Genomic DNA, 57314 nt, shown 5'->3' with positions numbered 1-57314 from the left:
TCGCCGCGCACGAGACGCTCGCCGTCGTCGGCGAGTCCGGCAGCGGCAAGTCGACGCTCGCGACGGCGCTGGCAGGCCTGGTGCCGGCCGAGTCGGGGACGTTCACGTACGACGACGGCACGACGAGCGGCGACCTGCGCGAGCCGATCGCCGGCCGCGCGCCCGCCCTGCGGCGCGCCGTGCAGCTCGTGTTCCAGAACGCGGACACGTCGCTCAACCCGCGGCGCACCGTGGGTGCAGCCGTCGCGCGGCCGCTCCGGTTGTTCAGCGGCTCGTCCTCGCGCGATCGCGTCGGGGCACTGCTCAGCCAGGTCGGGCTCGGGCCGGAGTTCGCCGACCGGCTGCCCGCGCAGCTGTCCGGTGGGCAGCGGCAGCGCGTCGGGATCGCGCGCGCACTCGCGGCCGAGCCGTCGCTCGTGATCGCCGACGAGATCACCACGGCGCTCGACGTGCAGGTGCAGGCGGGGATCCTCGCGCTGCTGGCCGACCTGCAGCGCGAGCGCGGCCTCGCCTGCCTGTTCATCAGCCACGACCTCGCGGTGGTGCGGGGTGTCGCGGACCGGGTCGCGGTGATGACCGGTGGCCGGATCGTCGAGATCGGACCGACCGAGCGGGTGTTCACCGGCCCGAACCACCCGTACACGTCGACGCTGCTCGCGGCGACGCTCGAACCCGGCAGCACGACCCTGCCCGACGTCGGTGACGGGGTGCCGCGCTGGCGGCACGCCGACGGCTGGACCGACCACGGCGACGGACACCGCACCCGCAACTGGGAGGACGCATGACCACCGACGACGGCACCGACCACGGCACCGCCGCCACGACCTTCACCGCCATCGGCGACCCCGGCTCGCTGCCCGCGGGCGTGACGGTCCGCGACGAGTGGATCCCGATGCCCGACGGTGTGCGGCTGCACGCCCGGATCTGGGCGCCGTCGCAGTCGCCGACGCAGTCGGGTGCGCCCAGCGACCCGACGCCGGTGCTGCTCGAGTACCTGCCGTACCGGCTCGACGACTGGACCGCACCGCGCGACTCGGAGCGGCACCCCTGGTACGCCCGGCACGGGTACGCCTCGGTGCGGGTCGACATCCGCGGCACCGGGTCGTCCGACGGGTTCTTCGACGACGAGTACAGCGAGCAGGAGCTGCTCGACGGTGAGGCCGTGATCGCCTGGCTCGCCGAGCAGCCGTGGTCGACTGGTGCCGTCGGCATGTTCGGCATCTCGTGGGGCGGCTTCAACGCCCTGCAGCTCGCGGCCCGGGCACCCGCCGCACTCAAGGCCATCGTGACGGTCTGCTCGACGGACGACCGGTACGACAACGACGTGCACTACGTCGGCGGTGCCGTGCTCGGCATCGACATGGCGGCCTGGGGCGCGACGATGTTCGCCTTCAACTCCCGGCCGCCTCGGCCCGAGGTCGTCGGCGCCGGGTGGATCGACCGCTGGCGGGAACGCCTCGAGGCGAACCGCCCGATGACGCCGGTGTGGCTGGCGCACCAGGAGCGCGACGACTACTGGCGGCACGGCAGCGCGGCCGAGGACTACGACGGCATCCGCGCCGCGGTGCTCGCGGTCGGCGGGTGGGCGGACCCCTACCGGGACGCCGTACTCCGGCTCGTCGACCACGTCAGCGCCCCCGTGAAGGGCATCGTCGGCCCGTGGTCGCACCAGTACCCGGACCGTGGACTCGCGCCGGGGCCGTCGATCGGGTTCCTGCAGGAGACCCTGCGGTGGTGGGACCGCTGGCTGCGCGGGGTCGACACCGGCGTCGAGGACGACCCCGCACTGCGGGCCTGGATCAACGAGGGCGAAGCCCCCGCGCCCTACTACGCCGGCCGCCGCGGTCGCTGGATCGGTGCCGAGGCGTGGCCCTCCGCCGCGACCCACGAGCGTGTCCTGCCCCTCGCCGCCCTGCGCGGCGGTGACCTCGGGCCGGTCGTCGTGCGGTCGCCGCAGCACACCGGGGTGGACGCCGGTCGGTTCTTCCCGTTCGGCAACGCCACCGACCTGCCGACGGACCAGCGCGCCGAGGACGGCCGGTCGGTCACCTTCGACCTGCCCGTCGGCAAGGCGTTCGACCTGCTCGGCAACGTGCTCGTGCGGCTGTCCGTCACGAGCGACCAGCCCCGGGCCACCCTGACCGTGCGGCTCTGCGACGTCGCACCGGACGGCTCGTCGACGCTCGTCACGCGCGGGGTGCTGAACGCCGCGAAGCGCGACGGCATGGACCGCGACGACGTGCTCGTGCCCGGGACGCCCGCCGACCTGCCCGTGCGCCTGGTCTCGACCGGCCACCGGTTCGCCGCCGGACACCGGCTGCGCATCGCGGTCTCGTCGTCCTACTGGCCGTGGGTGTGGCCGCACGGCGTCGAGGCCACGGTGACGATCGACCCGACCGCCTCGAGCGTCACCCTGCCCACCTGGACCCGCTCGACCGACGACGGGGTCGTCTTCGCCGAGCCCGAACGGTCCGAGCCCCTCGTGATCGAGCGCGTCGCGCCGGCCGACCCGCTTCCGCAGCGCACGGTCACACACGACGTCGAGACGGGGGAGTGGACGCTCGACGTCGACCCCGGGTACGGCGGCGGGCGCGTCTACCCGGACGGCCTGGTGTTCACCGAGGACGCCCGCGAGACGTACCGGATCCGCTCCGACGACCCGACCAGCGCACGGGCGAGTTCCCGCTGGGCGATCGGGCTGACGAAGCCGGAGTGGGCCGCGCGCCTCGAGACGACGTCCGAGGTCACCGCCGACGCCGACACCTTCCACGTCGTCAACACCGTGCGCGCCTGGGCACGTGACGGCGGACCCGACGAACCCGAGGTGCTCGTCACCGAGCGGACCTTCGTCGACGACGTCCCACGGACCTCGGCGTGACCGCGGCGGCACGGGTCCGGCAGCGGCCGGAGGTCCGGCGCGCGATGATCGTCGAGGCCGCCCGCGCGGTGATCGTCCGGAACGGCGTCGGCGCCACCGGACTGCGCGACATCGCGGCCGAGGCCGGCGTCTCCGTCGGCACCGTGACGTACCACTTCGGCAGTGTCGCGGAGATCCTCAACGAGGTCGTGGTGCTCGAGACGGAGCGCTTCTACGGCGCCATAGTCGCAGCGGTCGACGCCGAACCCGACGTGCTGGTGGGGCTTCGGATGCTCGTCGCCCCGCTGTTCGGCGACACCGAGCAGGTCCGGCAGCACTGGCGGATCTGGTCCGACTACTGGACCGCGGTGGTCCGGCGGCCCGAGGTCGCCGCCGAGTACGCCGAACGCATCCGCGTCTGGGAGGCCTGCCTGGTGCGGGTCATCCGGCGCGGGGTGGACGCCGGGGTGTTCGGTGGCACACGCCAGGGCAGCGACGGCGGCGACCCCGTCGACGCCGACACCGTCGCGCTGCAGCTCGCCGCGTACAGCGACGGCGTCGCGACCCAGATCGCCCAGGGCGTGCCCGGCCTGACGAACACGGTCGCCCTGTCCTGGATGTGGCGGTTCCTGTCGCACGAACTCGGTGTGCCCGCTGTGGACATCGCCGGAACCGGTCGTTCCCCCTTGTGATGAGGTAAGGCTTCCCTTACCGTTGCCACATGGCACGGACCCGGCGACAGCCCAGCGAACGCATCCTCATCGCGGGCGGTGCCGAGGACCTCGTCGAGATCCACCGCCAGCTCGAGGAACTCCCCGAGAACGCGTACGGGCAGGTGTTCGTCGAGGTCGCCCTCGACGAGCAGATCCGCATCCTGCCGGCCCCGCCGCGCGTCACCGTGACCTGGCTGGTCCGGAGCGCCCGCAGCTCGGCCGTCGCTCCGCTGGTCTTCGCGGACCACGGCGAAGCCCTCGCACACGCCCTGACCGGGTGGGCCGCCGAGTGGTGCGTGACGGGCTGCGAGCCCCGCACCTCTGTGTGGATCGGGTGCGCGGACAGCCCGTGGATCGAGCGCGCTCGGTCCATGGTGCAGCTCGAGCTCACCGACGCCGGCCAGCAGGTCCAGGTCGAGTACGGCGGGTAAGGGCAGCCTGCTCTTCCTTGCAATGTGCAAAAGACGGGGGCATGGTTGTGCCATGACCACGCAGAGCAGCACCACCACCCCGAGCACCACGTCCCCGTTCTCGACCACGCCGGAGCTCGCAGCCGGGGTCGCCCAGTTCCTCGCCCCCGTCGTCATCGACCTCGAGGCGCTCGTCGTCAACGGCAAGCAGGCCCACTGGCACGTCCGTGGCCGCAACTTCGTCGGCGTGCACGAGCTCCTCGACGAGATCGTCGAGCACGCGCAGGACTACGCGGACAAGGCTGCGGAGCGCATCGTCGCCCTCGGCCTGCCGGTCGACTCGCGCATCGCGACCGTCGCCGCGAACACCACCCTGCCGCCGCTGTCGCAGGGCTTCCAGAACTCCGACGTCACCATCACCGAGGTGATCGCCCAGATCGACGCCGCGCTGCTGCAGGTCCGCCGTGCGGTTGACGGCCTCGACGAGGTCGACCTCAACAGCCAGGACGTCGCGATCGAGATCGAGCGCGCGCTGACCAAGGACCGCTGGTTCCTGCAGGCGCACCTCGCCGCCTGAGTCGCGACCACACCGCTGACGGAGGCCGGTGCCAGCTGGCACCGGGCCTCCCGTCCGTCTCGGGTCGCGCTCCGGGCCCGCACCTCACGCGGACGGCGTGACCAGCCCGCTCTCGTACGCCAGCACGACGGCGTGCACCCGGTCCCGCAGCTGCAGTTTCGCCAGGACGCGGCCGACGTGGGTCTTCACGGTCTGCTCGGCGATGAACAGCTCCGCCGCGATCTCGCCGTTCGACCGCCCCCGCGCCATCAGCAGGAACACGTCACGCTCCCGGTCGGTCAGCACGTCGAGCACCTCGGTCCGCGGGGCCGCCGGCTGCGGACCGGCGACGAAGGCCTCGACGAGGTGCCGGGTCACCCGCGGTGCGAGCAGGGAGTCACCGGCCGCGACGGTCCGCACGGCCTGCACGAGCTCCTCGGCGCTCGCGTCCTTGAGCAGGAACCCGCTCGCCCCGGCACGGAGCGCGTCGAACACGTAGTCGTCGATGTCGAACGTCGTGAGCATCACCACGCGGACGGGCGACTCCGCGGGCGCCGTGGTGATCCGCCGGGTCGCCTCGATCCCGTCGAGCTCCGGCATCCGGACGTCCATCAGGATCACGTCCGGCCGGAGCCGGATCGCCATGACGACCGCCTCGGCACCGTTCGCGGCCTCGCCGACGACCTCGACGTCGTCCTGGGCCTGGAGGATCGCCCGCAGTCCGACACGGAACATCTGCTGGTCGTCGACCACCATCACCCGCGTCATCGCGTTCCCCCGTCGGCCGTCGGCTGCGACGTGGTCGCGGTGGGCCGGGTGGGCAGACTGACGGCGACGCGGAAGCCGCCGTCCGGGTCCGGTCCGTGGTCGATGGTGCCGCGGAGCGCGGCGACCCGCTCGCGCATGCCCGCCAGACCGAAGCCGCCGTCGTCCGGCGGCGCACCGGGCATGCTGTCGACCGGTGGCGCGGCGTTGGCGACCTCGACCGTGAGGGCCGAGCCGTGCCTCCCGACCGTCACGACGGTGGGCGCACCGGGCGCGTGCCGGGCCACGTTGCCGAGCGCCTCCTGCACGACCCGGTACACGGTGAGCTGCGTGAGCCGGTCGACGTCGTCGCGGTCCGGGTCGAGCCCCTCGTCGAGTCGGAGCTCGACGGGGATCCCGGCCGAGCGGGTGGCCTGCACGAGCGCGTGCAGGTCGGCGAGCCGCGGCTGCGGCGCGCGCTCGGCGTCGGCGTCGCCACGCAGGGTGCCGAGCAGCTGCCGCATCTCCCGCAGGGCCGTGCGCGAGGTCTCGGCGATCGCGGCGAACTCGGTGCGGGCGTCCGGTGGCAGGTCCGCGACGCGGTACGGAGCGGACTCGGCCTGCATGTGCACGACGGACATGCTGTGGGCGACGACGTCGTGGAGCTCGCGGGCGATCCGGGAGCGCTCCTCGACCGTCCGGCGTCGTGCCTGCTCGAGCTCGGTGTCGCGGCGGGCGGCGGCGAGCTCCTCACGCACGCTCCGGCGCTGCCCGATCACGACCGCAGCGGCCGCTACGACGAGGGTGTCGCCGGCGCTCACCACGAAGCTCGTCGCCCAGACGTCGACCTGCCCCCACCGGTCGGGCGTCACGCCGATGAGCAGCAGGGTGAGCAGCGTCGCCGCGACCCAGACCACCGCGGTGAGCCGCCAGGTGGTGCGGACGCCCAGCACGACGAGCAGCACGCTCAGGCCGATGATGCTCGTGACGGAGACCGGCCAGGGCCCGACGGTACCGGGTGCCGTCAGGATCCCGAGGCCGGCGAGGGCGACGAGGTGCGCGACCGACGCCGTGCGGGGGAAGAGCGGTGCGAGGCCGATGCTCGCCGACAGCACCGCGGTCACGAGCAACGCGAGCGGCACGGGGACGCCGTAGAACACCGCGGTCACCGGCGCGGCGACGGCGAACAGGGACACCGCGACGACGACGAAGCCGATCTGCACGGCTGGCCGGACCCAGGTGGGTCGGGGCTTCGGGACGACGGTCACGGGCGGGCGGTCTCTCCGGTTCGGGCGAGGCAGGGTTCGGGGGCGATGGCTGTGGCGGTGGCTGTGGCGGGTGTGGCTGTGGCTGTGGTGGCTGCGGCTGCGGCGCGGGCTTCGCGGGCTTCGCGCCTGCGGCTGATGGTACCGAGCACCCGGTCGACCGCGATCCCGAGCCCGGCGGCGACCACCATCGACACCAGGGCGGCGACGATCGGTTCGTGCAGCACGCTCGACGCGGCCAGGGCGATCCCGATCGACACCGCCGACCACGCCAGCCCCGCGATCGCGCTGATCGCCAGGAACCGGCGGTAGGACAGCCGGGTCGCTCCGGCGGTCATGTTGACCGCGACCCGGCCGACCGGGATGAAGCGACCGGTCAGGATGAGGCTGGCGGAGCGGCGCTGCATCTGCCGCTCGGCGAACGCGAAGGCCGCCGCGATCCGTGGTCGCTTCGACCGGGCCAGGCGAGCGAACCCGATCCGGCGCCCGATCCAGTACGCGATCGAGTCGCCGGCGATCGCTCCGAGGGCGGCGGCGACGAGCACCACGGCGAGCACGGGCTGTCCGGACGTCGCGGCGATGGCGGCGATCGCGACGAGGGCGGCCTCGCTCGGCACCGGCGGGAAGAAGCCGTCCACCAGGCACAGGGCGAAGAGGACGACGTAGACGAGCGGACTCGCGGCCAGCTCGACGACGAGCGGGGTGATCTGGTCGAACACGGGGTGCTCCCTCCCGCCGACGGAACTCGTCGACGAGGACGACGCTACGGAGCCGACGCGCTCTGGCCATCCCGCGGCGGTCTCGACCACCCCCTACCGCGGTATGACGTTCCCGTCCGCGAAGACCACGTCGGGTGCGTCCACACGGCGGTCGACGACGGTGGTCGGGGCCTCCAGGTGCACGGCACCCGAGGGCATGATGCCCGCACCGCCGAACCGTTCCATCACCCGCCACTGCGCGACGACGTCCTCGCCGGCGTGCTCGGGCGGCAGGGTGTCCCAGAACCGGAAGCCACCGACCTCCTCGAGCGCACGGCGGTCGTACAGCGCGCAGGCACCGACCCACGCGACGCGGTAGGGCACCCACTCGCCGGGGTGTAGGTCGAGGTCGGCGGCGACGTGCGTCGGGTTCGCGGCGTTGTGCAGCGACCAGCGGTCGAAACCGGGGGTCCCGCGGCGCACCACCTCGGGCACGACCGGGCCGTCCCACCGTTCGAACACCGAGGTCTCGTGGGGGCGTCGGTCCTGCAGGTACGACAGGCCCTGCACGGCGCTGCCGACGAACCCGCAGCCCAGGGTGCGCAGCGCGTCGAGCATCCGCGCGATCGACCCCGGCTCGAGCCAGACGTCGTCGTCGAGGAACAGCACCGCGGCGGCCTCGGCGTGGTCGAGCAGGAACTGCCGGTGCTCTGCCAGGCCACGCCGTTCCGGGTGGGTGAGGAGCGTGACGGGCCGGCCCTGCGCCTCCAGGACGCGGAGCATCGCGGCGACCGCCGGCGCGCTGGCGGCGTCTCCGTCCGCGGACTGGTCGCTCAGCACGACGCGCAGGTCGACCTCGGTCTGGGCGGCGAGGCCGGCGAGCGTCGTGGCGAGCTCGGCCGGCCGTCCGACGGTCGGGATGAGCACGTCGACGTCGACCGTGCTCGTGTCCGCTGGATCGGGGGCCTTCGCCCAGGACCCGGACCAGCGGGCGGTCACGGTGCCGGGTCCGGTTCGGGCCGCGCAGCGGCTTCGCGGATCCGGCGCACGACGGCGCTGGTGGAGTGCTCGGGCACGTAGTCGACCATGACGACCTCGCCGCCGTAGCCGCGCACGACCTCGGTCTCGGTCAGCATCTCGGGGGAGTAGTCGCCGCCCTTGACGTAGACCTCGGGGCGCAACCGTTCGATGAGCGGAATGGGGGTGTCCGTCGCGAACACCGTGACCAGGTCGACGCAGGCCAGCGCGGCGAGCACGCCGGCGCGGTCCTCGGCCGGGTTGATCGGCCGCTCCGGGCCCTTCAGCCGGCGCACCGAGTCGTCGTCGTTCAGGGCGACGACGAGCAGGTCGCCCAGGTCACGGGCCTGGCGCAGGTAGGTGGTGTGCCCGCGGTGCACGACGTCGAAGCAGCCGTTCGTGAAGACGACGCGGCGGCCGGCCTGGCGTGCGGCCTCGACGGCGGAGGCGAGCTCGTCGTGGTCGACGACGGTCGCCGCCGGAGCGGTCACCGAGTCGAGCAGGGCCGCAGCGGTGCAGACGGACGTGCCGGCCTCGCGGACGACGACGTCGGCAGCGGCCTGGGCGACGGCGACGGCATCGCGGAGGGGTGCCTGCACGGCGAGGGCGACGGTCGCGGCGGCGCAGAAGGTGTCACCGGCGCCGGAGGCCTGCTGCTCCGAGGCGGGCGTCGCACGCGTGCGGAACCCCTGGTCGGAGCCGGGCTCGAGCAGCACGGTGCCGTCGCGGTCGAGCGTGACCACCGCGGCCCGGGCACCGCTGCGGGCGAGCACGTCGGCACGGGCTGCGACGACGGTGCCGACGCGGTCGGCACCGGTGCCGAGCTCCGTGCCGAGCAGCGCGGCGGTCTCACCGGCGTTCGGCGTGACGAGGTCGGGGTGCAGCGCGGCCCAGCGGGTCAGGTCGTGCGCGTCGACCACGACGGCGCCGGGGCGGTCACGGTCGAGCATCGGCACGACGTCCTCGGCGCGGACGCCCAGGCCGTAGTCGCACACCACGGCGGCGTCGGCGCACCGGATGGCACGGGCCACCGAGCGGGCGAGGCGTTCGCCGTGCTCGGCGGTCGGGGTCGCGGCGAGCTCGTCGACCCGGACCACGACGCGGTCACCGCCGACCACGCGCGACTTCGTCGTGGTGCGGGCGCCGGGGATCTCGACCAGGAACGACGTGTCGACGCCGGCAGCCTCGAGCCGCTGGCGCAGGACGTCACCGGCCTCGTCGTCACCGATGAGCCCGACCATGCGGACCCGGGCGCCGAGGGCGCGGGCGTTCACGGCCGTGTTCGCCGCGCCGCCCGGCACCGCGATGGTCTCGGTGACGCGGACGACGGGGGCCGGGGCCTCGCGGGAGACCCGCTCGGCCTCGCCGACGGTCCAGCGGTCGAGGATGCAGTCGCCGATGACGACGACGAGGGGTTCGCGGTCGTCGATCGTGGCGACGAGGTCACGGACCAGCCGGACGTCGGCGGTCATCGGGTGCCTCCCACGGTGTCGGCGCTGCCGGCGGTGGCGCCTGCTGCGGCTGCGGGGCCGGTGGCGGTGTCGGTCGCGGTGCCGATGGTGGCTGCGGTGCTGCTGGTGGCTGCGCTGCTGCTATCTGCTGCCGTCGACGGCTCGGCGGCGCGGCGCGGCGGCGCGGCCTCGAGGTGCACCACCGTCGTGGTCGTCATCTCGTCGAGCAGGTGCGGGCCGTACCCGAACCCGGCACCCGAGGCACCGCGGGGCTGGGCGCTGCCACCAGGAGCGCCACCGAACACGGCGTTCACCTTGACGGTGCCGACGGGCAGCTCGGCCGCGGCGCGGAGCGCGTGCGCGGTGTCGTTCGTGAGCACCGTGGCCGCGAGGCCGTAGCGGTCGGCCGCGGCGAGCCGGAGGCCCTCCGCGAAGTCCGACACGACGCGCACCGGAGCGATCGGGCCGAAGGTCTCCTCGGTCAGCACGAGCATGTCGTCCGTGCAGTCGGTCAGGACGGTCGCCGGGTAGAACGATCCGAGCCCGCCGGGCGTCACGCCACCGGTCCGGACCGAGGCGCCGCGGGCGATCGCGTCGTCGACGTGGTGCTGCACGAGCTCGCGCAGCCGGTCGTCCACGAGCGGCCCGAACTCGGCGGCGGGTGCGGCCGTGCGGCGCTCCGCCTCCGCGACGAGCGCGGCGACGAAGGGCTCGGCGACGTCCTGGTGCACGTACACCCGCTCGACGCTGGTGCAGATCTGGCCGGTGTTCGCGAACGCGCCGAGTGCGACCTGTGCGGCGGCCCACTCCGGGTCGACGTCGGCGTCGACGATGACCGGGTCGTTGCCGCCGTTCTCACGGATGACGTGGGCGCGGGTGGTCGCGGCCACCTCGCTCAGGCGGTCACCGGTCGCGGTCGACCCGACGTGCGCGTAGACGTCGATGCCCTCCTGCGCCAGGAGCAGCTCGCCGGTGGTCGCGTCGCCGTCGACACCGATGAGCACGCCGTCCGGCAGGACCTCGGCGAGCAGCGCGTTGAGTCGGGCGAAGGTCGCCGGGCAGCGTTCGCTGCCCTTGTGCACGACGGTGTTGCCCGAGACGATCGCTGCGCCGAGGATCCCGCACGCCACGGCGACCGGGTCGTTCCACGGCGTCAGGGCGAGCACCACCCCACGCGGGTGCGGCACCGACCAGTCGGCGGCACCGAACTGCCCGCGCAGGGCCTCACCGCGGTGCACCGGCCCGAGCTCGGCGTACTGCACGAGCGTGCCGATGCCGGCCTCGACCCCACCGAGGGCGTCGCCGGGCACCTTGCCGGTCTCGCGGGTGTTCAGGTCCGCCAGCTCCTGCGCGTGCGCACGGAGGTGCCCGGCCGCGGCGTGCAGCAGGGCACTGCGCTCGGCCGGCGCGGTCCGGGCCCAGGCACCGGCAGCGGCACGGGCGCGAGCGACGGCGTTGCGGACGTCGTCCTCGGTCGAGCGTCGCACGGTGGACGCGATCGATCCGTTCACGGGGTCGGTCACCACGAGGTCGTCGGCGGCGGGGGGTGCGATCGTCATGGGGTCCTTCCGGAGGCGGGCGGGGCCTCACACGGTGCTCGTGCTCCGCTGTGTGCGGTCACGGCATCGCGCTTCTCGTCCATCCGGGGGCGCTGCTGGGCGTCCGGACGGGTCCGACCGGTAGACGTGGAGCTGTGCAACAGATCGGTGTGGGCGGAGAACGGTTCAACGGGGTCAGCGAGATCGCGGTGCTCCGCGGTGGGGGACTGGGCGACCTGATGTTCGCGCTCCCGGCGGTCGAGGCCCTGGCCGCCGCGTACCCCGGAGCCCGGATCACGCTGCTCGGCGCACCGACGGCGCGGCCGGTTCTCGAGGGCCGGACCGAGGCCGTGCACGCCTACGAGGAACTCCCCGTCGTGCCCGGCGTCCGGGACTCCGGCGAGGGCGCACCGACCGAGCAGGACTTCTTCGACCGGCTGCACGGGCGCTTCGACCTCGCGGTGCAGGTGCACGGCGGCGGCCGGAACTCGAACCCGTTCCTGCTCCGGCTCGGCGCCCGACACACCGTGGGCACCGCCACCGAGGACGCCGAGGTCCTGGAGCGCTGGGTCCGCTACGTCTACTACCAGCACGAGGTCGTCCGGGCGCTCGAGGTGGCCTCGCTCGCCGGCGCCGAACCGGTCACCCTCGACCCCCGACTGCACGTCCCCGAGGCCACGCGGGCCGGGGTCCGACAGCGCCTCGGCGCGCGGGGACGACTCGTCGCGATCCACCCCGGCGCCACCGACCCGCGTCGCCGCTGGAGCCCCTCGCGCTTCGCCGAGGTCGCCCGTGCCCGGCTCGCCGCGGGGGACGACGTGGTGCTCGTGGGTGACGACTCGGACGTGCCGGCGTCGTCCGCCATCGTCGCGTCGCTGCCGCCCGAGCTCCGGGAGCGCGTGCACGACCTCACCGGGTCACTGCCGCTGCGCGAACTCCCCGACGTCCTCGCCGCCGCCGACGTCATGGTCGGCGACGACTCCGGCCCACGGCACCTCGCCGTCGCCGTGGGCACCCCGACCGTCGGGGTGTTCTGGTTCGGCAACGTGATCAACGCCGGGCCCTTCGACCGCGGTCGGCACCGCGTGCACCTGTCCTTCGTGACGCAGTGCCCGGTGTGCGGCGCGGACGTCACCCAGGTCGGCTGGACCGCCGAGCGGTGCGAGCACGACCCGTCCTACGTGGACCAGGTCGCGCCCGAGGCCGTCCTCGCCGACGTCGAGGACCTGCTCCGCACGCTCTGACGCTGTGCACGGCGCCACGAGCGCCCCGTGCGAGGTTCCGCACTCCGTGGGACGCTCCGGGCCTCGCACGGAGTGCGGAAGCGCGCACCGAGTGGCGGGCGCGTGCGACTGACGGCCTGGAGGCGCGGTGCCAGCACGCACGCGCCTCCAGGCCGCCCCGTGCCGCGTCACGAGCGCCTGGTGCGAGGTTCCACACTCCGTGGGACGCTCCGGGCCTCGCACCGGGTGCGGAAGCTCGCACCAGCGCCCGGCACGCGGACACACGGGAGGCGCGGTGCCAGCCGGCACCGCGCCTCCCGTCCGTCAGCGGCGAGCGGCTACGGCCAGCTCGGCTCCGTCGCCGGCATGATCGACAGCTCGCGGATCTCGCAGCCGGCCGGCTGCGACAGCGCGAAGATGATCGAGTTCGCGACGTACTCCGGCTCGATGAGCTGCGCGTCCGGGCCCGGCTTGTACTGCTCGGTCCGGTCGGCGAAGAAGTTCGTGCGCATCCCGGCGGGGATGATGTTGGTCACGCCGATGCGACCGGCGGTCTCGGCGGCCAGTGCCTGCGAGAACCCGCGGACACCGAACTTCGACGCCGAGTACGCGGTGCCGTCGCCGACGCCGCGCAGGGCGAGCGACGAGGAGATCGTGACGACGCGGCCGTGCGTGGCCTCGAGGGCGGGCAGGGCGGCGCGCACGGTCGAGGCGGTGCCGATCAGGTTGACGCCGACGATCTGCTCCCACTTGCCGGACGAGATCGCGTCGATCGGGGCGGGGGTGTCGATGCCCGCGGCGGTGACGACGGCGTCGAGGCCACCGTGCCGTTCGGCGGCGTCACGGACCGCCTGCTCGACGGCGTCCGTGTCCGAGACGTCCACGGCGACGGCGTCGACGCCCTCGGGGACGGCGTCGATCCGCAGGTCGAGGACGATCGGGGTGCCGCCGGCCTCGGTGACGGCAGCCACGACGGCAGCGCCGAGTCCGGAGGCGCCGCCGGTGACGAGGACGCGGCCGATGGGGGTGGTGGGGACGGGCATGGATGTCCTTTGCGTAGTGGAGCGGGAGTGGTCGAGCTGGTGTGGGACGGCGAGCGGACGCTCAGCCGACGCGTTCGATCGCGGCGGCGAGCCGGGTGGTCGAGCGGCCCGGGTGGAACGGCACGGTGACGACGCGGCCACCCCATTCGGCGAGGGTCGCCGTCTCGGGCAGTTCGCTCGCGGTGTAGTCGCCGCCCTTCGCCCAGACGTCCGGGCGGAAGCGGCGCAGGGCCTCGTCTGGGGTGGACTCGTCGAACACCACGACGGCGTCGACGCAGTCGAGTGCCAGGAGCAGCTCGACCCGGTCGTCCTGGGTCATGATCGGCCGGTCCGGGCCCTTCAGTGCGCGGACCGACGAGTCCGAGTTGAGGCACACGACCAGGCAGTCGCCGAGTGCACGGGCGGCCGACAGGGTGCGGGCGTGCCCGGCGTGCAGCAGGTCGAAGCAGCCTCCGGTCGCGACGACGGTGCCGCCGGCGCTCCGGACGTCGTGCACCAGGCGCATGGCGTCCCGGTCGGCCCCGGGCACGGCGAGCGGCGCGGGGCCGTCGTCGGCGAAGAGCGCGGTGACGCCGCCGGCGGCCAGGTACTCGGACGCGGCGACCACGCCGGCGGAGACCGCCTCGGGGACGTCCGCGCCGGACGCCAGTGCGACGGCGACGCCCGCGGCGAGCCGGTCGCCGGCACCGCAGGGGTCCCCGGCGCTGACGGACGGAGCCGGCACGAAGCGGCTGTCGCCCTGGGCGTCGGCGAGCAGCGCACCGCGGTCACCCATCGTCACCGCGACGGCGCCGGCCTGCCACTGCTCGACGAGCCGGGCGGCGGCGACGGTCGCGAAGGGCACACCGTGTCCCTCGACGTCGGTGAAGCGTCGCGCCTCGGCAGCGTTCGGGGTGGCGACGGTGGTGCCGGGGACGGGGGCGGCGCCCTTGGGGTGCGGGTCCCAGACCACCGGCAGGCGCTCGGCCGCACGGGTGAGGGCGTCACGGAGTGCCGGGGCAGCGGCGACCCCGCGGCCGTAGTCGGCGACGACGATCGCGTCGACGCCGTCGAGGGCGGCGGTCATCGCGTCGGTGGCCTCGGGCACGGGCGGGGTCGCACAGTCCTCGTCGATCCGGACGAGGGCGTGGTCGACGACGCGCACGCGGGTCTTCACGGGGGTGGGGACTCCGGACGGCCCGGCGACGATCGTGACGTCGGGCAGCAGGTCACGGATCTCCTGGGCACGGCCGTCGTCGCTCAGGACGGTGACCAGGGTGACGTCGTGGCCGTCGCGGGCGAGCATCGTCGCGACGAGTCCGGCGCCACCGGCACGGCGGTCGTCGGTGGCGACGTCCACCACGGGGACGGGGGCGTCCGGGCTCAGCCGCTCGCTCGTGCCGGACACGTCGACGTCGAGCAGGGTGTCCCCGACGACGGCGATGCGGAAGCGCGGGCCGGCGGAACGGCCACCGGCGGCACCGGAACGCGGTGCGACGGCAGCGAGCCCGCTCATCGACGGCCCCCGCGACGCAGCGTCGGCTCCATGGCCTTGCAGAGCGCGTGCACCAGGACGAGCTGCGCCTCCTGCACGTTGGCGGACGGCCCCTCGATGCAGATCGCGTCGTCGACCAGGTCGGCGAGCGGGTTCGGTCCGGAGCCGGTCAGCGCGAGGGAGCGGGCACCCACGGCACGTGCGGCCTCGGCGGCCCGCAGCAGGTTCGGGCTCTTGCCGCTCGTCGACAGCAGCACGAGGACGTCACCGGCACGGGCGTGCGCCGACACCTGCCGTGCGAACACCTGGTCGTAGCCGTAGTCGTTCCCGATGGCGGTCACGGCAGAGGTCTCGGCGTGCAGCGAGATGGCCGAGTACGCGGGCCGGTCGCCCTCGAAGCGGCCGGTGAGCTCGGACGTCAGGTGCTGCGCCTCGGCAGCCGAGCCGCCGTTGCCCGCGGCGAGCAGCCGACGTCCGGCGACGAGCCGCCCCGCGATGTCGTCCGCCCACTCGGCGATGTGGTCCCGGTGGTCGACGAGGGAGGCGATCACGGGGACCGACGCCGCGACGTGGTCGACGACGACGCGGGCGCTGTCGGTGACGGCGCGGTCCTCGAGCCCGGTCTGCTGGTCGATGGTCATCGTGCGGTCCTCTCCGTCGACTGCGCGGCGCGGGTGACCCGGCCGGCGTGGGTGGTGCGCGAGCGGCCGGCAGCGGGCCCGGTGGTGCTGGCGGACGAGGTCGCGCCGGCGAGCAGGCGCTCGTAGACGCGTTCGCTGTCGGCCGCGACCTTCTGCCAGGTGTAGCGGGACTCGGCGCGCTGTCGACCGGCACGGCCGTACGCCTCGCGGCGCTCCGGGTCGTCGAGCAGTGCGCCGACGGCCTCGGCCACCGCGGTCTCGTCGCGCGGCGGCACGTGCAGGCCGGTGGCGTCCTCGACGACGGTGTCGATGAGCCCGCCGACGCTCGACGCGACCACCGGGCGGCCGCAGGCCATCGCCTCGAGCGGCACGATGCCGAACGGCTCGTACCAGGGGGCGCAGACGACGACGTCGGCGCTGCGGTAGACGGCGGGCATGTCGTGCTGCCCGAGCTGCCCGCGGAAGGTCACGTGGTCGCGCACGCCGAGCGACCGGGCGAGTGCGTCGAGGCGCTGGTACTCGGGGTCGTCCACCAGGTCGGCGCCGGCGACACCGGCACCGCCCACGACGACGAGCTCGACGTCACGGCCCTGTTCGACCAGTGCGGCGAGAGCGGCGATGGTCGTCCCGACGCCCTTCCGCTGCACGAGTCGCGAGGCGGTGAGCACCCGGAGCGGACGGTCGCGCTGTTCGATGGGGCCGTCCGGACGGAAGAGCGACACGTCGACGCCGCACGGCACGACTGAGATGCGGTGCAGCGGGACACCGAGGGCCTTGAGCTCGAACGCCTCGTCCGAGCACGTCGCGACGACCTGGTCGACGCTCCGGCCGACGGCGGGTTCGACCCACTCGCGCTCGGCCGGGCTGGTGTCCGCGGCACCCTGGTGCCGGCGCTTCACGACACCCAGGGCGTGGAAGGTCTGCACCACCGGGATCCGCACGCCACCGGTCCGGGCCTGCACCTGCGTCACCGCGTCGAGGGCGGCGTGGCCCGACATCCAGAAGTGCGCGTGCACCACGTCGGGACGGTCGAGGAACCACTCGGCGGCGAGCACCGACGCGAACGTCCCCATGAACGGGAACAGCTCGTCCTTCGGCACGGCACGCGCGGGACCGGCGTCGACGTGCACGACGTCCACACCGGGGCGCAGGGGCACGCGGACGGGCTGCGATGCGTCGTCGCGTCGCGTGTAGACGGTCACGTGGTGGCCGCGGTCGGCCAGTGCACCGGACAGTTCGGCGACGTGGACGTTCTGCCCACCGGCGTCGACCCCGCCGAGCACGGCGAGCGGACTCGCGTGCTCGGACACCATGGCGATCTTCATCGCAGGCTCCCTTCGAGCGCGGCTCCCGCCGCACGGTTCCGTCGCGCACCGCGCGCGACGGCGTCGTCGAGCAGGTCGTCCCAGTCGGCCAGGAACCGACCGAGCGCGTGCCGTGCGAGCACGGCCTCACGCGCCACGAGCCCCCGTCGGCGCGCCTCGTCCGGGTCCTCCAGCAGCAGCCTGGAGGCCCGCACCAGCTCCTCGACGTCGGTCGCGATCGCCCCGGCCTCACCCGGGACCGTGCGGGCCGCGTCCGTCGTCGCGAGCACCAGGACCGGCATGGCCATGTGCATCGACTCGATGAGCGACAGGCCGAGCGAGGTCCAGCGGTTCGGGTGCACGTAGGCCCGCCGTTCGGCCAGCGCCGCGTGCATGGGGTCGGCCTGGACGTCGCCCTGCGCGACCACGCGGTCGCCGAAGCCGAGCTCCGGCAGCCGTTCGGTGCCGATGCCCCAGACGTCGACCGGGGCGACCTCGGCGAAGCGGGGGAGCAGGTCGGTGCCGACGACACGGTTGCGCCGGACGGGTTCGTTGATGACGACGCCGAGGCGCTCGAGCGCACCGGTGTACAGCGGGCCGGGGTCGACGACGCCGTGCTCGACGACGGTGGTCCAGGTGGTGCCGCAGTCCCACATCAGGGCGTTCCAGTGCGTCACGTGCGCGATCGTCAGGTCGTCGCGGTCACGCATCGGGTGCAGGCTGTTCGGCACGTCGACCCGGGGGGCGTTGTGCTCCACGAAGACGATCGGGACGTCACGACCACCGAGCAGACGACGGGCTTCCTCGAGCTCCTCGGTGCGCTGCAGGACGACCACGTCGACCTCGGCCTCGGCGACGTCGGCCGGGTCGATCTCGATCGCGGAGTCCGGCCAGTCGCGCCCGCCGCGGCCGAGTCCCCAGGCGTCGCGCGCCGGGGTGGTCGGGATGAGGTACTCGTGGGGGCCGCGGACGAAGGCGTCCATCCAGCCGCCGTGCACGTGCCACACGAGGATCCGCATGCAGGGCCTTCCGGTCGGTGTCGATGGGCTCGGTCCCCGCCGCTGCCGGAGCAGCAGGAGAAGGAGCAGGAGAAGCAGTGGCGCACGCTACGCAGCGCCTTCTGGGCCGCCCCGCAGACTTCTCCGATCAGTCCGCGAAACGCGGTCGAGGAGCCGCTCGTGGGCCTCCAGGACGTCCGCGATGCGCACTCCGGACAGGCACGGGTGGCCGGGGACCGGGCACTCGCGAGCGCGGCTGAGCCGGCACGGTGCGGCCTGGTCGCCGAGCAGTTCGACGAGCGGGGCGTACGGCGCCCACTTCACGGCGGGGACGACCGGCGAGAACAGACTCACGATGGGCGCCCCGACGGCCGCGGCGAGGTGGGCCGGACCGGTGTTCCCGACGACGACGACCTCGGCGCCGGCGAGGACGGCCGCGAGTTCGGCGGGGCTGGTGCGGCCGCCGAGGTCGATGCCGGTGTCACCCGCCACGGCGGCGGTCAGCGCGCGTTCGCCGGGGGAGCCGGTGACGACGACGGGGACGCCGCGCTCGGCGTAGGCGGCGACGAGCGCACGGTGGTGGGACTCCGGCCACGACCGTGCCGGGACGCTGGCTCCGGGGTGGACGACCACGTAGCGGTCGAGACCGGCCACGGGCGGGGGCGGGACGGCGTCGTGGCGCACCGCGAGCCTCCCGTCGTCGTCCGGCGGCAGCCGGAACCCGGCCGCCTCGGCGATCCGCAGCGCGCGCTCGGGCTCGGGGAGGTCCTCGGGCAGGTCCTCGCCGGGGCGCAGCCGCACGTCGAGCAGTGACCCGGGGTGGTCGACCGAGGCCCCGGAGACCCGGGGGACCCCGGCCAGGCGCAGGAGCAGCGCGAGGGGCAGGGGCGACTGGTGGAAGGACGTCAGGACGACGGCCTCGTCGGGCTGCTCCTCGGCGACCAGCGCGCGGAACTCGGCGAGCAGGGCGTCGTCGATCGGGCGTGCGGTCTCGGTGACCCACGGTGCCGCCCACACCCGCACCCGGTCGATGCCGGGCAGCAGGTCGGCGGCCGGCGCCCCCTGCGGTCCGCACAGCATCGTCACGTGCGCGGCCCCGGCGGCGACCGCGCGCACCGCGGGTCCGGCGACCAGGACGTCGCCGAACGAGTCGAGCCGGGCGACGAGGACGCGCCGACCGGCGCTCACGCCCGGTCCGCCACGCTGCCGACGTGCTCGAGCACCAGGGTGACGGCCTCGTCCAGGTCCGCGGCGACGGTGTCGGCCTCGTCGATCTCCTGGGCGCGGGTGCGCGGGGTGGGCACGAGGATCCCCTGCGCGCCGGCGTTCCGCGCGGCCTGGACGTCGGCGCCGATGTCACCGACGACGACGATCGACTCCGGCGGGATGCCGAGCCGCTCGGCGGCGTCGAGGACCATCCCGGGCCGGGGCTTCCGGCAGGCGCAGTCGTCGCCGGCGTCGTGCGGGCAGACGCACCACACGTCGAACGGGCCGACGAGCTCGTCGACCCGGGCGTTGGTGGCGTCGACCTGTTCGCGCGTGGCCATGCCCTTCGCGATCACCGACTGGTTCGTGACGACGCCGAGCTGCAACCCGGCGGCACGCGCCCGGTCGACGGCGCGGCGGGCACCGGGGACCGGGACGACCAGGTGCGGGTCGGCGTTGTACGGGACGTCCACCACGAGGGTGTCGTCGCGGTCGAGGAGCAGGCCGCGGATGACGCGGTCCGGTGCGAGGGCCATGCTCCGTGACTACCGGTCCACGGCCGGGGACCACCCCAGGAAGAGCCGCGGAGCGCGGTCCCGGCAGGACCGTCAGCGTGTCGGGTCTACCGTCGCGGCGGTGACCGCCCTCGAGAAGCTGCCCGACCCCGACGGACGCCCGGAACTGCTCGTCCTCCGTGCCATCAAGCTCGGCGACCTGCTCGTCGCCGTCCCCGCACTGCACGCGCTCCGCCGCGCGTTCCCCGACCACCGCATCACCCTGGCCACCACGGCGTGGCTGGCGCCGGTCGTCGAACTCGTGCCGGCGGTGGACGTCCACCTGGCCCAGCACGGTCTCGACCACCCGATCGCGGTGCCGCACGGTGCCGTCGACATCGCCGTCAACCTGCACGGCGCCGGCCCGGAGTCCTCGGACCTCGTCGCCGCGCTCGCCCCGCGCCGGGTCATCGGGCACGCCGACCCGACCCACGACTACGAGGGCCCGGAGTGGCCGGACGACGTGCACGAGCGCGACCGCTGGGCGGACCTGCTCACGTGGCACGGCATCCAGGCGGACGCCACCGAGGTGCACATCGACCGCCCCGCCGAGCCGCCGGTGGTCGCCGACGCGGCCGTCGTGCACGTGGGTGCCTTCCACGGTGCGCGGCACTGGCCGACGGACCGCTTCGCCGACGTGGTGCGCGGGCTCCGGGCGCGCGGTGCCGACGTGGTCCTGACAGGAGGCTCGGACGACGTCGTGCGCGCCCGTGCCGTCGCCGACGCGGCTGGCCTGGCGCCGGAGGCGGTCCTGGCCGGTGCCCTGGACCTGCAGGCCTTCGCCGCGGTGATCGCCGCGGCGCGGCTCGTCGTCACGGTCGACACCGGCGCTGCGCACCTGGCGACCGCGTACGGGGTGCCGTCGGTCGTGCTGTTCGGCCCGGCCCCGCCCGAGGCGTGGGGCCCGCCGTCGACCGGTCCGCACATCGTGCTCACCGACGCCTCGGTGCGTCGCGGCGACGTCTTCGCCGAGGACCCGGACCCGGCGATCCTGGCCGTGACCGCGGACGACGTGCTCGGCGCGGTGGACCGGCTCCGGGTGACCGCTCAGGCGGCCGGGCGGTAGCGTCGACCGAGAGCCACCCGGACCTGCCGGACGCTCGGAGGGAGTCCTTCGTGTTCGAAGCCGCGAACATCCGTGACTGGATCGGTCTGCCGGTCGTCGACGAGGCCGACGACAAGGTCGGCACGCTCGAGAGCATCTACTACGACACCGCCACGTCCGAGCCGGCGTTCGGTGCCCTGACCACCGGCATGGTCGGGTTCCAGAAGCTCGTCTTCGTCCCGCTGTTCGGCGCCACCGTCGCCCCGAAGCACCTGCGTGTGACGTTCCCGAAGAAGCTCGTCAAGGACGCCCCGTCGATCTCGACCGATGGCGAACTCGACGCCGCGACCGAGCCCGAGCTGTTCCAGCACTACGGGCTGGAGTACCGCACCGGCAGCGGTGGCGAACGCCGGCTCGGACGCCGCTGAGCCCGTCCCGCCCCACCGACCGACCCCACCCGACCGACCGATCCGCCGCACCCGCCCGGAGGCCGCAACTGCTCCGCACCGCCCGTACGACGCTGCTCGCCGCCCTGGCGGCGGTCGCCGTCGTCGGGCTGGTGGTGGCCGGTGTCGCGGCACCGGGGCCGGTGGAACCCGCGTCGGCCGCGCCGATGTGGCCCGTTCCGCAGCCCTACCCGGTGCCGGACGACCCGACCGAATCGCTCGCCGACCTCCCGCCCGGCAGCGAGTACGTCGCCCTCGGCGACTCGTACTCCGCCGGGTACGGGCTGGGCGACCGGACCCGGCTGCCCACGAGCGCGTGCGTGCAGTCGGCCCGTGACTACCCGCACCGGCTCGCGGCGCGGTTCGGCCTCGACCTGACCGACGTCACGTGCGCGGGGGCCACCAGCGAGGACGTCACGACCGGACACCAGTTCACGGGCGTCCCCCCGCAGATCGAGTCGCTGTCGTCGCGCACCCGGCTCGTGACCCTGACGATCGGCGGCAACGACGCGGACCTGTTCGGCACCGCCGCGTCGTGCCTGGCGATCTCGGCCGACGGCCCGGTGTTCTCCGGACGTGACGCGCCGTCGTGCGAGAGCACGCTCGTGCAGGACGGTGAGGACCAGCTCAGCGTGAAGATCCAGTCGCGGGTCGCGCTCGGGATCGCCGACACCCTCGCAGCGGTGCAACGGGCCGCGCCGAACGCCGTCGTCGTGTTCCTCGGGTACCCGGCGATCTTCCCGGACGCCGAGCACACCCCGGCGAAGGGCTGCTTCCGCTCCGCGCTCGACCTCGGCACGCTCGCGGGATCGTTCCCCTCGGACACCTTCCCCTTCACCGACGACGACGTGGCGTACCTGCACGGCGTGCAGGAGGAGCTCGACGCCGTGTCCGCATCCGCCGCCGACGCCGCCGGGGTGCGGTTCGTCGACGTCCTCGAACGCACCGAGGCCCACTCGGCCTGCGCCCCGGCGGACGAGCGCTACGTCGCCGGCGTCAGCCTGACCGGCTCGAGCGACCTGCGACGGATCGACCTCAAGGCCGGCGCCCTGCACCCGAACGGCCGCGGTGTCGCGTACCTCACCGACCAGATGGCCGACGCGATCCGGGAACTCGCCGGCTGACCCGTCCGGACCCCGCGCTGTCCGTGTGCGCCGCCGGTGGGACGACGCACACCGGAGCCGCCGTCTCACGGACGACGTCGTGGAGCAGTGCGCCGGACAGCACCCGCACGTGCCCCCGTCCGAGCACCACGAGCGACGCCCGCCGGGTGCGCGACGCGATGGCGTGCCCCGGATGTCCCTCGACGAGCAGCGGCCGGATCCGCACCGCAGGGAACCGCGCGGTCAGGTCCTCGGTGACCCGCTGCAGCAGTTCGGCGTTCCGGGCGCGCCACCGCAGGGGATCCTCGGCGAAGTCGGTGAGCCCGGTCCGGGTCAGCACGGGCATCTCCCACGCCCGGAGCAGCGTCAGTCGTCGGTGCAGCCGGACGGCCTCGGCCACGGCGATCGAGACGGCCCGTTCGTCGATGGGATCCTCGACGGCCAGCACCACGTCGCCGTCGATCGGGTGCGGGCCCTCGGGGACGATCACGGTCGGCACGGCCGCGCGGACCGCGACCCGCGCCGGGTCGCCGCCGGCGGTCGAACCCCGTCGGCTCCGGAAGGTCCCGATCACCAGGAGGTCACCGCCGTCGGACTCCTCGACCAGGGCGGTGGCGAACGGTCCGGCGTGCCGGTGCACCTCGACGGTGACTCCGGGCAGGGCGGCACGAGCGGCCTCGGCCAGGCGGTCGGCGACCGGTCGGGGGCCCTCGATCGCCGGGTCGGCACCGATGATCCGGATCCGCTCGATCCCGCTGTCCGCGCGGGCGGCGATCCACCGCAGCGCCTCGTCGTGCGGCATCGCGGCGTCCGCGGCCAGCGTCACCGTCGTCCATCGTTCGTCCATCCCGATCGGCCTCCTCCATCGCAGGTCCTCCGGGGGCGTCACACGGCGCTCCGTGCGCCACACGGTACTCCCGGCGCGGACGTGGGGAACCGGCGGTGGAACCGGGCACGTCGGGTGGTGCGCGGCGCGTGTGTGGTGATCCGGGCCTCCCGGCCGGGTCTGCGTAGTCTCGGGACGTGGTCGTGAGCGCCGGACTGTTGCTGCACCGGACCGGTCCGTCCGGGCCCGAGGTCTTCCTCGCGCACATGGGCGGACCGTTCTGGCGGAACCGGCCGCGTGCCTGGTCGATCCCGAAGGGCCTGGTCGAGGCGGGCGAGGAGCCGCTCGGCACCGCACTGCGCGAGTTCGCGGAGGAGATCGGCGTGTCCGTCCCGGTGACCGCCGCCGACCTGACCGACCTGGGGGAGTTCCGGCAGGCGTCGGGCAAGCGGGTGCGGGTCTTCGCCGCACCGGCGTCGGGGTTCTCGGTCGACACCGTGCGCAGCAACACCGTGCGGCTCGAGCTGCCGCGCGGGTCGGGACGCTTCGTGGAGGTACCCGAGGTGGACGACGCACGGTGGGTCGGCCTCGACGAGGCGCGGGAGCTGGTGGTCGCCGGGCAGGTCGCGGCGCTCGACGCCCTGGTGGCGCTGGGTTGGGGTGCTGGCGGTTCCTGACGCGCCGCTCGGTTTGGTCGAGGGGTCACGAACTGTCGTCCGGCGGCCCTCCAGCCGACACTTCTCGGCCACCCGGCGACCGGCACGCGGCAGGTCGTGACCACTCGGCGGGACCTTCTTGCTCGTGTCGTGCCCCGGACACGAGCCGCGCCCGCTGGATAGCCTGAGGGGGTGTCGGGTTCTCCGGCACCACAGCAGGGGAGTACGCATGCGGCGCTGGCGCGCGGTCACGGCTGGGCTGACGGCCCTCGCACTCGGAGCAGGACTCGCGATCGGCGGCGCGACCAGCGCGTCGGCGGAGCCGGTCGGCAACTGGGGGACCTTCACCCTCAGCGGAGCGAGCCGGGCCTACACCGGCACGATGACGCTCGCCGGGTTCCCCGAGACGACCTTCACGTCGGACTCCCGGCAGTCGACCGTCGTCAGCGGGGCATCGACCTGGCAGTCGGCGTCGACCCCGTCGGGCGCGGTCTACGGGACGAGCCGCGGCCAGACCTACATGAACCAGCGGCCGAACGTCGACTCGCCCACGACCGGCGCCTCGACGACCACCTACACGTTCGCCGAGCCGACGCCGGGTGCCCAGAGCTGGTCGTTCGTGCTCGGCGACGTCGACGCGGACCGGGCGACCATCTCGGCCACCGTCTCCGGGGGTGGCGCCGCGACCGCGGAGCAGCTCGGCTACGTGAGCTCCTACAACTCGTGCTCGGCCGCCGTCGCCGGAGGGCCGTCGTGCACCGCCGACCCCGACGGCACCACCGGGCAGGACCGGCCCACCTGGGACCCGGCCACCCGGACCTTGACGGGCAACACCGGTGCGGTCGACACCGCCGGTGCCACGGCCTGGTTCACGCCGACCGTGTCGCTCACCAGCCTGACGATCACGTACCAGCAGCGCAGCGGGTTCCCGGTGTACCAGACCTGGTTCGCCAACCGCACCGCCGCGATCACCGGCACGGCGACCCTTGACGGAGCGCCGATCCCCGGGGCGATCGTCCGTGTCACCGCTCCGCGCGGCACCGTCTACACGACGACCACCAACCCCGACGGCACCTACGCGTTCCCGCAGCTGCCGGTCATCGCGAACTACCGCGTCGAGATCACCCCGCCGGACGGCGCCGAGGGTCCTGACCAGCCCACGAGGGTCTCCCTCGCCCAGGCAGGCTCACCGGGCGGCGTGGACCAGCAGGCCGACTTCGCGTTCACGTCGCCGGAGGACACCGTGTCGGTCATCGGCACCGTGGTCGACGAGGACGGCCGACCGGTCTCGAACCTCGAGGTCGTCATCACCGACCCGGACTCCGGGGACGTCCTCGTCGACACCACGACGAACAGCGACGGCGTCTACACCGGCTCGGACCTGCCGGCGGACACCGACCTCGACGTGTCCGTCGCCGACGAGCCGCCCGTGACCATCACGACCGGCGACGGCGACGCGGCACCCGCGGTCCCCGACGAGATCGACGCCCCGGCCGCCGTCGTCGCGACGGTCGCGGGTGTGGTCTCGCTCGACGGTGCACCCGTGCCCGCCGGCGCGGTGGTCGAGCTCGTCGACGGCACCGGCACCGTGGTCGCATCGACGGTGACCGATGCCGACGGTCGCTACGTCTTCGCCACCGCGGCCGGCACGTACACCGTCCGGACCGAACGACCGGAGCCGGGGGCGACCGGGGCGACCTCGAACGCCGGTGTGACGGCCGTCGCTGGCGAGCGTGCTGCGTCCGACCTGCCGTTCGCCTCCGCCGCCCCCGCAGCCGAGGTCACGACCGACCAGCCGGGCACGGTCGTCGACACGAACGGCGAACCCGTTCCCGACGTCGAGGTCGTCGCGACTCCGACCGACCCGCAGTCCGGCGATCCCGTGTCGGTCGTCACGGACGACGACGGTGCGTTCGACCTGACCGGCCTGCAGCCCACGACCGAGTACGTCGTCTCGGTCGACGTCGAGGGGGCCGAGACTGCGACCGTCGTCACCCCGGAGTCCGGGGCTGCGACACCGCTGGCGTTCGTGGTGCGGGCCGCGGCGGGTCCGGCGCCGGCTCCTGCTCCGTCGCCGTCGCCGTCGCCGAGTGGCTCTCCTTCGGCGGCTCCGACCGGCCCCGCTGCCGGCTCGGGCTCGGGCTCCGCGCCGGTCTCGGGCCAGGGCGACGCGGGCGACGGTGGACCGTTGGCGTACACGGGGGCGGACCTCGGGCCGGGGCTCATCGCCGCCGGGGTGCTCGTGCTGCTCGGTGCGGCGCTGCTGACCTACCGCGCGCTGCGCAACCGCCGCCGCACGGACCACCTGCAGGACTGACCGGGCTGCGGGCGCGGTGGCGGCGGTCGCGGTCGCGGTGGCGGTCGCACAACACGCCGCCCGCGTCCGCCGAGAGGTCACGAACCGTCGCCCGACGACCCGCCAGACGACAGTTCGTGCGACCCCGAAGCCCCGCCAACGGCATGTCGTGACCACTCGGCGCCGGGCCGTGGGCCTTCGTCGCGGTCGCACAACACGCCGCCCGCGTCCGCCGAGGGGTCACGAACCGTCGCCCGCCGACCCGTCAGACGACAGTTCGTGCGACCCCGACGCACCGCCAACGGCATGTCGTGACCACTCGGCGGCCGGGCACCGCGCGCGTCCGCCGCAACCGCACAACGCGCCGCCGCGGGGACGCCGAGGGGTCAGAAACCGTCGCCCGCCGACCCACCAGACGACAGTTCGTGCGACCCCGACGCCCCACCAACGGCATGTCGTGACCACTCGGCGAACGCACCCGCGCCCGCGGCCCCCGCACCGCACCGCACCTAGCGCGTCCGCGGCCGCCGCACCGAACCCGTGACGACGCCGATCGACCCCGTGACCGTCTGGATCGCCCGCCCGACGACCGGCACCGACGTGGTGACGACCGCGAGCGACGACGTGATGGCCTCGATGGACGAGGTCGACAGGTGCTCCTGTGCGTGCGAGTGCACCGGGAACCCACGGCGCGCCAGCACGACGACCCCGAGCGCCCCGACCAGCACCGCGGCACCGGCGAACGGCAGGTACTGCAGCCCGACGATCCCGAGCGCCTGCCCGCCGAACGCCGCACCACCGGCGATGCCGATGTTCGACGCGCCGTTGACCAGCGCGCCCGCGATGTCGGGGGAGACGCCTCCCGCGCGGATCGCCGCGGCCATGAAGAGCGTGCCGGTCGTGCCGTTCGCGGCCATCCAGATGCCCGCGACGACCATCGTCCCGATCAGGGAGCCGTGCACGAACGGCATCGTCGCGAAGGCCACGACCATCACGGCGACCGAGGCGATCAGCGTCTGCCGGGGCGCACGGTCGACGAACATGCCGGCGAGCCAGAGCCCGACGACACCGGTGCCACCGAGCACGAGCAGCGCCCCGCTGACCATGCCGGCGTCGAGCCCGGCGTCGATCGCGTACGGCCCGATGTAGGTGTAGACGACGTAGTGCCCGCCGAACAGGAGCATGTCGGCGATCACGACGGACAGCAGTCCGGTGCGCGCCCAGGCCTTCGGCGACCCGATGTGCGGCGACGAGGCACCGCGGACGGCGGGCAGGAACAGCAGGGCGACGACCGCGAGTGCCGCTGCGGCGACACCGACGGAGAACACGGCCTGGCGCCAGCCGATGTGCTGCGCCACCCAGGTCGCGACGGGCACGCCGAGCACGAACCCGAGCGAGCTGCCCGAGTACACGAACGCGATCGCCCGCCCGGCCAGCCGCGGCGGGACGATCCGGGTGGCGTACGCCGAGGCGACCGAGAAGAACAGGGCGTGCGCGATGCCGCCGACGACCCGTCCGGCACAGACCACGGCGAACGACGGCGCGAGCGCGACCATCAGGTTCGACACGGTGTAGCCGACGAGCGTGGCGACGAGCACGGTCTTGCGGGGCAGCTTCGCGGTGAACGCGGTGAGCGGCAGCGCGAGGAGTGCGACGGCCGCGGCGTACACGGTGATGACGATGCCCATGGTGGCCTCGGTCACGCCGAGGTCGGCGCTCATCGTGCCGAGCAGCCCGACGGGCATGAGCTCGGTGGTGATGGCGAAGAACGTGGCCAGTCCGAGCACGGCGATGCCGACGATCGACTGGCTGGTGACGGTGATCGGCCGCGTGTGGGTCGACACGGCCGAGGTGGTGGTGTTGGTGGACACGCTGCTGACCTCCTCCGAGGCACGGGGGAGCGCGCGACGATGCCGATCGTTCTGACGGCGGTGACCGGGAGGGTCTGCGGGGCGCGCTCGCTGGCGGATGTGGATGATGTGGGTACGACTCCACGACGAGTGCGCTCATCCAGTGTTGCACGATGGAACGACTCTCGCGAGGGCATCCAGCAAATACATCGGAGCGCTCCAACGAAACACTCAGGTACTGATCGCCCGCTCAGTACTCGTTCGTCACCCGGCCCTGGACCCCGCCGCCGCGCAGCTCGATCGTCAACGTGCCGCTCCTGGACTGCGCGGACATCGACACCGACCCGTGCAGCGCCGCCTGCCGCGGGAAGCACGCCGTCGACGACTCGATGCGGTCCGCCGTCGCCACCAGGCAGATCGTCGACCGGTCGGTCCCGATGCCGGCCCAGACGTTCCAGGGCGTCTCGGCGGTCCCGCCGTCGAGCGCCCGGTTCGTGAAGACCAGTCGCGTCGTGTGCAGACTCACCGGCGCAGCGACCGGCCCCGGCAGCTGGTCGGCGTACGTCTGCGGGACGTCGAGCAGCTGTTCGAGCGTGATCGTCCCCGCTGTCGGCGTGACGCTCGGCGCTGCGACGACGTCCGGTCGCGCGGTCCCGACGAGTGTCCCGGCGGCGAACGCGACGCCCACCGCCGCGGCCGCGCCGCCCGCGATCCAGGCGCGTGGCCGCTCCGTCCACAACCACCGCCGCCACCGGGTCCGTCCGGTCGGCTCGGCCTGGAGGCCCGGCTCGTCCCCGCCGCCGCCCCGCGCGTCGTCGACGTGGTCGCCCCCACCGCCGTCGGTCGCCTCCGCCACGTCGGCGCCGGCAGGCACCGCCGCCGCGCTGGCGGGGAAAGACACGGGCACCGCGTCAACGGGCAAGGACACCGGCACGGGCCCTGGACCCGATCGCGTCGCGGACGGGACGGACGTGCGGACCGGATCCGGGCCTCCCGGCAGCGGATCCCGCGCCGTCGCGACCGCACGCGCGCGGGGTCGCCGTCCGCGTTCCAGGTCCTGCAGGGCGATCCGGGCGCGCGCCGCGTCCGCCGGGCTCGATCCTGCTCCCCAGGCGACGGCCTCGAGCCGTGCCCGTTCCGCTGCCACGTCGTCGTGGGCCATGCGCACTCCCGCTCTGCCGGTCGCGTGGACAGGTCCATCGTGGCACCGCACAGCCGTGCGCGCGCACCCAGAACGAGGGAGTAGGCGTGGTGCATGAGCACCGACCCCATGCCGCAGCACGACGCCGACGCCGAGACCCTCGAGCCGCTGAGCCACGACACCCAGTCCGGCGAGGCCGACTACGTCGCGACCAGCCCCGGCGGTGCCGGCACGGAACGCCACGTGCCGACCGCCGACGAGGAGCAGGGCCGCGGCACCGAGTACGACCCGGTCGACCAGGGACCGCAGCAGGAGGGCCAGGGCGGCTAACGGACCACCCGGCGCAGCACGGCGCGTTCGCCGTACGTCCAGGCCGCACTCGTCACGACGTAGAGCGCGGCGGCCAGCGGTGCGATCGCCGCGAACACGACCGTGACGAACGGCACGTACCGACCCACGGCGGCGGTTGCGGCGGCTCCGGGGACGCCCGGTTCCGGTGCCGGCACCGGGTTCCAGTGCGCGTTCGACCGGCGGCTGAGCTCGACGACGACCGCGAGCACCGCCAGCAGGAGCAGCACCACCCAGGCGTGCACCCACAGCGGCGTCGTCAGGGTGACGACGAGCGAGTGGCCGAGCGGGACCCCGACGAGCGTCGCCTCCAGCAGGGCGTTCGTGGTGCCGCCGATCGAGGCGTGCGTGAACAGGGCGTAGACGAGCGACACGACGGGTGCCTGCGCCAGGACGGGCAGGCAGCCGGCCAGCGGCGAGACCTTCTCGTCGGTGTACAGCTGCTGCATCGCCCGCTGCAGGCGCTGGGTGTCGCGGCCGTACCGCTTCCGCAGCGCCGCGAGCTGTGGTGCGAGGCGCCGGCGGTCCCGCTCGGCCCGCACCTGCAGCACGGACAGCGGGACGAGCACCAGGCGGACGGCCAGGGTGAGGAGCACGACGGCGATCGCCGCGGCGAACGAGCCGGCCACGGGGGAGAGCGCCGCGGTGAGGGCGGTGACGAGGTCAGCGCCGCCGTGCAGCAGCGCGCCGATGAGGGGCAGGGTGGACAGGTCCATGACGGTTCCGATCGGTGGTGGGTCAGCGGGGTGCGCGAGCGGCCCGGCCACCGGTCGGTGGTCAGGCCGGGGTCGCGACCCCCGGTGCCCGTGAGCGGACGTGACCGTCGGCGTCGGGGTGGCTCCACCCGATCCGGGTGACCAGGTCGGGCACCGCCGGCCGGTCCGAAACGGATGCCGACCCGATCCCGAGGACGGCCGCCAGCACCGCGACGAGCAGCCGGGCGACGACGACGGTCACGGCGACCGCGGTCAGTCCGAGTGCTGTCACGGCCAGCAGGGGCAGCACCCCGGCGGCCGGGTCGCCGAGCACCAGCGCGGCGGTGGCGCGGAGCAGCAGCAGGACGGCGGTCATGGTCCGTTCAGCGTAACGCCCGCGTGCCGTCGAGGACCGGAAGGTGCGGCGGGGGAGGATCACGGCATGACCGCAGGTTCGCCGAGCACCCCAGCGACCGTCGCGCTCGAGGCGGCCGGGGTCCCGTACACGCCGCACGTGTACGAGCACCACGAGAGCGCCACCAACTTCGGAGAAGAGGCCGCCGCCGCCCTCGGGCTGCGCGAGGAGCAGGTCTTCAAGACACTGGTCGTCTCCGTCGACGGCACCCTCGCCGTCGCGATCGTGCCGGTGGCGAACCGGCTCGACCTCAAGGCGATCGCCGCAGCCGTCGGGGGCAAGAAGGCGACGCTGGCCGATCCCGCCCTCGCCGAGAAGCGCACAGGCTACGTGGTCGGCGGGATCAGCCCGGTCGGCCAGAAGACCCGGCTCCGCACCGTCCTCGACGAGTCGGCGCTGTCGTACGCGAGCATCTTCGTGTCCGGCGGACGTCGCGGCTTCGACGTCGAGGTGGCACCGACCGACCTCGCACGGATCACCGAGGCGGTCGCCGCACCCATCGCGCGGACCTGAGTCGAGTCGCCGCAAGTTTTTTCGGCACCCGGGAATGACCCGGGCCCTCCTGCGTTGCATTGAGTCGACGGCACTCAAGTTCCCCAGGAGGTCCCTTTGCCAGAGACGTTCGGCCCGACCGGTAGCAACGACTCGTTCGACGAGTTCCTCGCCCGCCTGCTCGCGGCACAGCGCACCGGTGACCAGCAGCGCGTCCGTGCGTTCGGTCGACCGGTCGACATCACCCGGCTGCTCAGCCGCCGGACCCACGAGCTGCTCCAGCACACCGCCGAGTACGCGGTCGCGCAGGGGCAGCGCGAGATCGACGCACTGCACATCCTGCACGTGCTCGTCCGCACCGAACCGTTCGACGCCGTCGTGCGTTCCGCCGGGGTCGATCCCCAGCGACTCGCCGAGGAGATCGAGCAGCGCCTGCCGATGGCGCACGAGCCGCTGGCCGAGCAGACCGGCCGCCCGGCACTGACCGGCACCGCCCAGCGCATCCTCGTCGAGGCGACGCAGGCCGCGCGGGGCTTCGGCAGCACCTACACCGACCCCGAGCACGTCTTCTTCGCGCTCGTGATGGACCAGGAGACCGTGACCGGCCAGCTGCTCGCCAACGCCGGGATCACCCCGCAGGTCATGCAGGACTACGCCCAGCAGGCCGCGGCAGCAGCACGAGAGGGGCGCCCCATGCCCGGAACGAACGACGCCGTCGGCACCGACCAGGCCACCGACAGCGACACCCCGACGCTCGACCAGTTCGGCACCGACCTCACCGAGCGCGCCCGTGACGGACACGTCGACCCGGTGATCGGCCGCGCCGACGAGATCGAGCAGACCGTCGAGATCCTGCTCCGTCGCACCAAGAACAACCCGGTGCTGATCGGTGAGCCCGGCGTCGGCAAGACCGCGATCGTCGAGGGCCTCGCCCAGCGCATCGTTGACGGTGACGTCCCCGCCCTGCTGCAGGGCAAGCGGGTCGTCGCGCTCGACCTGCCCGGCATGCTCTCCGGCACCCGCTACCGCGGCGACTTCGAGGAGCGCCTCACCAAGGCGATGGACGAGATCGCGGCGCACGCCGACGAGCTCATCGTCTTCGTCGACGAGCTCCACACCGTCGTCGGCGCCGGTGGCGGCGGCGAGGGCGGCTCGATGGACGCCGGCAACATCCTCAAGCCCCGGCTCGCCCGCGGCGACCTGCACCTGGTCGGCGCGACGACGCTCAACGAGTACCGCCGGATCGAGAAGGACGCCGCGCTCGAGCGCCGGTTCCAGCCCGTCACGGTGGGGGAGCCGAACGTCGAGGACGCCGTCGCGATCCTGACCGGCCTCGCCCCGCGCTACGAGGAGCACCACGGCGTCGCCTACACGCCCGAGGCACTCCGCGCCGCCGTCGAGCTCTCGCACCGCTACGTGACCGACCGGCACCTGCCGGACAAGGCCATCGACCTCATCGACCAGGCCGGTGCACGCCGCCGCCTCGCCCTGTCGGGCGACGTCGACGTCGAGGCACTGCGTGCCCAGGTCGCCGACCTGACGGCCCGCAAGGACCGCGCGGTCGCCGAGGAGCACTACGAGGAAGCGTCCGACCTGCGCGACGAGATCGTCGGACTGGAGGCCCGGATCACCGCCGCCTCGTCGGCGGACGCCAGCCGCGCCTCCCGTCCGGAATCCGCGGACACGTCGATCACGGAGGCCGACATCGCCGCCGTGGTGTCCCGCGCCACCGGGATCCCGGTGACCCGCCTCGGCTCGGCCGACAAGACGCGGCTCGCCGCGCTCGAGTCCGAGCTGCACGACCGCGTCGTCGGCCAGGACGACGCCGTGCGGGCGATCGCGAAGGCGGTGCGGCGCAGCCGGACCGGCATGGGCGACCCGCGTCGTCCGGTGGGCAGTTTCCTGTTCCTCGGCCCGACGGGGGTCGGCAAGACCGAACTCGCGAAGGCCCTGGCGTCGTCGCTGTTCGGTGACGAGTCCGCCATGCTCCGCTTCGACATGAGCGAGTTCGGCGAACGCCACACCGTGTCCCGCCTGGTCGGTGCCCCTCCCGGGTACGTCGGCTACGACGAGGCCGGCCAGCTCACCGAGCGTGTCCGTCGCAACCCGTACTCGGTGATCCTGCTCGACGAGGTCGAGAAGGCCCACCCGGACGTCTTCAACCTGCTGCTGCAGGTCCTCGACGACGGCCGACTCACCGACGGGCAGGGGCGGACCGTCGACTTCCGGAACACGGTCGTCATCATGACGTCGAACATCGGCTCGGAGTTCCTGGCCTCCCGCTCGGGAGCGCTCGGGTTCTCCCCGGTCGGTGCCACCGAAGGCTACGCGGAAGACGACCTGCGGGCCCGCGTGATGGGCAAGCTGCGCGGGGCGATGCGGCCCGAGTTCATCAACCGCATCGACGAGATCGTGCTGTTCCGCAAGCTCGACCGGTCCCAGATCGCGTCGATCGTGTCGCTGCTGCTGCAGGACACGGCGCTCCGGCTGGTCGCACAGGACATGCTCCTGTCGGTGTCCGACGCCGCGGTCGACTGGCTCGCCGAGCACGGGTACGAGCCCGAGTATGGCGCCCGCCCGCTCCGTCGGCTCATCCAGCGCGAGGTCGACGACCGCATCGCGACCCTGGTGGTCGAGGGCGGGGTCACCGCGGGTGACACCGTGCGGATCGACGTCGAGGGCGATGCCCTGACTGCGAGCGTCGCGGAGCACGCGGCGGTCTAGTCCGGTCGCACGCACACGAAGGCCCGGTACCGATTCGGTACCGGGCCTTCGGCGTGCGCGGACCGCCGCGGTGTTGCGCTGCGCGCCGCCGCCGCGCGCCGTGCGTGCTCCGTCACACCGTGCGAGGTTGCCCGCACCGTGCGCGCCTGCGATCCCGCACCGTGCGCGCGGGCTGTCACCGGTCCGCGGACGACGCACGGTGCAGCCGGGAGGCCCTGCTCCGGTGCTCGACGGGAACTCGGCACGCAGCCTGCTCGTCGACACGAGAACACGAACCTCGCACCGTGATCAGCCTGTTCAGGAATGCAATTCCGGATGTTTTCCGGAAAAGGGGTTGCGCTCCGATTTGCGGTGCCGATAGTGTTCACTCGTCGCGAACGGTCGAACATTCGACCCGGACGACTCCGCCAGCTCGAGACCGAAAGGGGGCCGACCATGATGATCTCCGCAACCACTCCGTTCCGTGGAATCCGTGGACGCGTCGGTACCCCGTTCCGCGTCCGCTGACCCGGGGCGTCCCACTCTCCTGACACCTGTGCCTCCGGGCACCGTGCGCTGAGCCGATCAGGCTCGCGCAGCACCGGTTCGTTCGTCTGCTGAACGGCTCGTCGACTCGTCGATGCGCGCCGTCCGATCTGCGCGGACGACGCCGGAAGAATGTCGGTGGACAGTGCGACGCTCTCGGTGTCGACGAGCATTCCGCGATCGTTGTCCGAACATTTCCGGACCATCCCGGAGTGCATTCTCGCGCATTCATTTCCTGCTGCCCGCAACCCGGGCGGATTCGTCCTGCCCGACACCCGGGCAGCTCTGCCGTGCCCTGAAGGGGAACACCGTGTCCACGAAGACCACCACCCGTCCACCCGATACCCGCGCGGTGCGCCGTCGGGTCTCACTCGCCGACCGCATCGCACTCCGAGTCGGGATGTCGCTCATCATCTGGAGCCGACGCACCCGCAAGGAGCGGCCCGAGGTCGACCTCGCCACGCTGGCCCGCATGGAGCGCGAACGCCAGCAGCGCGAGGCCGACTGGATCACCCAGGGCGCCGCCATGCGGATGTGGCGCTGACCCGCGGCGCTGCGGCGCCGCGCTGTCGTCGGCGTCACGCACGCACGGTGCGTCATCCCGGAGCCCGTGCGGCCGGAACGGCTCGGTGCGAGGAAACAGCCTCGCACCGAGCCACCTTCGGCGAACCGTCCGGCGGAACCCGCACCGTGCCGCGAACGGTCGGCCCCGCACGAGGCGACCAGCCTCGCACCGTGCGCCGACGGGTCGGACGCACCCCGGGCCTCCCGTACCGTTGGCGGGTGACCGAAACCGCAGCTGCACTCGTCGAACGCCTCACCGCCCTCGTGCCGGACTTCCCGAAGCCGGGGGTGCTCTTCCGTGACGTGACGCCGGTGTTCTCGGACGCCGTCGCGTTCGGCCGCGTGTGCGAAGCACTCGCGGCACCGTTCGCGGTCGGAGCCGGGTTCGACGCCGTCGCCGGCATCGAGGCCCGCGGCTTCGCACTGGCCGGGGGCATCGCCGCCCAGCACCAGGTCGGCGTGCTCACCGTGCGCAAGGCGGGGAAGCTCCCCGGCGAGGTCCTCAGCGAGCAGTACGCGCTGGAGTACGGCGAGGCCGAACTCGAACTGCGTCCCGGTCAGTTGCCGGCCGGCACCCGGGTGCTCGTCGTCGACGACGTCCTGGCCACCGGCGGGACCGGCGCTGCGACCATCACGCTGCTCGAACGTGCCGGGTACCAGGCCATCGGGTTCGCCGCCCTGCTCGAGCTCGACGGCCTGAACGGGCGCGAGCGTCTCGAGCCGCGGCTGCCCGTCGCGACGCTCGGCGCCGTCCCGGCCTGAGCGCGGGCAACCGCGCGGTCGGGGCGGCATCCGTTCTCTCCACAGGCGCGTCCCCGGCGTCCGCACGCGAGCACGTCTCGCACTAGTCTTGACGCACCATTTCGATCGAGGAGTCCCATCATCGTGACCGAGTCAGTCGCACCCGCGCCCGCCGAGCTTCCCCAGGCACCCGAGCCCCGGACCGCGACGACGACCACGACCGGCACCGAGCTCTTCGACGGTGAGCGCGGCGTCGTCGCGATCCGCGTCGACGGTGCCCTGAAGGACCTCGCGGCGGACGTGCAGGCCGGCGAGACCGCCGAGGCCGTCACCCTGCAGGAGCAGGACGGGCTCGACATCCTCCGCCACTCGGCCGCCCACGTGCTGGCGCAGGCCGTGCAGCAGATCAACCCGGACGCCAAGCTCGGGATCGGGCCGCCCGTCACCGATGGCTTCTACTACGACTTCGACGTCGCCGAGCCCTTCACCCCCGAAGACCTCAAGGCGATCGAGAAGGGCATGGACCGCATCGTCAAGCAGGCCCAGCGCTTCCGTCGCGTGGTCGTCACCGACGAGCAGGCACGCGAGCTGATGGCGGGGGAGCCCTACAAGCAGGAGCTCATCGGCCTCAAGGGTGCGGCGTCCGACGGTGACTCCGGCGAGAGCGTCGAGGTCGGTGCCGGCGAGCTCACCGTGTACGAGAACGTCGACCCGAAGTCGGGCGAGGTGCTCTGGCAGGACCTCTGCCGCGGCCCGCACGTCCCGCACACCCGCTGGATCGGCAACGCCGCCAAGCTCATGCGCGTCGCCGCCGCGTACTGGCGCGGCTCGGAGAAGAACCCGCAGCTGCAGCGCATCTACGGCACCGCCTGGCCCGACAAGGACCAGCTCAAGGCGTACCTGGTGCGCCTCGAAGAAGCCGCCAAGCGCGACCACCGCAAGCTCGGCGCCGAACTCGACCTGTTCTCGTTCCCCGACGAGATCGGTTCCGGCCTGGCGATCTTCCACCCGAAGGGCGGCATCATCCGCCGCGAGATGGAGGACTACTCGCGCCGTCGGCACGAGGAGAACGGCTACTCGTTCGTCTACACGCCCCACATCACCAAGGGCGACCTGTTCGAGACCTCCGGGCACCTCGGCTGGTACAAGGACGGCATGTTCCCGGCCATGCACATGGACGAGGCGAAGGACGAGGACGGCAACGTCACCCGGCAGGGCGCCGACTACTACCTCAAGCCGATGAACTGCCCGATGCACATCCTGGCGTACCGGTCGCAGCCCCGCTCCTACCGCGACCTGCCGCTCCGGATGTTCGAGTTCGGCACGGTGTACCGCAACGAGAAGTCCGGCGTCATCCACGGCCTCACCCGCGTGCGCGGCCTGACCCAGGACGACGCGCACATCTTCACCACGCAGGAGAAGATGAAGGAGGAGCTGACCACGACCCTCGCGTTCGTGCTCTCACTCCTGCGCGACTACGGGCTCGACGACTTCTACCTCGAGCTGTCGACGAAGGACCCGGAGAAGTACGTCGGCGACGACGAGGTCTGGGACGTGGCGACGGAGACCCTGCGCCAGGTCGCCGAGGAGTCCGGTCTCGAGCTCGTGCCGGACCCGGCCGGCGCCGCGTTCTACGGCCCGAAGATCTCCGTGCAGGCCCGCGACGCCATCGGCCGCACCTGGCAGATGTCGACCGTGCAGCTCGACTTCAACCTGCCCGAGCGCTTCGGCATCGACTACACCGCCGCCGACGGCTCGCGCCAGCGTCCGGTGATGATCCACCGCGCGCTGTTCGGCTCGATCGAGCGCTTCTTCGGTGTCCTCACCGAGCACTACGCGGGCGCGTTCCCGGCGTGGCTGTCGCCCGTCCAGGTCGTCGGCATCCCGGTCGCGGCCGAGTACGGCGACTACCTCGACGAGGTCATCGCGAAGCTCCGCGCCCACGGCGTCCGCGCCGACGTCGACCACTCGGACGACCGCATGCAGAAGAAGATCCGCACGCACACCAAGGCGAAGGTGCCGTTCCAGCTCATCGCCGGTGGCGACGACCGCGATGCCGGCGCCGTCAGCTTCCGCTTCCGCGACGGCCGCCAGGACAACGCGGTGCCCGTCGACGAGGCCGTGGACCGCATCCTCACCGCGATCCGCGAGCGCACGCAGGTCTGATGGCGCAGTCGGGAGGCCCGGAGCAGGCCGGTGGGACCGGTCACGTCGACGACGTGGCCGGCCCCGCCGCCGCCGCGCCCTCCGAAGGCGCGGACACCGATCCGCTGGTGATCCGCGACGCGGCCACCGGCGCAGCCGTCCCGGACGCGTTCCAGCGGCTCTGGAACCCGCACCGGATGGCCTACATCGACGCCGGCCGCGAAGGTCGGGGACGCGGGCACGACGACGACTGCCCGTTCTGCGAAGCCCCGCGGAAGTCCGACGAGGACGCCCTGATCGTGGCCCGGGGCGAGCACGCCTACGTGCTGCTCAACCTGTTCCCGTACAACAACGGGCACCTGCTCGTCTGCCCGTACCGCCACGTCCCGCTCTACGACGAGGCCACGCCGGACGAACTGCGCGAGATCGGCGAGCTGACCCAGACCGCGATGCGGGTGCTGCGCGAGGTCTCGCACTGCGACGGCTTCAACATCGGCATGAACCAGGGCGAGGTCGCCGGTGCCGGCGTGGCCGCACACCTGCACCAGCACATCGTCCCGCGGTGGCAGTCGGACGCGAACTTCTTCCCGATCATCGCCCGGACCAAGTCCATGTCGCAGTTGCTCGGCGAGACCCGTCGACTCGTCGCCGACGGGTGGCCCCGGGCGCACTAGACTGGTCGGCATCATGAGCGACAGCACCAGCACCTCCGGCACCCCTGGCACCTCGATCACCGGCTCCGACCGCGTCAAGCGCGGACTCGCCGAGATGCTCAAGGGCGGCGTGATCATGGACGTCGTCGACGCCGAGCAGGCCCGCATCGCGGAAGAAGCCGGTGCGACCGCCGTCATGGCCCTCGAGCGCGTCCCCGCCGACATCCGCGCGCAGGGCGGCGTCGCACGCATGTCCGACCCCTCGATGATCGAGGAGATCATCGCCGCGGTGTCGATCCCCGTCATGGCGAAGGCCCGGATCGGCCACTTCGTCGAGGCGCAGGTGCTGCAGGAGCTCGGTGTCGACTACATCGACGAGTCCGAGGTGCTGTCGCCGGCCGACTACCTCAACCACATCGACAAGTGGAAGTTCACCACCCCGTTCGTCTGCGGTGCCACCAACCTGGGCGAGGCGCTCCGTCGCATCACCGAGGGCGCGGCCATGATCCGTTCCAAGGGCGAGGCCGGCACGGGCGACGTGTCCGAGGCCACCAAGCACATCCGCACCATCACCAAGGAGATCGCGGCGCTCCGCAACCTGCGTGACGACGAGCTCTACGTCGCCGCCAAGGAGCTCCAGGCCCCCATCGACGTCGTGCAGGAAGTCGCCCGCACCGGCAAGCTCCCCGTCGTCCTCTTCACCGCCGGTGGTGTCGCCACCCCGGCCGACGCCGCGATGATGATGCAGCTCGGCGCCGACGGTGTCTTCGTCGGTTCCGGCATCTTCAAGTCGGGCGACCCGGCAGCGCGTGCCGCCGCGATCGTCAAGGCGACGACCTTCCACGACGACCCCAAGGTCATCGCCGAGGTCTCCCGTGGTCTGGGCGAGGCGATGGTCGGCATCAACGTCGCCGACGTCCCCGCACCGCACCGCCTCGCCGAGCGTGGCTGGTAGTCCGACGAGCGCCGCTCGGCCCCGCATCGGGGTCCTGGCGCTGCAGGGTGACTTCCGCGAGCACATCGCCTCGCTGACCGAACTCGGCGCGGACGTGGTGCCGCTCCGTCGCCCCGAGGAGATCGAGACCCTCGACGGCGTCGTGATCCCCGGGGGCGAGTCGAGCGTGATGGACAAGCTGTCCCGCGCGTTCGGCGTCGCCGAGCCCCTCGCCGACGCGATCCGCGGCGGCCTGCCCACCTACGGCACCTGCGCCGGCATGATCATGCTGTCGTCGCGGATCACCGACGGCATCAGCGGCCAGCAGACCCTCGACGTGCTCGACACCACCGTGCGCCGCAACGCGTTCGGTGCGCAGAACGACTCGTTCGAGATCGACATCCCGATGCCCGACCTCGGCGAGGCCCCGGTGCACGCGGTGTTCATCCGGGCCCCCGTGGTGGAGCAGCGCGGTGACGACGTCCACGTCCTCGGCGCACTGCCCGACGGCCAGGTCGTGGCCGTGCAGCAGGGCAACGTCATCGCGAGTGCGTTCCACCCCGAGGTCGCCGGCGAGGACCGCTTCCACCGCCGCTTCCTCGACCTGGTGCGCAGCGCCTGAGGAGTGACCGTCCACCCGCCGCACCGACGGGACGGAAGCCGCGCCGCGCCTCCAGGCCGGTGTTCGGCCCACAGGGCCGCTAAACTGAGCGGGACTTTCCGCAAGACGCAAGGAGAACCGTGTCCGGGCATTCCAAGTGGGCAACGACCAAGCACAAGAAGGCGGTCATCGACCAGCGCCGTGCCAAGTCGTTCGCCAAGCTGATCAAGAACATCGAGGTCGCCGCGAAGATGGGCGGTGCCGACATGTCCGGCAACCCGACCCTGGTCGACGCCGTGCAGAAGGCGAAGAAGACCTCGGTCCCCAACGACAACATCGACCGCGCCGTCAAGCGCGGTGCGGGTCTCACGGGCGAGACCATCGAGTACACGACGATCATGTACGAGGGCTACGGCCCCAACGGCGTCGCGATGCTCATCGAGTGCCTCACGGACAACAAGAACCGTGCCGCGGCCGAGGTCCGGACGGCGATGTCGCGCAACGGCGGCACCATGGCTGACCCGGGCAGCGTCGCCTACAACTTCTCGCGCAAGGGCGTCATCTCGGTCACGAAGACCGACGGCCTCGACGAGGACACCGTGATGACCGCGGTGCTGGACGCCGGTGTCGAGGACGTCATCGACCAGGGCGGCGGCTTCGAGATCATCACCGAGGCGAGCGACCTGGTCGCCGCCCGCACCGCTCTGCAGGACGCCGGCATCGACTACGACTCCGCCGACGCCGAGTTCGTGCCCGGCCTCAAGGTCCCGGTCGACGCCGAGACCGCCCGCAAGGTGTTCCGCCTGATCGACGCGCTCGAGGACTCCGACGACGTGCAGAACGTCTACTCGAACTTCGACATCCCCGCGGACGTCCAGGCCGAGCTCGACGAGGACGAGGGCGAGTAACCGTGCTCCGTGTGCTCGGGGTGGACCCCGGGCTCACCCGGTGCGGCGTCGGCGTCGTCGAGGTCGCACCGAACCGGCGCGCACGGCTCGTCCACGTGACGGTCGTGCGCACCCCGCCGGACATGCCGCTCGAACAGCGGCTGCTCCGCATCGCCGACGGCATCGCCGCCGAGATCGACGAGCACCGCCCGGATGCGGTCGCCGTCGAGCGGGTGTTCGCGCAGGCGAACGTCCGCACCGTGATGGGGACCGCGCAGGCGGCCGGCCTGGCGCTGCACGCCGCGGCCGCCCGCGGCCTGCCCGTCGGCCTGCACACCCCATCCGAGGTCAAGGCCGCCGTCACCGGCTACGGCAACGCCGACAAGCGTCAGGTGCAGACCATGATCGCGCGCGTGCTCGGTCTCGACGAGGCCCCGAAGCCGGCCGACGCCGCCGACGCGCTCGCGTTGGCCGTGTGCCATGCCTGGAGGCTCGGATCACCCGACGCCGCCGGCTCGCGTGCCACGAACCTCACCCCGGCACAGCGTGCCTGGCGGGACGCCCAGGGCGGCACCGTCGACTCGCCGCTGGCCCGCGCGGCCGCCGCCGCGGCCCGCCCGCAGCGTGGCAGGTCGGCGTCGTCGGTGGGCGGCCCTAGGCTCGGAGCATGATCGCGAGTCTCCGGGGCACCTGCATCGACATCGCCGGTTCGGCCGTGGTGATCGAGGTCGGGGGAGTCGGGTACGCCGTCACCGTGACCCCCGCACACGCGCTGACGATGCGCCACGGTTCCGAGGTGTTCGTGCGGACCGCCATGATCGTGCGCGAGGACGAGCACCTGCTCTTCGGGTTCGAGTCGACCGACGCCCTGCAGGTGTTCGACCTGCTCCGCGGGGTCTCCGGCGTCGGCCCGAAGTCCGCGATGGGCGTCCTGGCCCACATGGACCCGGCGCAGATCGCGAACGCCGTCGCGAACGAGGACGACGGTGCCTTCCGCAAGGTCTCCGGCATCGGCCCGAAGACCGCCAAACTCATCATCGTCGCGCTCTCCGGCAAGCTCGTGGCCTTCGAGCAGGCAGCCGTGGTCGCGGCAGCACGGGGGACCGCAGTGCACCCCGCCGCGGTCGACGTCGTCTCGGCGCTCATCGGCCTCGGCTGGCGCGAGGACGCGGCACAGTCCGCGGTCGACGACGCCGTCGCCAACGAGCCCGGTGCCGCCGCGATGGGCACCCAGGCCCTGCTCCGCGCCGCCCTCGGCGCCCTGCGACCCGCGGCAGCCGGCCGGTGAGCGGCATCACGTCCGCCGGCGCCGAGTCGCAGGAGGAACTCGCGTTCGAAGGTGCGCTCCGTCCGCGCTCGCTCGACGAGTTCGTCGGGCAGCGCAAGGTCCGCGGGCAGCTCGACCTGCTCCTCAAGGCCGCGGGCATGCAGGAGCGCACGCCCGACCACATCCTGATGGCGGGTCCTCCCGGCCTCGGCAAGACCACGCTCGCGATGATCGTCGCGCACGAGACCGGGCGACCGCTGCGCATGTCGAGCGGGCCGGCGATCCAGCACGCCGGTGACCTCGCCGCCGTGCTGTCGTCCCTGGTCCCGGGCGAAGTGCTGTTCATCGACGAGATCCACCGCATGGCCCGCTCGGCAGAAGAGATGCTCTACCTGGCGATGGAGGACTTCCGCATCGACGTGATGGTGGGCAAGGGTGCGGGTGCCACGAGCATCCCGCTCGACCTCGCACCGTTCACGCTCGTCGGCGCCACCACCCGGGCCGGCCTGCTGCCGAACCCGCTGCGCGACCGCTTCGGCTTCACCGCCCACCTCGAGTTCTACGAGAAGGACGAGCTCGAGCAGGTCCTGATCCGTGCGGCCCACCTGCTCGAACTCGACATCGACCGGACCGCCCTGCGCGAGATCGCCGGACGCTCCCGCGGCACCCCGCGCATCGCGAACCGCCTGCTCCGCCGGGTGCGCGACTACGCCCTCGTGCACCGCACCACCGACGGCATGGCCGCGGTCCAGGGTGCGCTCGACCTGTACGACGTCGACGAACTCGGGCTCGACCGGCTCGACCGGGCCGTGGTCGAGATCATGCTGACCCGGTTCGACGGGGGCCCGGTCGGTCTGAACACCCTCGCCGTCTCCGTCGGCGAGGAATCCGAGACGATCGAGTCGGTCGTCGAACCGTTCCTCGTCCGGGTCGGTCTCGTGACGCGCACGCCCCGTGGGCGCATCGCCACACCACGTGCGTGGCGGCACCTCGGCCTCACTCCGGGACAGGCCGACGGCGGGCAGCCGGGGCTCTTCGACGACCAGGACACCGACGACTGAACGCCGATCAGTCGAGTGACATGCCACGGACACCGGCGTGCCCTAGACTGCTACGGCCCGAAACCGAGCAACCAGAGAAGGCAACGCATCATGGGTCAAGAAGTCATCCTCATCGTCATCGTCGTGGCGTTCGCGGCCTTCATGTTCTACAACAGCCGCAAGCGCAAGAAGCAGCAGGCCGAACTCGTGGACAAGATGGTCCCGGGCGCCAAGGTCATGCTGTCCTTCGGCCTCTACGGCACGCTCCTCTCCGTGAACGAGGAGAAGGTCACCGCTGACGTCGAGATCGCACCGGGGACCATCGTCACCGTGCACCGCCAGACCCTGTCGCGCGTCGTCGACGACAACGCGTCCGACGTCGAGACCACCACGACCACCGAGGACGAGCCGAAGCCGGTGGCCGAGCTCAACGGTGAGCCGGTCTACGGCGAGCGTGTCGACACCGACCGCGTCGACGAGACCGACGCCACGAAGCGCAAGTCCGACGACTGACGCCCTCGGCCGCCGGGTCGTCTGACCCGGCGGCTTCCCTCTGCCGTCGCACGGTGTGCCGACGGTCCTGAACAGAAAGACGAGACGACCGGTGGCACGATCGACACCCGTCAAGAAGGCGCTGCGCTCGCTCACCTGGTTGGTGATCCTGATGGCGATCCTCGCCGGCGTGAACACCGCCGCGTCGGTCCTCGCCGGCTCTTCGAAGGACGACACCGACAAGTGGTACCAGGGCGCGAGCTGGGTGCCGGAGCTGGCTCTGGACCTGCAGGGCGGCACGCAGCTGACCCTCGCGGCGCAGAACACCGAGGGCGACTCCGTCACCTCGCAGCAGCTGCAGCAGGCGGTGAACATCATCCGCCAGCGCATCGACGCCACCGGTGTCTCCGAGTCCGAGATCAACACCCAGGGCGCGAACAACATCGTCGTCTCGATCCCGGGTCGCCCCGACAAGGCCACGATCGACCGCATCGAGGCCGCAGCCAAGCTGACCTTCCGCCCGGTGCTCTTCACCGAGGCCGCATCGAGCTCGGCCGTCGGTGGCGACGGCAAGGGCACCGCGTCGCCGACTCCCTACTCGCCCCCGGCATCGCTCGCCGCGACGCCGAGCGCGAAGCCGTCGAACGCGAGCGACCTGAACTGGGTCACGCCGAAGCTGCAGGACCTGTACACCAACTACAACTGCGCGGCTCCGGACGACGTCACCACGGCGCCCGACGACGAGCCCCTGGTCACGTGTGACCAGGACGGCGCGGGGAAGTACATCCTCGGTCCGGTCGAGGTCTCCGGTGCCGACATCAGCAACGCCACCTCGGGTCTCGCCACCGACTCGCAGGGCACGTCGACGGGCCAGTGGGCCGTCAACCTGACGTTCAACGGCGAGGGTTCGAAGGACTTCCGCACCGTCACGAACCGTCTCGTCTCGCTCCAGCAGCCGCAGAACCAGTTCGCGATCGTGCTCGACGGTTCGGTCATCACCGCACCGACGACGAACTCGGCGATCACCAACGGCAAGGCGCAGATCAGCGGGAACTTCACCGCCGAGTCTGCCAAGACCCTCGCCGACCAGCTCAAGTACGGTGCGCTGCCGATCAACTTCCAGGTGCAGTCGAACGAGAACATCTCGGCGACACTCGGCACCGCGCAGCTCATCGGTGGCCTCATCGCCGGTCTGATCGGTCTGATCCTGGTGATCATCTACTCGGTCATCCAGTACCGGGCCCTGGCGTTCGTCACGGTGCTGTCGCTCGGGATCGCCGCGGTGCTCACCTACCTGGTGATCGCGATCATGTCGTGGCGCGTCGACTACCGTCTCTCGTTGGCCGGTGTGGCGGGTCTGATCGTCGCCATCGGCATCACGGCGGACTCGTTCATCGTCTACTTCGAGCGCATCCGTGACGAACTCCGTGACGGCCGTGCCCTCGAGAGCGCGGTCGAGTCCGGCTGGAAGCGTGCCCTCCGCACGATCCTGGCGTCCGACGCGGTGAACTTCCTCGCCGCCGTGACGCTGTACGTGCTCGCGGTCGCCGACGTGAAGGGCTTCGCGTTCACGCTGCTCCTCACGACCCTCATCGACATCGTGGTGGTCGCGCTCTTCACCCACCCGATGATGCAGCTCATCGCCCGCAGCCGGTTCTTCGGCGAGGGGCACCGGTTCAGCGGTCTCGACCCGGCAGCACTCGGCGCCGTCTACCGGGGGCGCGCGCAGTTCCGCGCACCCGTCGTGGACGGCAAGCGCCAGCGCAGTGCCGGTGAGGCACAGCGCCGACAGACGATCGCGGAGCGGAAGGCCCAGCAGGCCTCCGGCGACAACGGCTCGACGCCGGACGGGAAGGACGACTGATGGCCAGCTTCAGCCAGTTCGGCAGCGACCTCTACACGGGGAAGCGGTCGTACGACATCATCGGGCGCCGGAAGACCTGGTACCTCATCGCTCTCGCGATGATCCTGATCTCCCTGGTCACCCCGTGGCTCCGTGGCGGGTACCAGCTCGGCATCGAGTTCACCGGGGGCTCGGAGTTCACGATCTCCGACGTCAAGACGCTCGACCAGAACATCGCCACCGAGACCGTCGAGGACGTCGTCCCGGAGTCCATCCCGCGCGTGTCGCAGCTCGGCACGCACGGCATCCGAGTCCAGACCGGGCAGCTCACCGACCGACAGACGACCGAGGTGCAGGACGCCCTGGCGAAGGCCTACGACGTCCCGGAGAGCCAGGTCGCCGCGACCTTCATCGGCGCGACGTGGGGTGCCGACGTGCTCGCGCAGGCCATCCGTGGTCTCGTGATCTTCCTCGCCCTCGCCGCGGTCTTCATGACGCTCTACTTCCGCACCTGGAAGATGTCGCTGTCCGCGATGGCCGCGCTGCTGCACGACCTGCTCATCACGGCCGGCGTGTACGGCATCGTCGGGCTCGAGGTCACGCCCGCGGCGGTCATCGGCTTCCTGACGATCCTCGGCTACTCGCTCTACGACACCGTGGTGGTCTTCGACAAGGTGCGTGAGAACACCGCGCAGGAATCCATCCGGACGTTCAAGCAGTCGGTCAACCTCGCGGTCAACCAGACCCTCGTCCGATCGATCAACACCTCGGTCGTGGCACTGCTGCCGGTCGCAGCGATCCTCTTCATCGGGTCGTACGTGCTCGGCGCCGGCACCCTGCGCGACATCTCCCTCGCGCTGTTCATCGGCATCATCGTCGGCACCTACTCGACGATCTTCATCGCGTCGCCGATGTACGCGCAGCTGCGCGAGAACGAGCCGAAGATCAAGGAGTCGGACGCCAAGAAGACCGCGGCGGCCGAGAAGCGCCGACGCGAGGTCGACGCAGCAGAGGCGAACGTCTGATGCCCATCGAGATCCAGGAGATCGACGTCGCCGAGGCCCAGCGCCGCATCGACGCCGGAGCGCGCCTGTTCGACGTCCGCGAGCAGGGGGAGTGGGACGAGGTCCACGCTCCCCAGGCCACGCTCGTGCCGATGTCGGAGTTCGTGGACCGCTGGCAGGAGATCGACGGCGGCGATCAACCGGCCATCATCGTCTGCCACTCCGGCGGCCGTTCGTCGCGCATCGTCGCGGCGCTCGAGCAGTCGGGGGTCCCGGCCGTCAACCTCTCCGGCGGCATGCTCGCCTGGGAGCAGGCGGGGGCACCGGTGGAGCGCGACGCCCAGGGCGAACCGCGTCACGGGCACTGACCGGGGACGCGTAGTCTTGTCGGATCGAGCTCGGATCGAGCTCTCGGACCGAGTCCTGGGAGGCGCATCATGACGGACACCCGCGAAGAGCCGTCCGCGCCGAGCCGCCCGGGTTCCGCCCCGCGGCCCTCGAGCCCGATCGGTCCGAACACCACCGGCAACCTCGGTTCCCTCCGCTCGCTGCTGCCGCGCCTGTTCTCGCGCGCCCAGCCGGCCGGCGCCGTGGACACACTGATCCGCACGGTCCGCTCGCACCACCCCAAGGCCGACGTGACGCTCATCGAGCGGGCGTACTCGGTCGCCGAGCGCGCGCACGACGGGCAGAAGCGCAAGTCCGGTGAGCCGTACATCACGCACCCCGTCGCGGTCGCGCAGATCCTGGCCGACCTCGGCATCGGCACGATCACCATCGCGGCCGCCCTCCTGCACGACACGGTGGAGGACACCGACTACCAGCTCGACCAGCTGCGGGCCGACTTCGGTGACGAGATCGCGATGCTCGTCGACGGCGTCACGAAGCTCGACAAGGTCAAGTACGGCGACAGCGCCCAGGCCGAGACCGTCCGCAAGATGGTCATCGCGATGTCGAAGGACATCCGCGTCCTCGTCATCAAGCTCGCCGACCGCCTGCACAACGCCCGCACGTGGGGCTTCGGCGAGTCGACCTCCGCCACGCGCAAGGCGAAGGAGACGCTCGAGATCTACGCGCCGCTCGCGCACCGGCTCGGCATCCAGATGATCAAGCTCGAGCTCGAGGACCTGTCGTTCGCGGTCCTGCACCCGAAGCTCTACGTCGAGATCGACAGCCTGGTCAAGGAACGCCAGCCGAAGCGCGAGCAGTTCGTCCAGAACGTCATCGGGACCCTGAAGAAGGACCTGAAGGCCGCCAAGGTCCGCGGCGACGTCATGGGCCGGCCGAAGCAGTACTACTCGATCTACCAGAAGATGATCGTGCGGGGTCGCGAGTTCGACGAGATCTACGACCTCGTCGGCATCCGTGTGCTCGTGCCGACCGTGCGCGACTGCTACGCCATGCTCGGCTCGGTGCACGCCCGCTGGACCCCGCTGCCCGGTCGCTTCAAGGACTACATCGCGACCCCCAAGTTCAACCTGTACCAGTCGCTGCACACCACGGTGCTCGGACCGCAGGGTCGTGCGGTCGAGATCCAGATCCGCACGCACGAGATGCACCAGCGCGCCGAATTCGGTGTCGCCGCCCACTGGAAGTACAAGCAGCGCGCTGCCGGCCGTGACGCCGGTACCTCGTCGACCACGGACGACCAGGACATGGCGTGGCTCGCCCACATCACCGACTGGCAGGCCGAGACCAGCGACCCGGGCGAGTTCCTCGACTCCCTGCGCTACGAGATCGGCGCCAAGGAGACCTACGTCTTCACGCCGCAGGGCAAGGTCATCGGGCTCCCCGCCGGAGCCACCCCGGTCGACTTCGCCTACGCCGTGCACACCGAGATCGGCCACCGCACGATGGGTGCGAAGGTCAACGGCCGCCTGGTCCCGCTCGAGAGCCAGCTGTCCAGTGGCGACGTCGTCGAGATCTTCACGTCGAAGAACCCCGACTCCGGTCCCTCGCAGGACTGGCTGCAGTTCGTCCGCAGCCCCCGCGCGCGCAACAAGATCAAGCAGTGGTTCACCAAGGAGCGCCGCGAAGAGGCTATCGAGCAGGGTCGCGACGCCATCGCCCGGGCGATGCGCAAGCAGAACCTGCCGCTCCAGCGCATCATGAGCCAAGACAGCATCGCCGAGGTCGCCTCGTCGATGCGGTACGAGGACGTCTCCGCCCTGTACGCCGCCATCGGCGAGGGCCACGTCTCGACGCAGTCGGTGATCGAGAAGGTCCTCGGCAACGTCCAGACCGAGACCGAGACGGACGAACCCGAACTCGCGTTCCCGCGCCAGGTCACCAGTCGGCAGCTGCGCACGAGCGACAGCGGCGTGCTGGTCCGCGGTGCGCCCGACATCCTCGTGAAGCTCGCGAAGTGCTGCACGCCGGTGCCGGGCGACCAGATCGTGGGCTTCATCACCCGCGGCCAGGGTGTCTCCGTGCACCAGTCGTCCTGCACCAACGTGAAGTCGCTCATGAACGAACCCGACCGGATGATCGAGGTCGAGTGGGCCCCGTCGTCGAAGTCGGTGTTCCTCGTGCAGATCCAGATCGAGGCGCTCGATCGGTCGGGCCTGCTCAGCGACGTCACCCGGGTGCTGACCGACCACCACGTGAACATCCTGTCCGCGACGGTGTCGACCTCGTCCGACCGTCTCGCGCTGAGCCGGTTCGTGTTCGAGATGGGCGACACCATCCACCTCGACCGCGTGCTCAACGCGGTGCGACGCATCGACGCCGTCTACGACGTCTACCGCGTCAGCGCCGGCTAGCGGCCCCGCGCCGCGCGGCCCCTCCGTCGACCGGTCACGACTCGTCGCGCGGGAACCGTCGAGCGGTCACGAACCGTCGGCTGCGGCCCTGCCGGCCGACAGTTCGTGACCACTCGGCGAACGTGAGCGGGGTGTCCTGACCGCCCGCACGCGCCGGACCGGGAGGCCCGTGGCGGCCCCGCCCCGAGCCTCCCGCCCGCCGACCGGTCACGACACGTCGCGCTGGCACCGTCGACCGGTCACGAACCGTCGGCTGCAGCCGCGCCAACCGACGGTTCGTGACCACTCGGCGAAGGTGAGCGGGGTGTTGTGACCACCCGCGCCCGCACCCCGCACCCCCGACCCCTACCGCACAGCACCCCCAGCCGCGCCCTGCAGCCCCCGCAACCGCCGCTCGGCCTGCCGCGCCATGGGGATCGTCCCGAGGGACCTCAGGCGCGCCTGCAGCTCGGCAGCCGTGACCACGCCGATCGCGAGCAGCCCGTGCACGGCCGTCGCCTCGGCCTCCCCGAACGCACCGGCCGTCGGCCCCGGCGTCCGGAGCAGGTCGACCGCGGTCCGCGCCGGCAGTGTGACCCGCAGCCGCGAGCGCTCGACGGTGTCGTCGACGTCGATCCTGACCTCTCGCAGGCGGACGTCCGGCCCGACGTGCACGCGCACCTGCGGCGGGATGCAGGCCTCGAGCGGCGCCGGCGGCCGGGACACCGCACCCCAGATCCACGCGGCGGTCAGCGTGCAGGCGATCAGGCGCGCGTCCCGCAGGACCCAGGCGGCAGCGGCGGCGCGCAACGACGGCGTCTGCGGCTCAGCGGGGGAGGCCCAGCAGGGACCGACGGCGACCAGCTCGCCGGCCAGGACCGCCGCACGCAACTCGGGTTCCGGCCAGTCGTCACTGGTCAGCAGTCGCGGGCGGGGCACCCGCACATCCTGCCCGACCTGCGCACGCGACCGACAGGCCTGTGGACAAGCCACCCACCGGCCAGGAGGCCCGTGGCGGGCCCGCACCGCGCCTCCAGGCCGTCGCCGGTCACGTCCTCGGCGTGGGCCACGTCGACGACGCGACCACCCGCGCCCGCGCGCCGGATCGGGCCCGGACGGACGGGACGCGCGCGCTCAGCGCAGGACGTCGGCGCGGTGCACGAGCGCAGCGGCACCGATGAGCGGACCGTCCTGGGACAACCCGGTCGGCACGATCTGCACCTTCGTGACGAACCCGAACTCGACACGCTCCGCCACGGCCTGCCGGGCGTACTCGAACAGGTCCGGGGTGACGTGCGAGAACCCGCCGCCGATGGCGACGATCTCGAGGTCGACCAGGCTCGTGGCGGCGGCGATGGCCTGCCCGAGGGCACGGCCGCTCCGCTGGACCGCGGCAACGGCGATCTCGTCGCCCGCGGCGTAGGCGGTCGAGAGCTCCTCGCCGGTCGTGCCCGCGAAGCCCTGACGACGTGCCCAGGCGACGGTCTTCGGGCCACTGGCGATCGCCTCGAGGCAACCAGTGCCGCCGCAGGCGCAGGGGTCGTCGTAGCCGCCGCACTCGACGTGGCCGATGTGGCCGGCGTTGCCCGTCGGTCCGCTGACGGTGCGACCGTGCAGGATGAGCCCGCCGCCGACGCCGGTGGAGACGATCATGCCCATGACGTGCTCGTAGCCCTGGGCCGCGCCGACCCAGTGCTCGGCGAGGGTGATCGCCAGGCCGTCCATGCGGAGCGTCACCGGGACGTCGTCCGGCACGAGCGCCGCGATCCGGTCGCGCAGCGGGTGGCCACGCCAGACCGGCATGTTGAGCGGGGAGACGAGGCCGTGCTCCTCGTCGACCGGGCCGGCGGAGCCGACGCCGACACCGACGAGCGTCGCGTCGGCGGGCAGAGCGCCGAGCGCGGCCGTGACGACCTCGTCGACGGCGGCCTGCAGCTCGTCCGAGGTGCGCTGCGGCCCGGTGGGGCTGCGGAACCGGGTCGCAGGCAGCACGACGCCCTGGTCGGTGACGAGCGCGGCCTCGACCTTCGTGCCGCCGAGGTCGACGGCGAGAGCGAGGGCGGGGGACTGAGGTGCGGTGCTGGACATGCGCGCTCCGATGCGGCGGTCTGGAGGCACGGTGCGGGTCGCCGACGCGTCGTCGCGTCCGGTGGGCACCGGCCTGGTCGTGGTGGGTCGTGCTGGGTGCGTGGGCTCAGCCCGGTGGGCTCAGCCAGGTCGGCTCAGCCCCGCGGGTTCAGTAGGACGTCGTGTCGTCGCCGAGCGCCGACGCGGCGCCCGTCTCGGCGCGGTGCGCGACCTCGTCGAGGATGCGGGCCGAGGCGCTCGTGCCGATGCGGTTCGCGCCCGCCTCGACCATCTCGAGCAGGGTGTCGAGCCCGCGGACGCCGCCGGAGGCCTTCACGCCGGTGTCGGCACCGACCGTGCGGCGCATCAGGGCGATGTGCTCGGCCGTCGCGCCACCGCCGGCGAACCCGGTCGAGGTCTTCACGAAGGCGGCGCCGGCGGTCTGTGCCGCACGCGAGGCCGCGACGATCTCGTCGTCGGTCAGGAACGCGGTCTCGAGGATCACCTTGACGACGGTGTCGCCGGCGGCGTCGACGACCGCGCGGACGTCCTGCTCGACGCGCTGCCAGTCGCCCGACTTCGCGGCGCCGATGTTCTGCACCATGTCGAGCTCGAACGCGCCGTCGGCCAGGGCCTGCAGCGACTCGGCGACCTTCGCCGCGGTGGACGTGGTGCCGTGCGGGAAGCCGATCACGGTGCCGACGCCGACGCCGGTGCCCGTGAGGCGCTCGACGGCGTGAGCGACGTCGCTCGGACGGACGCAGACGCTGAAGACGCGGTGGGCGGCGGCTTCGTCGAGCTGGGCGTCGACGTCCGCGCGGGTGAGTTCGGGCTTCAGGATCGCGTGGTCGATGAGGCCGCGGACGGCATCGACGGTGACGGGGAAGGCTGCGTTGTCCACCCGGCAAGCCTACCCGTCAGGCGTGCCGCGTAGCGTGCAGGGCATGCAGGTCCTCGTCACCGGCGCCACCGGGTACATCGGTGGTCGTCTCGTCCCTCGTCTCCTCGAAGCCGGCCACTCCGTCCGTGTGTTCGTGCGCAACCCCCGGAAGCTCCAGGACGTCCCGTGGAGCAGTGAGGTCGACGTCGCGGAGGGCGACCTCCAGGACGCCGAGGCGGTGCGCGCCGCCGTCGACGGGATCGAGGCGGTCTACTACCTCGCCCACGCGATGGGCGCCGACGGCGACTTCGAGTCGGCGGAGCGCGAAGCAGCGGAGACCATGGCACGCGAGGCGAAGGCGGCCGGCGTCAGCCGGTTCGTCTACCTGGGCGGGCTGCACCCCGACGGCGAGCTGTCCAAGCACCTCCGCAGCCGCAAGGAGGTGGGGGAGATCCTCCTCGGCTCGGGCGTGCCGACGGTGGCGTACCAGGCCGGGGTCGTGATCGGCTCGGGCAGCACCTCGTTCGAGATGATCCGGCACCTGACCGACGTCCTGCCGTGGATGCCCGCGCCGCGCTGGGTCCGCAACCACATCCAGCCGATCGCGGTCCGCGACGTCCTGTACTACCTGGTGGCCGCGCTCGACGTCCCCGCCGACGTCAACCGCACCTTCGACATCGGCGGCCCCGACGTCCTGCGGTACGGCCAGATGCTGAACGGCTACGCGGTCGAGGCGAAGCTGCCCCAGCGCCCGATCACGGTCCTGCCGGTGCTCACCCCGCGCCTCGCCGCGCACTGGTTCAACGCCGTCACCCCGATCCCGCGCAAGCTCGCGACCCCGATCATCGAGTCGCTGCAGTTCGAGTGCGTGCAGCGCGAGCACGACATCGACGACGTCGTGCCGCAGCCCGAGGGCGGGCTCACCTCGTACCGTCGGGCCGTCCGCCTCGCGCTGAACAAAATGCGCAGCGGTCAGGTTCAGACGAGCTGGCGCAGCGCGACGCTCTCGAGCGCCTCGGCCGACCCGATGCCGAACGACCCCGACTGGGCCGGGCACACGGTCTACGTCGACGACCGGAAGCGGCACTCCAGTGCCTCCGCCGAGGACGTCTGGCGCGTCGTCGAGTCGATCGGCGGCGACAACGGCTGGTACTCGTTCCCCCTCGCCTGGGTCGCCCGCGGCTGGATGGACAAGATCGCGGGCGGTGTCGGCCTGAACCGCGGCCGGCGTGACCAGCAGCGCCTGGAGCAGGGCGACGCGCTCGACTGGTGGCGCGTCGAACGACTCGAGCGCGGCCGGTACCTGCGACTCCGAGCCGAGTTCAAGTCGCCCGGTCGTGCCTGGCTCGAGATGACCGTCACACCGAACCCCGACGGCGGCAGCGACTACCACCAGCGGGCCATCTACTTCCCGCAGGGGCTGGCCGGGCGGCTGTACTGGTACGGCATCCTGCCGTTCCACGGCATCATCTTCCCCGGTATGGTCGAGCGCATCACCGCCGCCGCCGAGCGGGAGTCCGACCACACCGGGTCCACGCAGCGCAACCGGACGCAGCAGACCGAGACCCCCGAGCCGGCGCACGAGGAGGCAGCATGACCGACGACCGCAGCCCCGTCCTCTTCCTGGGGGACAGCATCACCGAACAGGGCGACTGGGACACCTGGCTCCCCGACGAGCACACGCTGAACCAGGGCATCGGTGGCGACACGACCGACGGCGTGCTGACGCGCCTCGACGCCGTCGTCGCTGAACAGCCCGAGGTGATCGTGCTGCTCATCGGCACGAACGACTTCGGCAACCACCGCGCCAGCGCCGAGCACGTGGTCCGCAACGTCGAGACCATCCTGGTCACGCTCCGCCGCGAGCTGCCGGGCGTGCGCCTGCTGCTCGTGTCGATCCTGCCCCGGCAGGCCGAGTACGCCACGAAGATCGAGCAGGCCAACCGGCACCTCCGCCAGTTCGTCGCCACGTGCCACGCGCAGTACCTCGACGCCTGGCCCGCCCTGGCCGACGGCGACCACCTGGACGCCCGCTTCACCGAGGACGGCCTGCACCTGACCGAGGACGGCTACCGCGCGCTGGTCGGTGAACTGGTGCCGGCGCTCGAGCGCGTCCGCGACCTGCCGCCGATGTCGCGGTCGATCCAGGCGATCGACCTCGACGGCTCCGCGGACTGATGGCCGCACGCAAGGGGCGGCCCCCGGTGGGGTCGTCCCAGCACGGCGTGCCCGCAGGGTCCCCGCGACCGGCAGCCGCCGCACCCGTCAACGGTGCCCGTGCCACGCCGCCCTTCACCCGCCCCGCGCTGGCGCCGTCGATGATCGCGGCGATCGTGCTGCTGGCCTGCGTCGCCATCGTCGACTCGTCGGGCTTCGTCTTCGCCCGCTGGGGCGTGACGGTGCTCGCGTTGATCGTGCTCGTCTTCAGCGTGCGTGGGAAGGTCTGGTGGGCCGCCCTGCTCATGGCCGCCGTCGCCGTGTGCTGGAACCCGCTCGTCACGGTGCCCATCCCCGGGCAGGTGTGGGCGGCACTGCAGCTGGTGGCCGCCGCGCTGTTCATCGTGGTGGGCATCGTGGTCAAGGTGCCCCGCGAGTCGGACGGACGGTAGGATCGGCAGGTCGGGTACAGGACCCGACCGCACGACCCGAAGGGCATGGATGAACGACGAGACCGAGCCGGTGACCGAGAGTCCTCTGCTGAACCCTCGACCGTCCTCCGGCGGTCTCGACCGATCCGACGTCGTCGTCCGCAAGGGGCGACTGACCCTGATCAACGGACACCTCACGCCGCAGCAGTCGATGATCGAGGACCTGCTGTTCCTCGACGACGCGCTCACCGCGGCTGACGTCGACCACCTGCTCATCCGCGGCAACGACCAGCGCCCGGTGATCGCCCTCGACGAGCGCGACCGTCAGCGCGCCGAGAGCGCCGTGATGTCCGCGGCCGTCAACGAGCCCTTCTACGCGAAGCCCCCGGGCAAGCCGGCCGTGCTCGTGCAGGACGACGGACTCGGCTCCGTCGAAGAACCAGTGCTCCGCGTGTTCCGCCCGAGGCTCGAGCCGCTCGGACGCCTGCGCTACGGCGCCGAGACGAGCGTCCAGCTCGAGTTCTGGCGCGTCACCGACATCGAGGTCCTCGCACCCGTCGAGAACGCCCTGATGCGTCGCAGCCTGCCGATCGACGAGTTCGTCCTCGTCGACATCGAACGCTACGGCCGCACCTGGCGCACCGTCGAGCACATGTTCGACGACCACGTCTCGGACATCCGGTTCCCGATCGACATCGTCTTCTCGTGGGTCGACGGCAACGCCATCGAGTACCAGCGCGCCCGCCAGGCCGCACAGTCGAACGCCGTCCTGGGCGAGGGCGACGACGCGCCGGCCCGGTTCCGCCAGATCGACGAGCTGAAGTACGCGCTCCGATCGGTGCACACCTTCGCGCCGTGGATCCGCCAGATCTACATCGCGACGGACTCCCCGGCGCCGCACTGGCTCGCCGAGCACCCGAAGGTCCGGATCGTCCGCAGCGAGGAGTTCTTCGCAGACCCCTCCGTGCTGCCGACGCACAACTCGCAGGCCGTCGAGTCGCAGCTGCACCACATCCCGGGCATCAGCGAGCACTTCATCTACTCGAACGACGACATGTTCTTCGGGCGCCTCGTCGACCCCTCGGTGTTCTACAGCCCCGGATCGGTCACGAAGTTCATCCTCGCGTCGACCCGGATCGGCCTGGGCTCCAACAACCCGGCACGCAGCGGTTTCGAGAACTCCGCCCGCGTGAACCGTCGCCTGCTGCAGCAGCGCTTCGGTGCGGTGACGACCCGGCACCTCGAGCACGCCCCGACGCCCCTGCGCGCCTCGATCATGACGGAGATGGAGCACGAGTTCGCCGACGAGTTCGCGGCCACTGCGGCCTCACGCTTCCGCGCCGCCGACAACATCTCGGTGACGAACTCGCTGTACCACTACTACTCGCTGCTCACCGGTCGGGCGATCATCCAGGAGAACGCGGCCGTCGGGTACATCGACACGACCATGGTCTCCGGACTCAAGGCCCTCGACGAGCTGCTGAAGAAGCGGAACGTGGACTTCTTCTGCCTCAACGACGGCAGCTTCCCCGAGGTCAGCGACGAAGAGCGCACGCAGCGCGTCACGGGCTTCCTGGAGCGCTACTTCCCGTTCCCTGCGCCGTGGGAGCGCCCCAGCGCTTAGGACGCGCCAGCGGCCTGCTGGGGCGCTCCGGGCGAGCCTGCGAGCCCGGTCCCACGGGGCGTCCAGGACGCGCCAGCGGCCTGCTGGGGCGCTCCGGGCGAGCCTGCGAGCCCGGTCCCACGGGGCGTCTAGGACGCGCCAGCGGCCTGCTGGGAGCGTCCCAGCGCTCAGGACGCGCCAGCGGCCTGCTGGGGCGCTCCGGGCGAGCCTGCGAGCCCGGCGCCGGAGCCCAGCCAAGTGGTTCCGGCGCACCCACACGCTCCACCGGTCACGACACCCCGCCACCCCTACGCCGAGCGGTCACAGCCCGTCGCCTGCGCCGCCCACAGCCGACGGAACATGACCACGCGACGCAGCACCCGCGGTGAGTCGCGACCACCCCGCGGGCCGGGAGGCGCAAGTCGACCCCGCCACGCGCCTCCCGGCCGTCGGGCCGACCGTCGGGCCTGCCGTCCGGACGCGCACGACGCCGCGCGGTCACGACACCCCGTTGACTGCCCGCCGAGCGGTCACGAACTGTTGATTGCCGAGCCGCCGGACGACGGAACGTGACCACTCGCCGCGCACTGACGGGGAGTCGTGACCGTCCGCGCCCGCACTCGGTGAGCAGAAGAGGTCGGGTCCGCATGGCGGACCCGACCTCTTCTGCACCCGAAGTGCGCGGGGCTACCGGTGGATGGGGGAGACAGGCACCGAGTCGAGCGTGAACACCGGGATGCTCGAGGTCACCGGTGCCGGCTCGACGGCCGCGGGGATCGTCACGCCGTGCGCCGCGAGCTTCGCCTCGGTCTCGAGCGCGGAGACGGGCTGCCCGACGGTGGCGTAGTGCCCGATCGGCACGACCGAGTGCACGACGTTGTGGCCGTAGACGTGCACGAGGTTGAACGACTGCGCACCGTCTCGTCCGCGGGTGCCGCCCTGGAACTCCGTGAGGTCCTGGGTGTAGCAGGTGGCGCTGGCGACGGAAACCGGGATGCCGGCGAACACCG

Annotated in this window: 55 protein-coding genes (2 of these 55 running past the window's edge); 33 read left to right on the top strand and 22 right to left on the bottom strand. The window is 72.5% G+C overall.

Going from position 1 to position 57314, the window contains the following annotated elements; genetic code table 11:
* The 5 genes in view from BIU91_RS01325 to BIU91_RS01305 are tightly spaced (at most 52 nt apart) and all read left to right on the top strand, a layout consistent with a single transcriptional unit that may run on beyond the window.
* Positions 1 to 785, top strand: partial view of an ABC transporter ATP-binding protein gene (locus BIU91_RS01325; RefSeq protein WP_071403872.1) — the final stretch only. It extends 1063 nt beyond the left edge of the window; 785 of the gene's 1848 nt are visible here — the last part of the coding sequence; its start codon lies off the left edge, out of view; its stop codon occupies positions 783 to 785.
* Positions 782 to 2878 (top strand): CocE/NonD family hydrolase, encoded by a 2097-nt coding sequence (locus BIU91_RS01320; RefSeq protein ID WP_071403871.1) that lies wholly within the window; start codon positions 782 to 784, stop codon positions 2876 to 2878. The genes BIU91_RS01325 and BIU91_RS01320 overlap by 4 nt, the downstream gene beginning before the upstream one ends.
* Positions 2875 to 3549: a TetR/AcrR family transcriptional regulator gene (locus BIU91_RS01315; RefSeq protein WP_071403870.1), complete on the top strand. Its 675-nt coding sequence runs from the start codon at positions 2875 to 2877 to the stop codon at positions 3547 to 3549. Before BIU91_RS01320 ends, BIU91_RS01315 begins: the two co-directional genes overlap by 4 nt.
* A 29-nt stretch (positions 3550 to 3578) precedes the next feature.
* Positions 3579 to 4001 carry an SIP domain-containing protein gene (locus tag BIU91_RS01310; RefSeq protein ID WP_071244660.1) on the top strand — a complete coding sequence of 141 codons (423 nt, stop codon included), beginning with the start codon at positions 3579 to 3581 and terminating at the stop codon, positions 3999 to 4001.
* A 52-nt stretch (positions 4002 to 4053) separates the two neighbouring features.
* The gene (locus tag BIU91_RS01305; RefSeq protein WP_071244661.1) at positions 4054 to 4557 is read left to right on the top strand and encodes a DNA starvation/stationary phase protection protein; all 504 of its coding nucleotides are present in this window, start codon (positions 4054 to 4056) and stop codon (positions 4555 to 4557) included.
* A gap of 84 nt (positions 4558 to 4641) precedes the next feature.
* Here BIU91_RS01305 and BIU91_RS01300 read toward each other — a convergent pair whose 3' ends face one another.
* The 6 genes from BIU91_RS01300 to BIU91_RS01275 form a co-directional block, all read right to left on the bottom strand.
* Positions 4642 to 5304 (bottom strand): response regulator transcription factor, encoded by a 663-nt coding sequence (locus BIU91_RS01300; RefSeq protein ID WP_071403869.1) that lies wholly within the window; start codon positions 5302 to 5304, stop codon positions 4642 to 4644.
* Positions 5301 to 6548 (bottom strand): histidine kinase, encoded by a 1248-nt coding sequence (locus BIU91_RS01295; protein WP_071403868.1) that lies wholly within the window; start codon positions 6546 to 6548, stop codon positions 5301 to 5303. Before BIU91_RS01295 ends, BIU91_RS01300 begins: the two co-directional genes overlap by 4 nt.
* A complete protein-coding gene (locus tag BIU91_RS01290) occupies positions 6545 to 7264 on the bottom strand; it encodes a DedA family protein (RefSeq protein ID WP_071403867.1) in 720 nt (239 codons plus the stop codon). The genes BIU91_RS01295 and BIU91_RS01290 overlap by 4 nt, the downstream gene beginning before the upstream one ends.
* 93 nt (positions 7265 to 7357) lie before the next feature.
* On the bottom strand, positions 7358 to 8242 hold the full coding sequence (locus tag BIU91_RS01285; protein ID WP_071403866.1) for a glycosyltransferase: 885 nt from the start codon (positions 8240 to 8242) through the stop codon (positions 7358 to 7360).
* Positions 8239 to 9732 (bottom strand): D-glycero-beta-D-manno-heptose 1-phosphate adenylyltransferase, encoded by a 1494-nt coding sequence (rfaE2, locus tag BIU91_RS01280; RefSeq protein WP_071403865.1) that lies wholly within the window; start codon positions 9730 to 9732, stop codon positions 8239 to 8241. The genes BIU91_RS01285 and rfaE2 overlap by 4 nt, the downstream gene beginning before the upstream one ends.
* On the bottom strand, positions 9729 to 11270 hold the full coding sequence (locus BIU91_RS01275; RefSeq protein ID WP_071403864.1) for an aldehyde dehydrogenase family protein: 1542 nt from the start codon (positions 11268 to 11270) through the stop codon (positions 9729 to 9731). Before BIU91_RS01275 ends, rfaE2 begins: the two co-directional genes overlap by 4 nt.
* A gap of 134 nt (positions 11271 to 11404) precedes the next feature.
* Between BIU91_RS01275 and BIU91_RS01270 the strand changes: the two genes are divergently transcribed.
* Positions 11405 to 12493, top strand: coding sequence for a glycosyltransferase family 9 protein (locus tag BIU91_RS01270; protein WP_071403863.1), 1089 nt, complete (start codon positions 11405 to 11407; stop codon positions 12491 to 12493).
* A 317-nt stretch (positions 12494 to 12810) separates the two neighbouring features.
* On the opposite strand, the gene BIU91_RS01265 is transcribed toward BIU91_RS01270, so the two are convergent.
* The 7 genes from BIU91_RS01265 to BIU91_RS01235 form a co-directional block, all read right to left on the bottom strand.
* Complete coding sequence (locus BIU91_RS01265; RefSeq protein WP_027465581.1) at positions 12811 to 13515, bottom strand: SDR family oxidoreductase; 705 nt, start codon at positions 13513 to 13515, stop codon at positions 12811 to 12813.
* Between the two features lie 61 nt (positions 13516 to 13576).
* On the bottom strand, positions 13577 to 15010 hold the full coding sequence (locus BIU91_RS01260; protein WP_253183657.1) for a PfkB family carbohydrate kinase: 1434 nt from the start codon (positions 15008 to 15010) through the stop codon (positions 13577 to 13579).
* Positions 15007 to 15630, bottom strand: coding sequence for an SIS domain-containing protein (locus tag BIU91_RS01255; RefSeq protein WP_035808290.1), 624 nt, complete (start codon positions 15628 to 15630; stop codon positions 15007 to 15009). Before BIU91_RS01255 ends, BIU91_RS01260 begins: the two co-directional genes overlap by 4 nt.
* Positions 15627 to 16955: a glycosyltransferase gene (locus BIU91_RS01250; RefSeq protein ID WP_071403862.1), complete on the bottom strand. Its 1329-nt coding sequence runs from the start codon at positions 16953 to 16955 to the stop codon at positions 15627 to 15629. The genes BIU91_RS01255 and BIU91_RS01250 overlap by 4 nt, the downstream gene beginning before the upstream one ends.
* The gene (locus tag BIU91_RS01245; RefSeq protein WP_071403861.1) at positions 16952 to 17953 is read right to left on the bottom strand and encodes a glycosyltransferase; all 1002 of its coding nucleotides are present in this window, start codon (positions 17951 to 17953) and stop codon (positions 16952 to 16954) included. Before BIU91_RS01245 ends, BIU91_RS01250 begins: the two co-directional genes overlap by 4 nt.
* 87 nt (positions 17954 to 18040) lie before the next feature.
* Entirely contained in the window at positions 18041 to 19120 is a 1080-nt protein-coding gene (locus BIU91_RS01240; protein ID WP_071403860.1) for a glycosyltransferase family 9 protein, read from the bottom strand.
* On the bottom strand, positions 19117 to 19674 hold the full coding sequence (locus BIU91_RS01235) for an HAD-IIIA family hydrolase (RefSeq protein ID WP_071403859.1): 558 nt from the start codon (positions 19672 to 19674) through the stop codon (positions 19117 to 19119). The genes BIU91_RS01240 and BIU91_RS01235 overlap by 4 nt, the downstream gene beginning before the upstream one ends.
* Before the next feature lie 100 nt (positions 19675 to 19774).
* Between BIU91_RS01235 and BIU91_RS01230 the strand changes: the two genes are divergently transcribed.
* The 3 genes from BIU91_RS01230 (at position 19775) to BIU91_RS01220 (ending at position 22307) form a co-directional block, all read left to right on the top strand.
* A complete protein-coding gene (locus tag BIU91_RS01230) occupies positions 19775 to 20758 on the top strand; it encodes a glycosyltransferase family 9 protein (RefSeq protein WP_071403858.1) in 984 nt (327 codons plus the stop codon).
* Positions 20759 to 20808: 50 nt separating this feature from the next.
* On the top strand, positions 20809 to 21165 hold the full coding sequence (locus tag BIU91_RS01225; RefSeq protein WP_027465587.1) for a PRC-barrel domain-containing protein: 357 nt from the start codon (positions 20809 to 20811) through the stop codon (positions 21163 to 21165).
* 161 nt (positions 21166 to 21326) lie between these two features.
* Positions 21327 to 22307 carry an SGNH/GDSL hydrolase family protein gene (locus tag BIU91_RS01220; RefSeq protein ID WP_139196714.1) on the top strand — a complete coding sequence of 327 codons (981 nt, stop codon included), beginning with the start codon at positions 21327 to 21329 and terminating at the stop codon, positions 22305 to 22307.
* On the opposite strand, the gene BIU91_RS01215 is transcribed toward BIU91_RS01220, so the two are convergent.
* The gene (locus BIU91_RS01215) at positions 22264 to 23133 is read right to left on the bottom strand and encodes a universal stress protein (RefSeq protein ID WP_071403856.1); all 870 of its coding nucleotides are present in this window, start codon (positions 23131 to 23133) and stop codon (positions 22264 to 22266) included. The genes BIU91_RS01220 and BIU91_RS01215 overlap by 44 nt on opposite strands.
* A 176-nt stretch (positions 23134 to 23309) precedes the next feature.
* Here BIU91_RS01215 and BIU91_RS01210 point away from each other — a divergent pair, with 176 nt between their 5' ends.
* Complete coding sequence (locus BIU91_RS01210) at positions 23310 to 23789, top strand: NUDIX domain-containing protein (protein ID WP_071403855.1); 480 nt, start codon at positions 23310 to 23312, stop codon at positions 23787 to 23789.
* A 208-nt stretch (positions 23790 to 23997) separates the two neighbouring features.
* A complete protein-coding gene (locus BIU91_RS01205; protein ID WP_071403854.1) occupies positions 23998 to 26085 on the top strand; it encodes a carboxypeptidase regulatory-like domain-containing protein in 2088 nt (695 codons plus the stop codon).
* Positions 26086 to 26573: 488 nt separating this feature from the next.
* Here the strand turns inward: BIU91_RS01205 and BIU91_RS01200 are convergent, their stop codons facing one another.
* Positions 26574 to 27935: an MFS transporter gene (locus tag BIU91_RS01200; RefSeq protein WP_071403853.1), complete on the bottom strand. Its 1362-nt coding sequence runs from the start codon at positions 27933 to 27935 to the stop codon at positions 26574 to 26576.
* Between the two features lie 229 nt (positions 27936 to 28164).
* The gene (locus tag BIU91_RS01195; protein WP_139196713.1) at positions 28165 to 28815 is read right to left on the bottom strand and encodes a hypothetical protein; all 651 of its coding nucleotides are present in this window, start codon (positions 28813 to 28815) and stop codon (positions 28165 to 28167) included.
* 354 nt (positions 28816 to 29169) lie between these two features.
* Between BIU91_RS01195 and BIU91_RS01190 the strand changes: the two genes are divergently transcribed.
* Positions 29170 to 29385 (top strand): hypothetical protein, encoded by a 216-nt coding sequence (locus BIU91_RS01190; protein WP_027465592.1) that lies wholly within the window; start codon positions 29170 to 29172, stop codon positions 29383 to 29385.
* Here BIU91_RS01190 and BIU91_RS01185 read toward each other — a convergent pair.
* Positions 29382 to 30119, bottom strand: coding sequence for a membrane protein insertase YidC (locus tag BIU91_RS01185; RefSeq protein ID WP_071403851.1), 738 nt, complete (start codon positions 30117 to 30119; stop codon positions 29382 to 29384). The two genes, BIU91_RS01190 and BIU91_RS01185, sit on opposite strands and share 4 nt — an antisense overlap.
* A 61-nt stretch (positions 30120 to 30180) precedes the next feature.
* Complete coding sequence (locus BIU91_RS01180; protein ID WP_071403850.1) at positions 30181 to 30474, bottom strand: hypothetical protein; 294 nt, start codon at positions 30472 to 30474, stop codon at positions 30181 to 30183.
* A 66-nt stretch (positions 30475 to 30540) separates the two neighbouring features.
* On the opposite strand from BIU91_RS01180, the gene ybaK reads away from it, so the two are divergent.
* The 17 genes from ybaK (at position 30541) to BIU91_RS01095 (ending at position 49187) form a co-directional block, all read left to right on the top strand.
* Positions 30541 to 31026: a Cys-tRNA(Pro) deacylase gene (gene ybaK / locus BIU91_RS01175; protein WP_071244681.1), complete on the top strand. Its 486-nt coding sequence runs from the start codon at positions 30541 to 30543 to the stop codon at positions 31024 to 31026.
* A 96-nt stretch (positions 31027 to 31122) separates the two neighbouring features.
* Positions 31123 to 33729, top strand: a complete 2607-nt coding sequence (locus BIU91_RS01170) for an ATP-dependent Clp protease ATP-binding subunit (protein WP_071403849.1) — start codon at positions 31123 to 31125, stop codon at positions 33727 to 33729.
* 835 nt (positions 33730 to 34564) lie between these two features.
* Complete coding sequence (locus tag BIU91_RS19265; protein ID WP_138803336.1) at positions 34565 to 34798, top strand: hypothetical protein; 234 nt, start codon at positions 34565 to 34567, stop codon at positions 34796 to 34798.
* Between the two features lie 239 nt (positions 34799 to 35037).
* Entirely contained in the window at positions 35038 to 35580 is a 543-nt protein-coding gene (locus BIU91_RS19260) for an adenine phosphoribosyltransferase (RefSeq protein WP_017887364.1), read from the top strand.
* A gap of 240 nt (positions 35581 to 35820) precedes the next feature.
* The gene (gene thrS, locus BIU91_RS01155; RefSeq protein WP_071404006.1) at positions 35821 to 37725 is read left to right on the top strand and encodes a threonine--tRNA ligase; all 1905 of its coding nucleotides are present in this window, start codon (positions 35821 to 35823) and stop codon (positions 37723 to 37725) included.
* Complete coding sequence (locus BIU91_RS01150; RefSeq protein ID WP_253183656.1) at positions 37725 to 38378, top strand: HIT domain-containing protein; 654 nt, start codon at positions 37725 to 37727, stop codon at positions 38376 to 38378. Before thrS ends, BIU91_RS01150 begins: the two co-directional genes overlap by 1 nt.
* A gap of 13 nt (positions 38379 to 38391) precedes the next feature.
* Entirely contained in the window at positions 38392 to 39312 is a 921-nt protein-coding gene (gene pdxS / locus BIU91_RS01145; protein ID WP_071403847.1) for a pyridoxal 5'-phosphate synthase lyase subunit PdxS, read from the top strand.
* Positions 39302 to 39913 carry a pyridoxal 5'-phosphate synthase glutaminase subunit PdxT gene (gene pdxT, locus BIU91_RS01140; RefSeq protein ID WP_071403846.1) on the top strand — a complete coding sequence of 204 codons (612 nt, stop codon included), beginning with the start codon at positions 39302 to 39304 and terminating at the stop codon, positions 39911 to 39913. The genes pdxS and pdxT overlap by 11 nt, the downstream gene beginning before the upstream one ends.
* Before the next feature lie 119 nt (positions 39914 to 40032).
* Positions 40033 to 40800 (top strand): YebC/PmpR family DNA-binding transcriptional regulator, encoded by a 768-nt coding sequence (locus BIU91_RS01135; RefSeq protein WP_017887357.1) that lies wholly within the window; start codon positions 40033 to 40035, stop codon positions 40798 to 40800.
* Between the two features lie 2 nt (positions 40801 to 40802).
* Positions 40803 to 41450, top strand: a complete 648-nt coding sequence (ruvC, locus tag BIU91_RS01130; RefSeq protein WP_071403845.1) for a crossover junction endodeoxyribonuclease RuvC — start codon at positions 40803 to 40805, stop codon at positions 41448 to 41450.
* Complete coding sequence (gene ruvA, locus BIU91_RS01125) at positions 41447 to 42067, top strand: Holliday junction branch migration protein RuvA (protein ID WP_071403844.1); 621 nt, start codon at positions 41447 to 41449, stop codon at positions 42065 to 42067. Before ruvC ends, ruvA begins: the two co-directional genes overlap by 4 nt.
* Entirely contained in the window at positions 42064 to 43107 is a 1044-nt protein-coding gene (ruvB, locus tag BIU91_RS01120) for a Holliday junction branch migration DNA helicase RuvB (RefSeq protein ID WP_071403843.1), read from the top strand. Before ruvA ends, ruvB begins: the two co-directional genes overlap by 4 nt.
* Positions 43108 to 43197: 90 nt before the next feature.
* Positions 43198 to 43599: a preprotein translocase subunit YajC gene (locus tag BIU91_RS01115; protein ID WP_051596726.1), complete on the top strand. Its 402-nt coding sequence runs from the start codon at positions 43198 to 43200 to the stop codon at positions 43597 to 43599.
* A 91-nt stretch (positions 43600 to 43690) separates the two neighbouring features.
* Positions 43691 to 45442: a protein translocase subunit SecD gene (secD, locus tag BIU91_RS01110; protein ID WP_071403842.1), complete on the top strand. Its 1752-nt coding sequence runs from the start codon at positions 43691 to 43693 to the stop codon at positions 45440 to 45442.
* Positions 45442 to 46446: a protein translocase subunit SecF gene (gene secF, locus BIU91_RS01105; RefSeq protein ID WP_071403841.1), complete on the top strand. Its 1005-nt coding sequence runs from the start codon at positions 45442 to 45444 to the stop codon at positions 46444 to 46446. Before secD ends, secF begins: the two co-directional genes overlap by 1 nt.
* Complete coding sequence (locus tag BIU91_RS01100; protein WP_071403840.1) at positions 46446 to 46793, top strand: rhodanese-like domain-containing protein; 348 nt, start codon at positions 46446 to 46448, stop codon at positions 46791 to 46793. Before secF ends, BIU91_RS01100 begins: the two co-directional genes overlap by 1 nt.
* A gap of 69 nt (positions 46794 to 46862) precedes the next feature.
* Entirely contained in the window at positions 46863 to 49187 is a 2325-nt protein-coding gene (locus tag BIU91_RS01095; RefSeq protein WP_253183655.1) for a bifunctional (p)ppGpp synthetase/guanosine-3',5'-bis(diphosphate) 3'-pyrophosphohydrolase, read from the top strand.
* 345 nt (positions 49188 to 49532) lie between these two features.
* Here the strand turns inward: BIU91_RS01095 and BIU91_RS01090 are convergent, their stop codons facing one another.
* From BIU91_RS01090 to deoC, 3 genes are all read right to left on the bottom strand, one after another.
* Positions 49533 to 50105 (bottom strand): hypothetical protein, encoded by a 573-nt coding sequence (locus tag BIU91_RS01090; protein WP_071403839.1) that lies wholly within the window; start codon positions 50103 to 50105, stop codon positions 49533 to 49535.
* Positions 50106 to 50300: 195 nt separating this feature from the next.
* The gene (locus BIU91_RS01085) at positions 50301 to 51254 is read right to left on the bottom strand and encodes an ROK family protein (RefSeq protein ID WP_071404003.1); all 954 of its coding nucleotides are present in this window, start codon (positions 51252 to 51254) and stop codon (positions 50301 to 50303) included.
* Positions 51255 to 51402: 148 nt separating this feature from the next.
* The gene (gene deoC / locus BIU91_RS01080) at positions 51403 to 52134 is read right to left on the bottom strand and encodes a deoxyribose-phosphate aldolase (RefSeq protein WP_083404120.1); all 732 of its coding nucleotides are present in this window, start codon (positions 52132 to 52134) and stop codon (positions 51403 to 51405) included.
* A 43-nt stretch (positions 52135 to 52177) separates the two neighbouring features.
* On the opposite strand from deoC, the gene BIU91_RS01075 reads away from it, so the two are divergent.
* Genes BIU91_RS01075 through BIU91_RS01060 form a run of 4 tightly spaced genes read left to right on the top strand, consistent with a single transcriptional unit; the run spans position 52178 to position 56325 of the window.
* Positions 52178 to 53710, top strand: coding sequence for an SDR family oxidoreductase (locus BIU91_RS01075; protein ID WP_035808300.1), 1533 nt, complete (start codon positions 52178 to 52180; stop codon positions 53708 to 53710).
* Complete coding sequence (locus BIU91_RS01070) at positions 53707 to 54291, top strand: GDSL-type esterase/lipase family protein (RefSeq protein WP_071403838.1); 585 nt, start codon at positions 53707 to 53709, stop codon at positions 54289 to 54291. The genes BIU91_RS01075 and BIU91_RS01070 overlap by 4 nt, the downstream gene beginning before the upstream one ends.
* Positions 54291 to 54722: a DUF6804 family protein gene (locus BIU91_RS01065; RefSeq protein WP_084740398.1), complete on the top strand. Its 432-nt coding sequence runs from the start codon at positions 54291 to 54293 to the stop codon at positions 54720 to 54722. The genes BIU91_RS01070 and BIU91_RS01065 overlap by 1 nt, the downstream gene beginning before the upstream one ends.
* A gap of 49 nt (positions 54723 to 54771) precedes the next feature.
* Positions 54772 to 56325 (top strand): stealth conserved region 3 domain-containing protein, encoded by a 1554-nt coding sequence (locus BIU91_RS01060; RefSeq protein ID WP_071403837.1) that lies wholly within the window; start codon positions 54772 to 54774, stop codon positions 56323 to 56325.
* 666 nt (positions 56326 to 56991) lie between these two features.
* Here the strand turns inward: BIU91_RS01060 and BIU91_RS01055 are convergent.
* On the bottom strand, positions 56992 to 57314 hold the 3' end of the coding sequence (locus BIU91_RS01055) for a phosphodiesterase (RefSeq protein WP_071403836.1). It continues 637 nt past the right edge of the window; 323 of the gene's 960 nt are visible here — the last part of the coding sequence; the start codon falls outside the window, past its right edge; it ends in the stop codon at positions 56992 to 56994.

This window comes from Curtobacterium sp. MMLR14_002 (genome assembly GCF_001864975.1).
GTDB classification, from domain to species: domain Bacteria; phylum Actinomycetota; class Actinomycetes; order Actinomycetales; family Microbacteriaceae; genus Curtobacterium; species Curtobacterium flaccumfaciens.
Note: the sequence above shows the minus strand (reverse complement) of the source record. Positions and strands in the feature narration are given on the sequence as shown.

Bases quoted from the DNA above. Each gene is read 5' to 3' on its own strand.
- BIU91_RS01320 (WP_071403871.1), top strand. From the start codon at position 782: ATGACCACCGACGACGGCACCGACCACGGCACCGCCGCCACGACCTTC.
- BIU91_RS01310 (WP_071244660.1), top strand. From the start codon at position 3,579: ATGGCACGGACCCGGCGACAGCCCAGCGAACGCATCCTCATCGCGGGC.
- BIU91_RS01305 (WP_071244661.1), top strand. From the start codon at position 4,054: ATGACCACGCAGAGCAGCACCACCACCCCGAGCACCACGTCCCCGTTC.
- BIU91_RS01300 (WP_071403869.1), bottom strand. From the start codon at position 5,304: ATGACGCGGGTGATGGTGGTCGACGACCAGCAGATGTTCCGTGTCGGA.
- rfaE2 (WP_071403865.1), bottom strand. From the start codon at position 9,732: ATGACCGCCGACGTCCGGCTGGTCCGTGACCTCGTCGCCACGATCGAC.
- BIU91_RS01275 (WP_071403864.1), bottom strand. From the start codon at position 11,270: ATGACGATCGCACCCCCCGCCGCCGACGACCTCGTGGTGACCGACCCC.
- BIU91_RS01265 (WP_027465581.1), bottom strand. From the start codon at position 13,515: ATGCCCGTCCCCACCACCCCCATCGGCCGCGTCCTCGTCACCGGCGGC.
- BIU91_RS01260 (WP_253183657.1), bottom strand. From the start codon at position 15,010: ATGAGCGGGCTCGCTGCCGTCGCACCGCGTTCCGGTGCCGCCGGTGGC.
- BIU91_RS01255 (WP_035808290.1), bottom strand. From the start codon at position 15,630: ATGACCATCGACCAGCAGACCGGGCTCGAGGACCGCGCCGTCACCGAC.
- BIU91_RS01250 (WP_071403862.1), bottom strand. From the start codon at position 16,955: ATGAAGATCGCCATGGTGTCCGAGCACGCGAGTCCGCTCGCCGTGCTC.
- BIU91_RS01245 (WP_071403861.1), bottom strand. From the start codon at position 17,953: ATGCGGATCCTCGTGTGGCACGTGCACGGCGGCTGGATGGACGCCTTC.
- BIU91_RS01235 (WP_071403859.1), bottom strand. From the start codon at position 19,674: ATGGCCCTCGCACCGGACCGCGTCATCCGCGGCCTGCTCCTCGACCGC.
- BIU91_RS01215 (WP_071403856.1), bottom strand. From the start codon at position 23,133: ATGGACGAACGATGGACGACGGTGACGCTGGCCGCGGACGCCGCGATG.
- BIU91_RS01205 (WP_071403854.1), top strand. From the start codon at position 23,998: ATGCGGCGCTGGCGCGCGGTCACGGCTGGGCTGACGGCCCTCGCACTC.
- BIU91_RS01190 (WP_027465592.1), top strand. From the start codon at position 29,170: ATGAGCACCGACCCCATGCCGCAGCACGACGCCGACGCCGAGACCCTC.
- BIU91_RS01185 (WP_071403851.1), bottom strand. From the start codon at position 30,119: ATGGACCTGTCCACCCTGCCCCTCATCGGCGCGCTGCTGCACGGCGGC.
- BIU91_RS01180 (WP_071403850.1), bottom strand. From the start codon at position 30,474: ATGACCGCCGTCCTGCTGCTGCTCCGCGCCACCGCCGCGCTGGTGCTC.
- ybaK (WP_071244681.1), top strand. From the start codon at position 30,541: ATGACCGCAGGTTCGCCGAGCACCCCAGCGACCGTCGCGCTCGAGGCG.
- BIU91_RS01150 (WP_253183656.1), top strand. From the start codon at position 37,725: ATGGCGCAGTCGGGAGGCCCGGAGCAGGCCGGTGGGACCGGTCACGTC.
- pdxS (WP_071403847.1), top strand. From the start codon at position 38,392: ATGAGCGACAGCACCAGCACCTCCGGCACCCCTGGCACCTCGATCACC.
- ruvA (WP_071403844.1), top strand. From the start codon at position 41,447: ATGATCGCGAGTCTCCGGGGCACCTGCATCGACATCGCCGGTTCGGCC.
- BIU91_RS01115 (WP_051596726.1), top strand. From the start codon at position 43,198: ATGGGTCAAGAAGTCATCCTCATCGTCATCGTCGTGGCGTTCGCGGCC.
- secF (WP_071403841.1), top strand. From the start codon at position 45,442: ATGGCCAGCTTCAGCCAGTTCGGCAGCGACCTCTACACGGGGAAGCGG.
- BIU91_RS01100 (WP_071403840.1), top strand. From the start codon at position 46,446: ATGCCCATCGAGATCCAGGAGATCGACGTCGCCGAGGCCCAGCGCCGC.
- BIU91_RS01095 (WP_253183655.1), top strand. From the start codon at position 46,863: ATGACGGACACCCGCGAAGAGCCGTCCGCGCCGAGCCGCCCGGGTTCC.
- BIU91_RS01085 (WP_071404003.1), bottom strand. From the start codon at position 51,254: ATGTCCAGCACCGCACCTCAGTCCCCCGCCCTCGCTCTCGCCGTCGAC.
- BIU91_RS01075 (WP_035808300.1), top strand. From the start codon at position 52,178: ATGCAGGTCCTCGTCACCGGCGCCACCGGGTACATCGGTGGTCGTCTC.
- BIU91_RS01070 (WP_071403838.1), top strand. From the start codon at position 53,707: ATGACCGACGACCGCAGCCCCGTCCTCTTCCTGGGGGACAGCATCACC.
- BIU91_RS01065 (WP_084740398.1), top strand. From the start codon at position 54,291: ATGGCCGCACGCAAGGGGCGGCCCCCGGTGGGGTCGTCCCAGCACGGC.
- BIU91_RS01060 (WP_071403837.1), top strand. From the start codon at position 54,772: ATGAACGACGAGACCGAGCCGGTGACCGAGAGTCCTCTGCTGAACCCT.